This window comes from Coleofasciculus sp. D1-CHI-01, from assembly GCF_040218875.1.
GTDB lineage: Bacteria > Cyanobacteriota > Cyanobacteriia > Cyanobacteriales > Coleofasciculaceae > Coleofasciculus.
In genome coordinates this window covers 57672-115342 of sequence record NZ_JAVJQP010000094.1, presented here as the reverse complement: position 1 = coordinate 115342, position 57671 = coordinate 57672, and the positions used below count along the sequence as shown (strand labels likewise).

The 57671-nt window shown below is 45.5% G+C and carries 47 protein-coding genes and 1 pseudogene (2 of these 48 cut by a window edge); 17 read left to right on the top strand and 31 right to left on the bottom strand.

Annotation, left to right across the window (positions count from 1 at the left end; all coding sequences use genetic code 11):
* Positions 1–128, bottom strand: partial view of a sensor histidine kinase gene (locus tag RIB93_RS17630; RefSeq protein WP_446374046.1) — the beginning only. It extends 1369 nt beyond the left edge of the window; only the first 128 of its 1497 coding nucleotides appear in the window; its start codon is at positions 126–128; its stop codon lies off the left edge, out of view.
* Positions 129–333: 205 nt separating this feature from the next.
* Positions 334–1545: a PAS domain-containing protein gene (locus RIB93_RS17625; protein ID WP_446374044.1), complete on the bottom strand. Its 1212-nt coding sequence runs from the start codon at positions 1543–1545 to the stop codon at positions 334–336.
* A gap of 304 nt (positions 1546–1849) precedes the next feature.
* On the opposite strand from RIB93_RS17625, the gene RIB93_RS17620 reads away from it, so the two are divergent.
* The 4 genes from RIB93_RS17620 (at position 1850) to RIB93_RS17605 (ending at position 4927) form a co-directional block, all read left to right on the top strand.
* Complete coding sequence (locus RIB93_RS17620) at positions 1850–2131, top strand: DUF1830 domain-containing protein (protein ID WP_446374042.1); 282 nt, start codon at positions 1850–1852, stop codon at positions 2129–2131.
* A gap of 71 nt (positions 2132–2202) precedes the next feature.
* Positions 2203–2589, top strand: a complete 387-nt coding sequence (locus RIB93_RS17615; RefSeq protein WP_446374040.1) for a hypothetical protein — start codon at positions 2203–2205, stop codon at positions 2587–2589.
* A 268-nt stretch (positions 2590–2857) separates the two neighbouring features.
* Complete coding sequence (locus RIB93_RS17610; RefSeq protein ID WP_446374038.1) at positions 2858–3910, top strand: DMT family transporter; 1053 nt, start codon at positions 2858–2860, stop codon at positions 3908–3910.
* A 516-nt stretch (positions 3911–4426) separates the two neighbouring features.
* Positions 4427–4927 (top strand): orange carotenoid protein N-terminal domain-containing protein, encoded by a 501-nt coding sequence (locus RIB93_RS17605; RefSeq protein WP_446374036.1) that lies wholly within the window; start codon positions 4427–4429, stop codon positions 4925–4927.
* 27 nt (positions 4928–4954) lie between these two features.
* Here RIB93_RS17605 and RIB93_RS17600 read toward each other — a convergent pair whose 3' ends face one another.
* Both RIB93_RS17600 and RIB93_RS17595 read right to left on the bottom strand, forming a co-directional pair.
* On the bottom strand, positions 4955–5272 hold the full coding sequence (locus RIB93_RS17600; RefSeq protein ID WP_446374034.1) for a slr1957 family protein: 318 nt from the start codon (positions 5270–5272) through the stop codon (positions 4955–4957).
* A gap of 131 nt (positions 5273–5403) precedes the next feature.
* The gene (locus RIB93_RS17595; RefSeq protein WP_446374032.1) at positions 5404–6570 is read right to left on the bottom strand and encodes a pyridoxal phosphate-dependent aminotransferase; all 1167 of its coding nucleotides are present in this window, start codon (positions 6568–6570) and stop codon (positions 5404–5406) included.
* 136 nt (positions 6571–6706) lie between these two features.
* Here RIB93_RS17595 and RIB93_RS17590 point away from each other — a divergent pair, with 136 nt between their 5' ends.
* On the top strand, positions 6707–6907 hold the full coding sequence (locus tag RIB93_RS17590; protein ID WP_446374031.1) for a hypothetical protein: 201 nt from the start codon (positions 6707–6709) through the stop codon (positions 6905–6907).
* Between the two features lie 343 nt (positions 6908–7250).
* Here the strand turns inward: RIB93_RS17590 and folE are convergent, their stop codons facing one another.
* The 5 genes from folE to RIB93_RS17565 form a co-directional block, all read right to left on the bottom strand.
* Positions 7251–7967, bottom strand: coding sequence for a GTP cyclohydrolase I FolE (folE, locus tag RIB93_RS17585; RefSeq protein ID WP_446374029.1), 717 nt, complete (start codon positions 7965–7967; stop codon positions 7251–7253).
* Positions 7968–8025: 58 nt separating this feature from the next.
* A complete protein-coding gene (locus RIB93_RS17580) occupies positions 8026–8751 on the bottom strand; it encodes an SDR family oxidoreductase (protein WP_446374027.1) in 726 nt (241 codons plus the stop codon).
* A 589-nt stretch (positions 8752–9340) separates the two neighbouring features.
* Complete coding sequence (gene accA / locus RIB93_RS17575) at positions 9341–10318, bottom strand: acetyl-CoA carboxylase carboxyl transferase subunit alpha (RefSeq protein WP_446374025.1); 978 nt, start codon at positions 10316–10318, stop codon at positions 9341–9343.
* Positions 10319–10337: 19 nt separating this feature from the next.
* Positions 10338–11360: a long-chain acyl-[acyl-carrier-protein] reductase gene (locus tag RIB93_RS17570; RefSeq protein WP_446374023.1), complete on the bottom strand. Its 1023-nt coding sequence runs from the start codon at positions 11358–11360 to the stop codon at positions 10338–10340.
* A gap of 281 nt (positions 11361–11641) precedes the next feature.
* Positions 11642–12337: an aldehyde oxygenase (deformylating) gene (locus tag RIB93_RS17565; protein WP_446374060.1), complete on the bottom strand. Its 696-nt coding sequence runs from the start codon at positions 12335–12337 to the stop codon at positions 11642–11644.
* Between the two features lie 458 nt (positions 12338–12795).
* On the opposite strand from RIB93_RS17565, the gene RIB93_RS17560 reads away from it, so the two are divergent.
* The gene (locus RIB93_RS17560) at positions 12796–13734 is read left to right on the top strand and encodes a hypothetical protein (RefSeq protein WP_446374021.1); all 939 of its coding nucleotides are present in this window, start codon (positions 12796–12798) and stop codon (positions 13732–13734) included.
* Positions 13735–13993: 259 nt separating this feature from the next.
* Here RIB93_RS17560 and RIB93_RS17555 read toward each other — a convergent pair whose 3' ends face one another.
* From RIB93_RS17555 to RIB93_RS17540, 4 genes are all read right to left on the bottom strand, one after another.
* Positions 13994–14995 (bottom strand): hydroxyacid dehydrogenase, encoded by a 1002-nt coding sequence (locus RIB93_RS17555; RefSeq protein ID WP_446374019.1) that lies wholly within the window; start codon positions 14993–14995, stop codon positions 13994–13996.
* A 354-nt stretch (positions 14996–15349) separates the two neighbouring features.
* Complete coding sequence (locus RIB93_RS17550; RefSeq protein WP_446374017.1) at positions 15350–16903, bottom strand: ATP-binding protein; 1554 nt, start codon at positions 16901–16903, stop codon at positions 15350–15352.
* A 140-nt stretch (positions 16904–17043) separates the two neighbouring features.
* The gene (locus tag RIB93_RS17545; RefSeq protein ID WP_446374015.1) at positions 17044–17487 is read right to left on the bottom strand and encodes a response regulator; all 444 of its coding nucleotides are present in this window, start codon (positions 17485–17487) and stop codon (positions 17044–17046) included.
* Between the two features lie 99 nt (positions 17488–17586).
* Positions 17587–21024 (bottom strand): PAS domain S-box protein, encoded by a 3438-nt coding sequence (locus RIB93_RS17540; protein WP_446374013.1) that lies wholly within the window; start codon positions 21022–21024, stop codon positions 17587–17589.
* Between the two features lie 384 nt (positions 21025–21408).
* Between RIB93_RS17540 and RIB93_RS17535 the strand changes: the two genes are divergently transcribed.
* On the top strand, positions 21409–23850 hold the full coding sequence (locus RIB93_RS17535) for a phosphoketolase family protein (RefSeq protein WP_446374011.1): 2442 nt from the start codon (positions 21409–21411) through the stop codon (positions 23848–23850).
* Between the two features lie 233 nt (positions 23851–24083).
* On the top strand, positions 24084–25304 hold the full coding sequence (locus RIB93_RS17530; RefSeq protein WP_446374009.1) for an acetate kinase: 1221 nt from the start codon (positions 24084–24086) through the stop codon (positions 25302–25304).
* Positions 25305–25420: 116 nt separating this feature from the next.
* Here RIB93_RS17530 and RIB93_RS17525 read toward each other — a convergent pair whose 3' ends face one another.
* Complete coding sequence (locus tag RIB93_RS17525) at positions 25421–26608, bottom strand: hypothetical protein (protein ID WP_446374007.1); 1188 nt, start codon at positions 26606–26608, stop codon at positions 25421–25423.
* A 354-nt stretch (positions 26609–26962) separates the two neighbouring features.
* Here RIB93_RS17525 and RIB93_RS17520 point away from each other — a divergent pair, with 354 nt between their 5' ends.
* Positions 26963–27904 (top strand): metallophosphoesterase, encoded by a 942-nt coding sequence (locus RIB93_RS17520; RefSeq protein WP_446374006.1) that lies wholly within the window; start codon positions 26963–26965, stop codon positions 27902–27904.
* On the opposite strand, the gene RIB93_RS17515 is transcribed toward RIB93_RS17520, so the two are convergent.
* Positions 27877–28407 carry a hypothetical protein gene (locus RIB93_RS17515; protein WP_446374005.1) on the bottom strand — a complete coding sequence of 177 codons (531 nt, stop codon included), beginning with the start codon at positions 28405–28407 and terminating at the stop codon, positions 27877–27879. The genes RIB93_RS17520 and RIB93_RS17515 overlap by 28 nt on opposite strands.
* Before the next feature lie 20 nt (positions 28408–28427).
* Complete coding sequence (locus tag RIB93_RS17510; RefSeq protein ID WP_446374004.1) at positions 28428–29081, bottom strand: hypothetical protein; 654 nt, start codon at positions 29079–29081, stop codon at positions 28428–28430.
* A 400-nt stretch (positions 29082–29481) separates the two neighbouring features.
* Between RIB93_RS17510 and RIB93_RS17505 the strand changes: the two are divergent.
* Positions 29482–31224 (top strand): annotated as a pseudogene (locus RIB93_RS17505) (IS1634 family transposase).
* Positions 31225–31243: 19 nt separating this feature from the next.
* On the opposite strand, the gene RIB93_RS17500 reads toward RIB93_RS17505, so the two are convergent.
* The 3 genes from RIB93_RS17500 to RIB93_RS17490 all read right to left on the bottom strand — a co-directional run bounded on the left by RIB93_RS17500 (position 31244) and on the right by RIB93_RS17490 (position 35900).
* Complete coding sequence (locus RIB93_RS17500) at positions 31244–32401, bottom strand: hypothetical protein (RefSeq protein WP_446374003.1); 1158 nt, start codon at positions 32399–32401, stop codon at positions 31244–31246.
* Positions 32402–32638: 237 nt separating this feature from the next.
* Positions 32639–33403: a DUF4351 domain-containing protein gene (locus RIB93_RS17495; protein WP_446374002.1), complete on the bottom strand. Its 765-nt coding sequence runs from the start codon at positions 33401–33403 to the stop codon at positions 32639–32641.
* A 169-nt stretch (positions 33404–33572) separates the two neighbouring features.
* Positions 33573–35900 (bottom strand): dynamin family protein, encoded by a 2328-nt coding sequence (locus tag RIB93_RS17490; RefSeq protein WP_446374001.1) that lies wholly within the window; start codon positions 35898–35900, stop codon positions 33573–33575.
* 271 nt (positions 35901–36171) lie between these two features.
* Between RIB93_RS17490 and RIB93_RS17485 the strand changes: the two genes are divergently transcribed.
* Positions 36172–36621 carry a hypothetical protein gene (locus tag RIB93_RS17485; protein WP_446374000.1) on the top strand — a complete coding sequence of 150 codons (450 nt, stop codon included), beginning with the start codon at positions 36172–36174 and terminating at the stop codon, positions 36619–36621.
* Between the two features lie 29 nt (positions 36622–36650).
* On the opposite strand, the gene mltA is transcribed toward RIB93_RS17485, so the two are convergent.
* From mltA to RIB93_RS17460, 5 genes are all read right to left on the bottom strand, one after another.
* On the bottom strand, positions 36651–37829 hold the full coding sequence (gene mltA / locus RIB93_RS17480; RefSeq protein ID WP_446373999.1) for a murein transglycosylase A: 1179 nt from the start codon (positions 37827–37829) through the stop codon (positions 36651–36653).
* A gap of 80 nt (positions 37830–37909) precedes the next feature.
* Positions 37910–38161: a hypothetical protein gene (locus RIB93_RS17475; RefSeq protein ID WP_006106003.1), complete on the bottom strand. Its 252-nt coding sequence runs from the start codon at positions 38159–38161 to the stop codon at positions 37910–37912.
* A 53-nt stretch (positions 38162–38214) separates the two neighbouring features.
* Positions 38215–38985, bottom strand: coding sequence for a hypothetical protein (locus RIB93_RS17470; RefSeq protein ID WP_446373998.1), 771 nt, complete (start codon positions 38983–38985; stop codon positions 38215–38217).
* A gap of 53 nt (positions 38986–39038) precedes the next feature.
* Positions 39039–39407: a Mo-dependent nitrogenase C-terminal domain-containing protein gene (locus RIB93_RS17465; RefSeq protein ID WP_446373997.1), complete on the bottom strand. Its 369-nt coding sequence runs from the start codon at positions 39405–39407 to the stop codon at positions 39039–39041.
* Between the two features lie 761 nt (positions 39408–40168).
* Positions 40169–40870 carry a leucine-rich repeat domain-containing protein gene (locus RIB93_RS17460; RefSeq protein WP_446373996.1) on the bottom strand — a complete coding sequence of 234 codons (702 nt, stop codon included), beginning with the start codon at positions 40868–40870 and terminating at the stop codon, positions 40169–40171.
* 60 nt (positions 40871–40930) lie between these two features.
* Between RIB93_RS17460 and RIB93_RS17455 the strand changes: the two genes are divergently transcribed.
* Positions 40931–41233, top strand: a complete 303-nt coding sequence (locus tag RIB93_RS17455; RefSeq protein ID WP_446373995.1) for a hypothetical protein — start codon at positions 40931–40933, stop codon at positions 41231–41233.
* A gap of 36 nt (positions 41234–41269) precedes the next feature.
* On the opposite strand, the gene RIB93_RS17450 is transcribed toward RIB93_RS17455, so the two are convergent.
* From RIB93_RS17450 to RIB93_RS17440, 3 genes are all read right to left on the bottom strand, one after another.
* Entirely contained in the window at positions 41270–43063 is a 1794-nt protein-coding gene (locus RIB93_RS17450; protein ID WP_446373994.1) for a ribonuclease J, read from the bottom strand.
* Between the two features lie 498 nt (positions 43064–43561).
* Positions 43562–44446 (bottom strand): 4-hydroxy-tetrahydrodipicolinate synthase, encoded by an 885-nt coding sequence (gene dapA / locus RIB93_RS17445; RefSeq protein ID WP_446373993.1) that lies wholly within the window; start codon positions 44444–44446, stop codon positions 43562–43564.
* Positions 44447–44601: 155 nt separating this feature from the next.
* Positions 44602–45645: an aspartate-semialdehyde dehydrogenase gene (locus RIB93_RS17440; RefSeq protein ID WP_446373992.1), complete on the bottom strand. Its 1044-nt coding sequence runs from the start codon at positions 45643–45645 to the stop codon at positions 44602–44604.
* Between the two features lie 679 nt (positions 45646–46324).
* Between RIB93_RS17440 and tig the strand changes: the two genes are divergently transcribed.
* From tig to RIB93_RS17420, 4 genes are all read left to right on the top strand, one after another.
* Positions 46325–47788: a trigger factor gene (gene tig, locus RIB93_RS17435; RefSeq protein ID WP_446373991.1), complete on the top strand. Its 1464-nt coding sequence runs from the start codon at positions 46325–46327 to the stop codon at positions 47786–47788.
* 216 nt (positions 47789–48004) lie between these two features.
* Positions 48005–48730, top strand: a complete 726-nt coding sequence (clpP, locus tag RIB93_RS17430; RefSeq protein WP_446373990.1) for an ATP-dependent Clp endopeptidase proteolytic subunit ClpP — start codon at positions 48005–48007, stop codon at positions 48728–48730.
* A gap of 10 nt (positions 48731–48740) precedes the next feature.
* Positions 48741–50081, top strand: coding sequence for an ATP-dependent protease ATP-binding subunit ClpX (gene clpX, locus RIB93_RS17425; protein WP_446373989.1), 1341 nt, complete (start codon positions 48741–48743; stop codon positions 50079–50081).
* Positions 50082–50116: 35 nt separating this feature from the next.
* On the top strand, positions 50117–50962 hold the full coding sequence (locus RIB93_RS17420; protein WP_446373988.1) for an alpha/beta fold hydrolase: 846 nt from the start codon (positions 50117–50119) through the stop codon (positions 50960–50962).
* Positions 50963–51104: 142 nt separating this feature from the next.
* On the opposite strand, the gene RIB93_RS17415 is transcribed toward RIB93_RS17420, so the two are convergent.
* Entirely contained in the window at positions 51105–51710 is a 606-nt protein-coding gene (locus tag RIB93_RS17415; protein WP_446373987.1) for a Uma2 family endonuclease, read from the bottom strand.
* Between the two features lie 470 nt (positions 51711–52180).
* Between RIB93_RS17415 and RIB93_RS17410 the strand changes: the two genes are divergently transcribed.
* Positions 52181–52360 carry a hypothetical protein gene (locus tag RIB93_RS17410; RefSeq protein WP_446373986.1) on the top strand — a complete coding sequence of 60 codons (180 nt, stop codon included), beginning with the start codon at positions 52181–52183 and terminating at the stop codon, positions 52358–52360.
* Positions 52361–52849: 489 nt separating this feature from the next.
* On the opposite strand, the gene RIB93_RS17405 is transcribed toward RIB93_RS17410, so the two are convergent.
* The 3 genes from RIB93_RS17405 to metH all read right to left on the bottom strand — a co-directional run.
* Positions 52850–56008, bottom strand: coding sequence for a tetratricopeptide repeat protein (locus tag RIB93_RS17405; RefSeq protein WP_446373985.1), 3159 nt, complete (start codon positions 56006–56008; stop codon positions 52850–52852).
* Positions 56009–56226: 218 nt separating this feature from the next.
* Positions 56227–57234: a caspase family protein gene (locus RIB93_RS17400; protein WP_446373984.1), complete on the bottom strand. Its 1008-nt coding sequence runs from the start codon at positions 57232–57234 to the stop codon at positions 56227–56229.
* 188 nt (positions 57235–57422) lie between these two features.
* Positions 57423–57671, bottom strand: the end of a protein-coding gene (gene metH / locus RIB93_RS17395; protein ID WP_446373983.1) for a methionine synthase. The gene runs 3330 nt beyond the window's last position; the window shows 249 of its 3579 coding nt (coding positions 3331–3579); the start codon falls outside the window, past its right edge; the stop codon is at positions 57423–57425.

Sequence of the window (57671 nt, the reverse complement as noted above, 5' to 3'; positions counted from 1 at the left end):
GTATCGTCCACCCGTTCAATTAAGGTGCTGCGGACGTACAAGTAAACCCCTGTCGCGAATAGTAATAATAAGACAGCCGTAACTGTTGTATACCAAAGTGCCAGACGGCGACGAGTAGCTTGAAACATTGTATAAGTAGTGGCGTGGCACACCCAATTTGATGAATTAGAATTACGCCTGGAAACCGTAGGGGCGCATGGCGTGCGCCCGATTCAATGGTCAAATCTCTTCCACAATTTTAGCTTAACTCTTTGAACCCGTTTCAACGGGTTTTAGCTTTTAGCCCCAACTTGAGTTGAGGGCTTAAGTCAGCTAGATGGACAATTTAATCTCTCAATCTCTCAATACCAAATGGCGCTGCGCGTCAAAGGCAATCGTCCCTTGCTGCTGTAACTGATTGAAGAGTCGAGTAATCGTGACTCTAGTGGTGCAACAGGCGTTGGCAAAATCCTGATGCGTCAGGCGAATGGTTAAACGAGTCCCCTCTGGCGTCGGTTGACCAAATTTTTCTTTTAACCAGGATAGGAAACAATTTAAACGATTAGTTATTTGTCGCTTACCCGCAATAGATAGGAGAAATTCCGTCTGCTGTAACCGCTGATTAAGCTGAGGTAAAAGCACCTGGAATAGCTGAGCAGAGGCGGCAATTTCAGTTTGAGAAATACTAATCAATTCTGCTGCTTCCGAGAGAACAGTAGCTTCGTACATCGGTAGAGATGTCATGCTAGAACTGAATGGCATGGATTCTCTGATTAATCCGACGATTATTTCATCACCACTTTCGCTAATTGTACTCAGTTTGATCACACCTTGATAGACGAGCCAAATAGTCTGGGGTTTGAGGGAAATTGTCTCGCCTTTATAATAGATATACCGATGGCGATTTTGGAAAAGGTTGGTGTTATTATCATAATTGCCTTCCCTCAGCATCGGTTGGCGATCGCGAATATCCTGTACCATCCAGTACAAACTGATCGGCTGATTGTCTAAATCACAGTGGGGACTTACCGTCAAAACCGCCTCCAAGGGTTCACTTTGACGCGGCTGAATCTGAGCAAGCCATTCTTGTTTGAGGTTACGCTGCTGAATCTGGACGAGTTTAGCCGGAAACTTGCGGCGATCAGATTTAGGGAAGAAGATGTCTAGAGGTTTACCCACTAAAAACCGCTGCGATACATTCAGTAGGTTGGCAGCAGCTTGATTGGCTTCTATAATTTTCCCGTTGGTATCCGTTTCGAGGTAAGCATGGGGCAAAAACTGGAATAGGTGTTGATAACGCTGGCGTTCAGCAGCTAATTTTACTTGCATCGCTGCCGATTCCTCCGCCTGTGCTAGAAGTTCCTCCATCGCTACTTGCAGTTCTTCTGAAGCCATACCGAGTTCTTTAAAGGCTGACGGTAACAGGTGAGATTTGCCGTTTGAAGTATTGACACAGTGGTAAAGCTGCTCTAAGCGTCTTTGTAATGCATCTAGCTGCTGTATAAACTGTTTTAAGTCCATGTCAAACGTCCCTGCACTCATTTTCGCCTGTAAATATTCCCCCATAGATAGATTTTCAGATGTTTTATTCAGTGTTTGAGAAAGATTAATAGATTCTGCCCTGCAAAGTACGCCTGTATTCAGGGTAACAAAGCAACTTCATATAAGTCCCCATCTTTAGACAGACGTAAGAGTCTAGCAGGAATTGATATGCTACTAGATGTCAGTCAAGTTCAAGGTTTCATCATCATCCCGACCGATAAGAGATGAGAACCGGGATTTACTTTCATCCCAGATCAACCCCTATCCGGCTAGGATTGGCAACCTCCCGTCTGACTCATAGCCACTCACTCTTCGTTTACAGATAGATATGAATTCTCAAACCACTTCTCGTCAAACAACTTTTGTCTCTCAACCCAGCCAAAGTACATCTAACAATCACCAAAGTCTCTGCTGTTATACTAATCACACTAGCCATGTTCAGGTTATCCGGCTTGTGAATCAATCCCATACTAATTGGCAACGGGTTATTTTCCCAGGTGAGCGTTTTCTGTTTGAAGCTGACTCTGAATCTAACTTAGAGATTATGGTTAATGAAGCGGTTTCTTCTCTAGTTAATTGTCAAAAATTGCTAGTAAAACTCGAAGCCTGATTCTTTATCAATTATTTTTTGCTGTTTGATTGGCGTAGTAAACCCTAATCCTAAACAAGAAGAGGAGCATCATGTCGCAGAAAATTATCAATCTAACCTGTCTGCTTGTCATTCAAGAAGTAAAAGATATCTTAGCAACTTATCCAGAGACTCCTTATCAAGAGGCTTTTGCTCAGGCAGAATTATTTAACCAGCTCATTAATCAGGTATTAAGTCGAATTCCGGATCAATCTTATACAATTATCTACGAATCTGAAAAACTCCCCAAAAACCCTAGACGCTTTTACTCTTCCCTAAAAGAGCGAATGATGGTCGAAGAACTGATTCATCAGACTATTATTGCTCTACTGGAAACGCAGAGAAAAAAAACGTTACAGTCCCCGGCGTCAGAAGATAACTGTTCTGCTAATGCAGTGATGACTTCCAACAAAAAAATCTATCGTTGGTTTGGCTATTAGGGTTTTGAGATCAGGATACACCACAGGACTTAATATTATGTCGGGTTGAAAATTTACACGAAATACCTGGACATAAATTTTGTCCGCCAAACATTCCGGTAGATCCCCGAATTCTGAATCTCATTCATTTAGGTAAGCAGGATTTCAACAAAGAAGTCGGGGATCTGGAGTAGTAAGAGTACGATGAAAACGTTGGATGATACAATAGTCGCCAACGCCAAATCATGTCGGTTTTGGCTGAGTCACTTGAGGAGTCTCCCTTCACCTGATGTCCAGACGAACAGCGAACCCGGCTAATGTATTCAATCAAATTCCCGGACGCGCTTATCTGTTGATTGCGATTGTGATTTTCGCGTCAGCCAATGCGGTAATCCGGATGTTAACAAATTTGGGAGATCAAAATTTAATTGATGGCAGAAATCCCATCTCGTTCTGTAATGTTCTGTTTGCGGGAAATCTTTGTGCCTTAATCGCCCTGATCTTCATCTATGGCAAGCAGTGGAATGTTGAATCCTTAAAACGTCTCTCCTGGACAGATTGGCTAGGATTGACGGGGGTGGCAATGCTGTCCGGGGCATTAGCTCCGGCTTTAACATTTATGGCGCTAGACTTAACAATGGTCAATAATGTGGTGCTAATTGGTCGCATTGAACCGCCCCTAATTCTGGCGTTATCGATACTCTTGCTGGGAGAACGGGTAAATAAGTGGGTGATAGCGGGTGCGGTGGTTTCGTTCATTGGCGTTTCTCTGACTGTATTACTTCAGACTCCCGCCACGGATATGGTGAATATGGGAAGATTCCCGATTGGCAGAGGGGAATTATTTGCCGCTGGTGGTGCGGTGGCATTAGCCTTGTCCACGATTATTAGTAAGGTGAAGCTACGCCAGATTCCCTTGGCTATTTTCAGCATCTATCGCATGGCAATGGCAACGTTAGTGTTCTTTGTCGTTGTCTTGATGCTGTTTGAACCCAATCATTTTATGGATGTGTTTTCGCCTTTTCTGTGGCAATGGATGTTGATTTACGGCATGGTGATTGTCGTCGGGGGTCAACTCTGTTGGTTTATGGGGTTAAAGGCAACGGGTGCAGCGGATGTTTCCTTAGCGAGTTCCTTTAGCCCCATTGCTGGAATTTTAGCGGCTTATTTTATTCTGGGGGAAGCGCCTACGATGGCGCAATATATCGGTGGGGCGGTGATTATTGGCGGTATTGTCCTCAATCAGATTGGTGTGTTTCGCAAAATGGCGGAAACGGTTACGCTGCCACCTGGGAATTCCGATAAGGAAGCGGATACAGAGGTGGGCTTTAAAGGGGTTTGAACCACCAGTTATGGACTATTTGAGGTTCATATCATCCCCTTTTGCCACGGCGATTGAAATCGCTGCTACACAAACAAAGTCCGCCTGCGCGGACTGGGTTATCAGGGGGGTAGTTAACCCGGATTTAGTCGGATTATACCGTAGGGTGGGCACTGCCCACCAGCATACCAGTCAGTACCATTCGTCTTAACTTGAATGGCACTGACTTTAGAGTTTGTAGTCAGCGCTTTAGCGCTTCTGGCACTAAAGTGCCTACTACGAAACCAGCTTAAGTCAGTACCATCCGTCTTACATTTAGGCTATAGGAATAATCAGGAATTTAAATCGATACCTGGGATATGCTCTCTCCAGCCCTCTCTGCCGCTACTACAGCGGTTTTACGGCTATCTCTGAACGTTTGTCAAGTCGTAATCCCTCGGCTAAATCCTCATTGACGTAGAGTTGCCGTTTAAGTTTTATTACAATTAGAATAATTACTTTGAACAATTGTTAACTCATTGCTGCCCTACTTCGTGCATGATGTTCATTACCAACCAACTGCCCACCGCAAATCTTGAACTCAAGCCAGCCGTTAACCAGGCGTTTAACGACTTCCAGCGCCTGTCTGTTGAGGATCAGTCAGGGCTGCTTTGGGGAATGTACCAAAACCTAGGCTGTTCTTTAGTGCCAACACCTGCGGGTGCTGCACGGTTATTTTTGACCCAAGGGTTGCTACATCGGATCAAGCAAATGCCTGCTACTGAACAGTTAGCGGCGATGCAGGACTTATTACAGGGGACAGATAGCCCCATCAGTCGTCAATACGGACTGTTCACACTGAAAACAAAACTGGCGTTTTGGACTCAGTTATTTGATTGGATGTCCACAGGTGAAGTGAGTCCAGTGGCAATCGCTTCTTCGCTTTCTTCCTCAGCTACAACCCTGTTGAGAACGATCGCGTTATTAGACCTGAATGAGCAAATTGCCCTATTCAACGAGATCATTGACCAGATGGGTGTTGCTCCTTTAGCCGCTTAAGGATAGGACGGTTGGGTATCTATCTATCTATTCAAGTTCAACCTCTAAAAGCCCAACTGTTACAGCAACAAAGGCAAAGGCTACACCTAAAGGCATCGGCGACTGGAAATAAACGGTCAAAATAGCGGCAACAATAGTAACCAACATTGCCCCCATTGACCACCATTTTTCTTCGCCACTCCAGCCTTTTTCCGCTTTAATCCATTTCAAGGCGTCCGTCGGCAGGGGTTCTGGAATTACTGCGCCCGGTGGGAACGCCCAATAGTTATTGCGCTCAATATATAAGTCAGTCCAACCGTTCTCGTAGCACCATTCGTTTAACCAAGCTTCACAGAAATGTTTCATCGGATTTTGTTAAAATGTGTTAAATTAGCATGTCTTACCGCCTCAATAAGAGTAGCAAATCTTTTTCGAGACTAAAAGAGGAATAAATACCTAATTCGTCATTGGTCATTGGTCATTGGTTGGTTGGTGTCTCAGGACAAAATGGTTTGTAATCCTTGCACTAAGCGTTCAATACCCTCGGCGACTGTTTCTTTTTGTAGCGCCCCATAAGCAATTCGTAGATAACAGCCCTCTTCCATGCCAAAGGTGGTACCGGGTAACACGGCGATGCGATGATCGCGAATTAAGCGTTCAACTAACTCGACTGGGTTGATTGAGGTATTAACCTTAAGCCAAAAGTAAAACGCGCCATCGGCTGGGGCGATCGCACACAACCCATCCAATCGCTGTAACGCCTCTAATACCAACTGTCGCACCGTCGCGATCGCCTGAATATGGGGTTGGGTATAACTCAATCCCATCTGTAAGGCGGCTAAGGCGACATACTGAGAGACAACCGGGGGACAAATCAGAATTGTATCCTGAATTTTCTTTACCGCCGCCAGCAGATGCTGGGGAATCACCATGTAGCCAATACGCCAACTGGCAAACCCATACGTTTTAGATAGGGAGTACAGGGAAATCGTATGGGAGTGACTCTGGGGAAACGCCGCCGGGGAAAAGTGTTTGACGCCGTTATAGGTGAAATACTCATAGGCTTCATCGGTAATGTGATAAATTCCCCGTTCCCGACAGAGTTGATTCACCCTCTGTAACGCGGCTTTAGAGTAAACCGCCCCGGTGGGATTATTCGGCGAAATTGTGACTACGGCTTTGGTTTTCTCAGTGATGGCTTGTGCGATCGCCTGGGGACGCAGTTGATAATTCTCATCCGTTGCCACAAGTACCGGATGACAACTAGCCATGGTAATTGCCATTTCGTGGTTGAAATAATAAGGCGTTTGAATAATAATCTCGTCTCCGGGAGAGGTAATGGCGAGAATCGCATTCATAAACGCCATGTTTGCGCCTGCGGTGACGACGATACAGTTATGTTGGTTGAGGGTAATCCGGTTATCCGTGTGTAGTTTAGCGGTAATAGTAGATAGTAACGGTACAATTCCCTGAACCGCCTTGTACTTGTGGTTATCAGGATCAGCCAGAAATTCCGGCAATCGTGCGATCGCTTCTGGTGGGGGAGGGTAATACACGACACCCTGTCCCAAGGAAATCGTACCGGGATGACGGCGAATCAGTTCCCCCACGATGGGAATCACAGGTGACTGTACCGCTTCCATTCGAGAAGTTAAGGTGGACATCGGCGACTGATATCAGATCAATTAAGGGCGCACGTCGTTGGTTCTTGGGTCAACTTAATCTCAAACTTCACCTGACTAGCGTTCAACGTTTAGATCCCCCTAAATCCCCCTTAAAAAGGGGGACTTTGAATAATCTATGGTTCTCCCCACGCAAAAAAAGTTCTCGCATCCTTTGGCTTCCCCCATGGAACAAAAAGCGAAGCATCCTTTGGCTTCCCCCATGGAACAAAAAGCGAAGCATCCTTTGGCTTCCCCCATGGAACAAAAAGCGAAGCATCCTTTGGCTTCCCCCATGGAACAAAAAGCGAAGCATCCTTTGGTCTCCCCCATGGAATAAAAAGCGAAGCATCCTTTGGTCTCCCCCATGGAACAAAAAGCGAAGCATCCTTTGGTCTCCCCCATGGAATAAAAAGCGAAGCATCCTTTGGTCTCCCCCATGGAATAAAAAGCGAAGCATCCTTTGGTCTCCCCCTTTTGAAGGGGGACGGAAGGGGGATCGGAAGGGGGACGGAAGGGGGATCGGAAGGGGGACGGGAGGGGGATCGATAAGGGGGACGGGAGGGGGATCGATAAGGGGGACGGGAGGGGGATCGGAAGGGGGAGAATTCAAAGCCTCTCTCCTTGTAGGAGAGAGGTTTGGAGAGAGGTTTTCCAAATCCCGTGAAACCCTCCACCCTGAACTACATAAAACTCGGTTGATGGCGAATTAAATTGAGAAACTCTTCACGAGTTTTCTGTTCCTCTTGGAACACACCCACCATGGCGCTAGTTACTGTCCAGGAACCGGGTTTCTGTACCCCCCGCATCACCATACACATGTGAGTGGCTTCCATGACTATAGCCACTCCCTGGGGTTCTAAAATAGTTTGAATGGCTTCGGCAATCTGACGGGTTAGGCGTTCCTGAACCTGTAGCCGCCGTGCATACATTTCCACAACACGCGCTAACTTACTCAGTCCCACAACTTTCTGATTGGGAATATAAGCAACGTGCGCCCGTCCCATAAATGGCAGCATGTGGTGTTCACACAGGCTAAAGAAGTTAATATCCCGTACTAACACCATTTCGTTGTGACCTTCATCAAAAATCGCCCCATTCACTAATTCTTCTAGGGACTGATTGTAGCCACCGGTCAAAAACCGCATGGCTTCCGTGACTCGTTTTGGGGTTTTCAGTAATCCCTCACGTTCGGGATCTTCGCCAACGCCTAAAAGTAGCGTCCGCACCGCGTCCATCATGTCTTCAGTTGAGGCTTCTCCAGGAAGCCGTAGCTGGGGTTGCTGACCATTCTGGGTATTGCGATCAGGACGGGGTTCAACTTGAGTGGTGGAAGTGTTACGATTTACAGGTGTCATAGAGTCAGAGCGATTCAAACCATTGGAGGAAGCAATAGTCATAATTAGGTAGTATTGATAATCTTGACAAGGTTGGATGGGAAGGTCGGATGGTGTCGTTCTAGAGAGTTCCGGCACTGGGCATCACGGTTAGGGAATCGATAACAGCCGCTTGGGGCATTAAAGCGGTGTGTAGAATAGATTGGGCAACAATTTCGGGGGTTAACATGGCTGACCGATTCAAGTCGGCTTTTACGGTGTCTGTATCCCAGATTGGCGTATTCACTGCACCTGGACAGACTGTCACCACCCGAATACCATGGGCGCGTTCTTCAGCCGCTAGGGTTTTGGATAGGGCAATCAATCCGGCTTTGCTAACGTTGTAGGCACCCCAACCGGGAAACGGTTGCTGACCCGCAATGGATGCCACATTAATAATTGTGCCGTGTTGCTGCTGGCGCATGGTGGGTAAAACACCAAGAATGCATTGCCATACACTGGTAAGATTGAGATCCATTACCTGCTGCCAGTCCGCTAAGGGGGTTTCCGTCAGCGTCCCGGTATAGCCCATACCCGCATTGTTGACCAAAATATCCAGGGAGGCAAATTCAGCCGCGATCGCTTCTATCTTAGTTTTGACCTGATCGAGTTGACTCAGATCCAGGTGATAGGATTGAGCATTAACTCCAGCGTCTCGGGCGGCGGTGGCTACTGCCTCTAATTTGTCCTGGGAACGACTGACTAATGCCAGATCAATTCCGGCTTTGGCAAAGGCTAAAGCCGTAGCTTTGCCAATACCACTACTTGCGCCAGTAATCAAGGCACGTTTTTTAACGGAAGACGTCATAAAATTTTCCAACTGAGATGCGGCAAGGGTTCCCCGATTAACTCATAAGGGTATTAGGGGAGGAAAGAGTCCGCTAACAAACATTTGAATTAAAGCAACAGCCAATCATTTCTTGCGGCTACATTCTCACCAAAAAGCCCTGGATACAACAATTTTCCCCTTTTTGATTCTGTATTTATCCCCAATTGGGACAAGGAAGATTAAGGAGGACAATCGTATACCTCATGCGATCGCCAACTGCTATGATAAGCAGCAAATTGTTGTAATCTGACTAATTGATTCAACGACAGCCGCCTATAGACAATATCGAACACAACCAACGTTCTCCGAGCTTCTTTGTCGGACAAACAATAAAGTTTGACAGTTAATCCCGAATGGCTAGGGTGACACTTGGATCAAGCTAGGGTTGACTTGCTGATGGATTAACGTCCTGACGCTAAGTTGTGAAGAATTGTTACAGATCTAATTATACGACTATCTGGGTTCCATTGACAAAAGGGCAGAAGTCGGAAGGATAATTCAGCTTTTATCCTTCTTACTTCAGTTGGATGCCAAATTCCCCTTAATTATTGTAACGCTCAAACCATTTTCAAGCATGTAGCTCAGTAAAAACCCCAATATGGCGAAACTTCTGATAGCGTAACTCCCGACGTTCCTTGGGACTCAACCGAGATAAATCTTTCAGATTTTGCAGGAGGGCAGCTTTAAGCGTTGCAGCGGCGGTTAAGGGATCAGAATGAGCGCTGCCTAAGGGTTCAGGCACTAATTGATCCAAAATTCCTAAATCTTTGAGATCCCAGGCGGTTATCCGCAGCGCAGTGGCGGCTTGGGGGGCTTTAGCGGCATCTTTCCAGAGAATCGCGGCACAGGCTTCGGGAGTAGCAACCGTATAAACGGCTTGTTCCAGCATGAGAATGCGATCGCCCACGCCAATTCCCAACGCACCACCCGATCCGCCTTCGCCAATCACCGTACAGATAATCGGCACATCCAGGCGAAACATTTCCCGAAGATTATAGGCGATCGCTTCCCCTTGACCTAATTTTTCCGCATCAACACCTGCCCAAGCCCCCGGTGTATCAATAAACGTTAAAATCGGCATCCCGAAGCGATTAGCATGTTCCATCAGCCGCATCGCCTTACGGTAGCCACCGGGCGACGCCATGCCAAAGTTCCGCGCCACATTATCTTTGGTATCCCGTCCCTTTTGATGCCCTAACATCACCACCGGACGCCCGCCTAAGCGCCCAATCCCACCGACTAATGCTGGATCATCATAGCCGCCGCGATCGCCGTGTAACTCCATCCATTCATCACTAATCGCCTGAATATAATCCAGCGTACTCGGACGCCGGGGATGACGGGCTAACTGAAGCCGTTGGGCTGGAGATAAACTACTAAAAATTTCTTGACGTAGTTGTACCGCCCGTGCTTCTAACTGACGAATTTGGTCAGAGACATCGACATTGTTTTCCTGGGCGAGTTCGCGAATTTGGTTAATTCGGGTCTCTAATTCATACAGGGGCTTCTCAAAGTCCAGCAGAAAAATCCGGTTTGCAGTGGTCATGGGTCAGTCGTTTTATCCCTTAAACGTTCAGCAGCGGTCTAAATCCATGTTTAATTGACACCCGTCCAATTTTTTCCATCTTGTCTACCGTAATCTGATTCCGTCCCCAGGAAAAGTTGGTATACCAATTTTCAAATTCTAAGAGCATCGACTCGGCGAAGCAGGCAAATAGCTGGCGTCCTGGATCTTTCATTTCCACGATTTGCATAATTTTCCAGTCGATATCCAATGAATGCTCGACAATGCCTCCATTGAGAACATAAATGTCGGGATGTTGTAACTTAGTGGCTAAATTCTTGGGATACCCCCCATCAATCAGCAGACAGGGCTTCTTTAGCACCGAGGCATCAATGTCAATGCCCTTGGACATACTCGCTACCCAGACAATAATATCCGCTTGGGGTAGCGCCTCCTCCAATCCCATGATCTTGCCGCGCCCAAGTTGATCTTGTAAAGCTTGCAATCGTTCCTGGTTACGGGCAGTTAAGAGAATCTCGGCGACATCGGTGCGGGTATTGAGCCAACGACAAACGGCACTGCCAATATCGCCCGTTGCTCCACAAACTGCCACGGTAGCTTTTGACAGGTCAATGCCCAGCTTTTGCGCCCCTTGTTCGACTTGGGCGCATAGGATATATGCCGTGTGGGTGTTACCGGTGGTGAAGCGCTCAAACTCTAACTTGATATTGCGAACCTGGCTTTTCTCATATAAGTGGAATTCTTCAAAAATAATTGACGAAAAGCCACCTAATGCGGTAATGTCAATGCCGTTTTTTTGAGCATGAGCCATCGCGTTGAGAACTTTACGGATAGCGGCTTTAATCCGGCGCGTGGCTAGCATCTCTGGCAAAAAGCACGATTCCACATAGCGTCCTTCTATCGTCTCCCCGGTTAGGCTAGTCACCTTAATGGTGTCCACGATTTGGGGAGGGGCGCTGCACCAAAAATCTAACCCTTGATCAGCATATTCTGGGTAGCCTAGATCTCTGGCGACGGCTTGGGCGTGTTGCAAACTGGTGAGGTGACCGATAAGACCAAACATTTACTGCTCGCTGGTAAGGCTGTTAATCAGGGGAAAATGGGAAATTAGACTAAGAATTTGTTAAGGACTTTAAAAAATCTTATCAGGAATATTGGGGAGATGGGGGTGATGGTTTAAGTTTTGACCCTTCGCTTTGCTTGAGCGCATGGCGCGTGATGTTTGTAGGGGCGGGTTTCACTACTATCGTTTCTTGCCTCACCCGGATGTGACTAAACCCGCCCTGATTGAGTAGAGACGTAGCATGCTACGTCTCTACATTCGACGATTACATCTAGGTTGAGCTAGGCTGCTGTCAATCCGTAGGCGGACATCCGCATGATGTCACGGGTGGTAAAGCCGATGTTGCTGAGGGCTTCACCGTAAGCGATCATGAAGTCTTCTACGAGAGCATCTTTTTCCATTCCCAGGATATGAGCATCCTTCTCAACTTGGTTGAGCATCCGCCAAACCAGGGGCAAGTTTTGCTTATTGGCTTGTTCGAGTTCGGTTTTCGAGGCTTCAAAGTTCTGCTTGAGCCACTCTTCGCCAAAATTCAGGTGCATGTACTCGTCTTTGACCACACCTTCGGTGATTTTGCGGGCAAAGGGATCAGCAACGGGAATGTAAATGTTGTAAGCCGCGATCGCGAAACATTCAATAATCAGCGATTGGATCAGCAAGCAGGTAACGATATTACCTGAGGCGGCGGCGGTTTGGAAGTTTTGGTGTAAATCGCTGAAATACTCCTTGGCAAACTCCATATCCGCTGTGACACTCAAGTTTCGACCACAGGCTTGAAATCCCTTCTTATGGCGGTTTTCCATCTTGGCTAGGCTGGCTAGCTCATCCTTTTGGTCGGGTAGCCATTCAGCCAGTTGGATGTAATTATCATAAGCTTCTTGTTCCCCTTCGATCACGATCGCGTTGATGCGGCTATAGGCGTCCTTGTACGTTTCACTATTGAAATCTAGCTCTTGACTGACTGTAAGCTGCTGCATCAGTAGATTTTCTCCTGTTTGCATGAGTAGACGTGTTTCAAAAAAGCTTTGAACCTAATCCTAGACCGTTGGCTCAAAACCGCTATATCAAACTTAACCCATCAATCATATATGGTGAGAGGTATTGATTAATAGTGCTTTAGCCAGCAAATTCTCCCCTCAATCATCAGTATTCATTTATTAAAAGCATAGGATTAAACAAAGATAAATGTCTAAATCGCTACAGATTTAGGCTTCGTCATTTGTGCTTTGCTCCCTCTGCTTCCCCTGCTTCCCCTGCTTCCCCTGCTTCCCCTGCTCCCTCTGCTCCCTCTGCTTCCCCTGCTCCCTCTACTTCCCCTGCTCCCTCTGCTTCCCCTGCTCCCTCTGCTCCCCCTGCTTCCCCTGCTCCCCATCACGACGGAACGAAACGCTAGAATATGGAGTCGAATGCTTATTCATCCCTTACTTGCTTATCCATGTTTGATTGGGTCTGGTTATCTCGCGTCACAGGGCTAGGATTAGTAGGAACCGCTGCTGGATCTGCCTTATTCTTTGGTATATTAGGGCGAACCTTCCTCTTGGAACCAAATAGTCGTCACCCGAACTCAGTAGCAGCGATCGCGCCGGGTAAGACTCAAGCTGTAACCTTACCCCCGCAACCGTTACCCTTACTCACTTTACCCAAATCCCCTCCCGCCTCGGAGGTATCCCAGAAATCTCTTCCGGTTCTTTCGCGTCCATTCGATCTCAAGCAAAGCCTCAGCACCTATCAGCCTCTGTTTTCGGCACCAACCTCTTTAGGGATGGTGGCTATTGGTGTAGCCGAGGGGAATTATCGCCTGTTTATTGAAAATGGTAATCTCTATGTTCAGCAAACCCGATTCTACTTTGGACATACTGATCCGGGTAACTTATCCTGGGGGGATGTAGTCACGAATTATGGACCCTGTAGTGATCAAGGACGCAGTGGTGGAGATATTGCCTTAGCCGAACAACTGTGTTTAGAGCGATCGCGATCGCGATTACCCACTCATCTCGTTGATTTGAATGGGGCGGGTATTGACCCAGAACGGGATTTAGAGGCTTTACTCAATGTAGCTGATTTATACAATCAGGCAATGCCTATCCACTCCCGCCACTTTCCCCAAGCCCTCGCCATTGCCAAAAAAGGCGGGTTAAAGGGAATTGATGCCCTAGCATGGGCAAGAACAGCATCCTTTTACCTCAATGTCAATAATGAGTTGGATTTAGAGACAGGTTCCAACAAAGCCACAGGACTCTTAGGCATCTGCGCCAGAGAAAACCTACCCATCACTGAATGGGATTGTGTTTACAAAGACCAACTACGACGAGTCAAAGCCATTGCCTCGGTTGTTGATAAATATCGCCAAATCTACCAATCAAACGCAAATTAGAGGTAGCTGAATTAAGGATTGTGGTGAGAATAGGGAACAGGGAACAGGGAACAGGGAACAGGGAACAGTATGGTAATGGCGTGGCACACCTTAATTGGTGGATTAGAATTGTAGGGGCACCATCCTTGCGCCCAGTTTAAACGTCAAATCTATTCCACAATTTTAGCTGTGTCAGCCCAGTAGTCAGGGCTTTAGCCCTAGATGCTGTTAGGTTGAGCGAAGTCGAAACCCAACCTACAACCTGGAACTAAATAAACCTTTACGCGACAACGTTTTGAGGTTTGCCGTCGGCAAATGCGACAATATTTTCAACCGTTGTATTAATAATCCGCTGGACAGCTTCCTTGGTATTAAAAGCACTGTGAGGAGTAACAATCACATTCCGTAAGTGCAGTAAAACATGATCCGCCAGTAAGGTTTCTAAATCGTGCTGTTTGTGATAAACCGATCGCAACAGTTCAGCTTCCTCACGCATTACAGGTTCTTCGGGTAGCACATCCAAACCAGCCGCCGCCACTTTTCCCTCAGCCAACGCCTGCAATAGGGCATTGATATCAACTATAGGTCCACGAGAGGTGTTAATTAAAATAACACCCTCTTTCATCGCGTCAAATTGTTCAGTGGAAATAAGATGATGAGTTTTAGGATTTGCTGGAACATGTAAGGTGACAACATCGGCACTGGATAAAACTTCTTTCATGTCGGCATACCGAAACCCCAGCCGCGACGCCAATTCTTCTTTTAACTTCACATCAAATGCCACAACCTCCATGCGAAATCCCTTGGCAATTTCAATCACGCATTGTCCAATATTTCCTGTGCCAATTACCCCCAAGGTTTTACCCCGCAAGTCGAAGCCTTGAAGCCCTACCTGGGAAAAATCACCTTTGCGAGTGCGATCAGTTGCCTCAATTAAATTATGGCTGAGGGCTAATAGCAATGCAAAAACATGTTCAGCTACAGTATTCTCACCGTAGGTGGGTACGTTACAAACCTTTATGCCATGTTCTTGGCAATAGTCAGTATCAATGTGGTCAAAACCTGTTGATCGCGTGGCGATCATTTGCAGATTGTTGAATTGTTTTAAAACATCTGTACTTAAATCTGAGTAGATAAACGTGGAAATAATATCGGCATCTGCATAGTGGCTAGCGTTGTCTGTAGTTAGTGACTGCTCCACACATTCAACTTGATGGAAGGAACTCAGTTTTTGAAAGATATCCTGTTCCCAGGATTCAACATTGAAAGCAATGATTTTCATAATTTTACCTTCTATTGCTCAAGTTTGCTTTTTTCGATTAATTCATGAAATATTGATGCTTTATTATCCTAAAGTTGTGGCGGTATGGTTTCTATCTCAGGGTATAAACTTCCCTAGAGCGTCGGTCAAGTATTATGAGAAACCGGGTTTCTCGTGAGGATGACAAGCTTTCACCCAAAAAAACCCGGTTTCTTGACTGTCCTAGCTGAAGCCCTCAGTACGAAGCCAATCTATTGCACCAAATTAGCTGGGTCACGCCAGTATGACGAAGGGCGGGTTTTGTTGAGAGGTTATCGGTGAGGATCAAATTTAAATGGCTAAACCCGCCCCTACAATTACTACTCTTTGTGACGGTTAACTAGGGTTAGACAAACCGACGCTCTCAGCGTCTGCTTGAGGTTTGAGCGGTAGTTCCACAGTAAAAGTGGCTCCCTTTCCGTCTCCATCACTTTCGCACCACACAGTTCCTCCGTGCAGTTCAACCAAGTGACGCACAATCGCTAGTCCTAATCCTAATCCGCCATGGGAACGAGTTATTGAGCCTTCAGCTTGGCGAAAGCGGTCAAAAATGTAAGGCGCAATGTCAACAGACACACCCTTCCCCGTATCTTGCACCCGAATTTGTACCGCATTTTCTAACCATTCCAAATAAATGTTGACTTGTCCGTGAGTTGGGGTAAACTTAATCGCATTCGACAAAAGATTCCAAAAAATTTGCTGTAAGCGATCGCTATCCCCCTTAATCACAGTCTGACTCGGTTCTAAAAAGGAGTCAATCTGAATACTTTTAGCGTCAGCGGCGGGTTGTAAGGTATCAATTGCGGCGTTGATAACCTGCTGCAAGTCAACCGGGATCACAGTTAAGCGTAAGTTACCCCGAATAATCCGCGACACATCCAGCAAGTCATCAATAAGCTGGGCTTGAGACTTAGCATTGCGTTCAATTACTTCTAACGCCCGCTCTACTTTGTCTGGACTCAGTTGCTTTCTTCGCAAGAGTCCCGCCCATCCTAGAATCGCATTCAGGGGCGTTCTCAATTCATGGGATAGGGTGGCTAAAAATTCATCTTTTAAGCGATTCGCAGTTTCGGCTTCAGCCCGGGATGCTTGTTCGCTCTTGAGCAATTGAGTCCGTTCTGCTTCCGCTTGCTTGCGCTGGGTGACATCTTCAATCGCGCCCTCATAGTACATAACTTCGCCCTGAGCATTGCTAATAGCACGAGCATTATAACGTACCCAAATCATGGTATTATCACACCGGCGCATCGGTATTTCTAAGTCTCGTACCACTCCTTCGCAGTCTATCTGACTCTGCCATAAACGATTGGCTTGGGTATCGACAAGGTGCTTGGATATATTTGTGTCCAGCAAGGCTTGTAGACTGGGATATCCTAACAGTTGCAACAGGGTTGGATTGGCTTCAATAATTTGACCCGTTGGTGTCATCCGGTAAAGTCCGATGGGTACGCTTTCAAAGAGTTGTTGATATCGTTGTTGCATCTCTTTGAAGGCTTGATGTTGCTTAGAGCGCTCCCAGGCTCCTCGCACGGCGGCGGCAAGACGAGTATAATGCTGAGGGGATTTAATAATATAATCGTCAAGTCCTGACTTCATTGCCTCAACAGCAACTTCTTCGTTTCCTGTCCCGGTAAACATGACTACAGGGCAATCTGGATACTGCTGCTTGACTTGGTGCAGTACATTTAAACCATTGCTCCAACGCAAGCTATAATCAGTGACGACGATATCAAACTTTCGCTCGGCTAATATCTGCTGGAGTTGCTTGATATCGGTAATCTCTTTAGACTGTAATTGTTCAAACTCCTGCTCTAGTCGGCGTAGCGCTAACATGCGATCGTCGGGGTTATCGTCAATTAGCAGGATTCTTACGGGATTGTCATTTGTCATTTGTCTTATGTCATTTGTCTTATGTCATTTGTCTTATGTCATTTGTCTTATGTCATTTGTCTTATGTCATTTGTCTTATGTCATTTGTCTTATGTCATTTGTCTTATGTCATTTGTCTTATGTCATTTGTCTTATGTCATTCAGACTAAAGGTTTTTCGTTGAACATTAACCAATATAGGTCAAGGGTACGAATCATTTCTAAAAAATCATGAAAGTTTACAGGTTTCACTAAATAAGAATTCGCGCCCATATCATAAGCTTTATTAATATCCGGCGTTTCTCTGGATGCCGTTAATACCACCACTAATAGACGTTTTAACCGAGATTGCTGTCGAATCCAAGCTAAAACTTCTAAACCGGATTTACGAGGTAGTTTTAAATCGAGTAAGATAAGAGTTGGAATAGGATGGGATTTTAGGTTATCATACGGTGCTTTGCGGTCTAGGTAATTGATTGCCTCCTCTCCATTTGTGACAACTTGCAGTGAATGAGGTAAATCGAGGCGTTTAAATGCACGCTGAATCAAAAAAACGTCATTATCATCATCTTCAACGAGTAAAATATCAGCAGGTTTGCTACTCATAATCTTCTCCATAAAACTTACTCAAAACCTCAAAGACTGAGGAGAAAAGGTTTAACCGCTTATCGGTTTACAGCCAAATCTGATCTGTAAAACCCGCCCCTATTGCCTAACAGAGATGTCATGACACGTCTCTACTTTTTGCGCCTCAATCCAAAATCGGCTTCCCTGATGGAGTGATGATTCAACGCCCGAACGCCCTCCTAGACGTTCCATACCTTTGCGGACAAGGGCTAAACCAATACCACTACCATGATAGTGTTCACGACCATGTAAGCGTTCAAATACCAGAAAAATCTTTTCTTGGTATTCCGATTCAATGCCAATTCCATTATCCTCGATCCAGAGTCGTATCCATGTACTACCATTAACGTCTTTTCGTTCTTCTGCCCACACCTGTATCTGAGGCTGTACTGTTTCTGGGACAAACTTGATCGCATTAGCGATCAAATTTGATAGAACTTGCATAAGTGTAGCACGATGACCCAAAACCTCTGGTAGAGGTATGACCCCTTTCTCGGCTACCTTAATTTGGGTATTTGTGTTTTTAATCAGTTCCTGAAGTTGGAAGAGGACTTCTGACACAATGAAGTCTAAACTAATCGATTTTAGGGGAAATTCTAGACGCCCTAAACGACTATATTCTAGTAAATCTTGGATCATTTTATCCAAACGCTGGGCAGCCGTGGTAATCCGTTGAGTATAGTCTAAACCGATTGGATCTAATTGGGAACCGCAGTCTTCAACTAAGGCATTCGCAAACCCTTGCATTGCTCGTAACGGCGCTCTAAGATCGTGCGAAACGGTGTAGGAGAATGCTTCGAGTTCCGCATTGATGGCTTGTAATTCTTGAGTTCGTTCAGTGATTCCTTCTTCGAGTTCGATGGTGTAGCGTTTAAGCTGCTGTTGTAATCGGGATTGAGCAATCGCGATCGCGAGTTGATTTGCCACCTCTTGTAAAATGGTCTTACCTTCGTCATCAAGGGCATTGTCCCCACTGAACTCTAGGTTGAGCGTGCCAATTAATTCTTGCTTACTTCGGAGCGGAATAACCTGGAAGGATGACACATTTTGTGAGAGCAAGACTCGCACCATGGGTCGCAATAAGGGTACAATCTCTATCTGTTGGAGTTGATGGATTTTACCATCAGCTAATTGAGCCAGTTGAGGGGTAAACGGTTCTAGATCAATAGTTATTCCGGCTGGGTTTTCCGTCTCACCATCAGTCGCCAAGAGAGTCGCTTGCCTAGAGTCCCAATCAAAAACCATCACACTAAGATGAGTACAAGGTAGCAGGTATTTTAAATTGGCTAAAGCCACTTGAGCCATCACGGACGGTGGTTGATCCGCGAGAATGGTTTGGTCAATGGCTTGTAAGGTTTGCAAGCGGTCAATTGTTTGTCGCAATTGGAGTTCAAGTTGCTTGCGCTGGGTGATGTCGAAGGTGAAGCCGAGAATTTGCTCAATGTCTCCTTGCTCATTCAACATCGGCACATACTTGATCACTGTGGTGAAGGGGTTAGTAGTTGGTAACGTAATTGTGGCTTCTATCGTTTTTGGAGTACGGGTTTCTACTACATGCTTTAAAGTCGGTAAATACGAATCTGTAACCTCCGGTGACCAAATTTCTTCATCCCTGCGTCCCAGATAATCCGTTGATGACTTGCCCGTGCGTTCAAGGGTGGTCGTATTTACAAAAATAAACCGTCGTTGAGCATCATAGATGACAAACATATCCGGACTATGATTTACCGCTAACCGGAATCGTTGTTCACTCTGACGCAGGGCTTTCTCGGTGCGTTTGTATGCGCTAATATTATGATTAACTTCTAAGATGGCTAATGGGTTACCTTGATGATCTCGCTGTAATGTCCAACGACTCGCCACGGTAATTTGAGTCCCGTCCTGTGTCGTTTGAATTAACTCACCGGGCCAATATTCTTGATGCCATAATTGAGCCTGAATGTCGCTTAATGCCTGGGGAAAAATCGTGTGCAGCAATTGGTGAGCATTTTGTCCAATAGCGTCCTGACTACTCCAACCATACAAACGTTGCGCTCCCTGATTCCAGTAGGTAATTCTGTCCTCCAGATCCCGCACGATAATCGCATCATTGGCTAAATCCAACAGTTGCGCTTGTTGGCGAAGTTGTTCGAGGGCTAATTTCTGCGTGGTAACATCTGTTTGTACTCCCAGGAAATGAGTCAATTGTCCTTGGGAATTTCGCACGGGTGAGATATAGAGATCATTCCAGAACAAGGAACCATCTTGACGATAGTTTCGCAACGTTATTTGACAGTCTTGTTCTGTGGCAATCGCTTGCCGCAATTCCTCCAATTGGGCTTGATTGGAGTCATCTCCATGCAAAAAGCGACAGTTACGACCGAGTATTTCTGGGGCGTTGTAACCCGTGAGTCGTTCAAACCCAGAATTGACGAAAATAATCGGATTGTCCGGTTGATGGGGATCACTAATTAAAATACCATTGCTACTCGCATTAACCGCACTCTCCAATATCCGCAATCGTTCCGCTTGTTGACAACGGTCAATGGCTGCACCGAGAATATTCGCGATCGCTTGCAAAAAGTTAATGTCATCTTGGCTAAACTGGCGGGAATCTGTACTATGAATACCCAAAATACCAAAGGGTTGACTATCGGGGTTGGGCATAGTATCCCAATGTTTAAGAGTCCCAGGCTTCGCCAACGAGAGTCCAGGAATAATCACACTCATCCCACTGACAACCCCATGGTCACGTAATAGAGGCGGAGCCGAAAATCGCGATTCTGTTCGCAAATCTTCGACCACGATTGGTTCTTGAGACAGGAGTGTATAGCCGGCTTGAGAATTGGTTTCCGTATCGACAGTAGCTTGACCGACTAAGCCAACCTGCCAACCTACACCCGCCCGCAACAATAAGGCTTTGCCATGAGGAAGTAATTCCAAGACTTTGGCATAGTCTACGTCGAGAGTTTTTGCCAAAAGAGTCACCGCACAATTCATTAACGAATCAATGTCAATCCCCCTTAAGGCATATTGACTAAACCGCACAATTGTTGTTTGCTGAGCGACTCTAGCTTGGAGTGTAGCGATCAATTGCAGGTTCTGGGAAATGGTGATGGGTGGAGTCGCTTTTAGCCGAGAAGATTGAGACTTTAGCTTAGGCGCTAACGCAGAACGAACGGCTGTCACCAATTTTTTATAATGGGACGGCGATTTAATAATGTAGTCATCTATACCCGCTTTCATTGCCATTACAGCGAGTTCTACACTGTCTTGACTGGTGAACATAATAAATGGACAAGCGGGTTGCAGACGTTTAACCTGCTTAAAGACCGCTATACCAGTTGTCCAAGGAAGTTCATCGTCCGCGATCGCAATATCGAAATGACCCTCTAAAAGTACCTGATTTAGGTCTTTAGCATTGGTCGGCTGGGCGACGTGCAGTGCGGAAAACTCTTGCTGTAATTGACGAATGATTAAGGCTCGTTCATCTGGGTTCTCATCAATGAGGAGCAGATGCACAGGAGTGTTAATCACAATTTGTCAATTTTATTCAGAGTAGAGACGTACCATGGCACGTCTGGGAGCAGGAGAGATATATTATATATTACTTTAGAGGAACCCCGTTGCACAAAAATAAGTTTTTGCAATATACCTGTAAAATAACCCATTTTTGACTACTTATAAACTTGGGCGGGTTTTGTTGTTCAGTTATCGGCTTGTTATTGAGTTTTAGTCCCTAAACCCGCCCCTACAATTGACAGACGTGCAATGGCATGGCTCGACTCCTGTGCATGTATAAAAAGGCATGATCTATCCCAAGTAGGAGAATTCCCCGGAAAACTTTGGGTAAACTGCACAGCAGACGAGTACCGCTACCCACACCAGTCAAAATTTCTTGTAATTTGAATTTTATAAATTATGACAATAACCACTTCAACACCCCAAGCGTCCTTCTCTCAACCGGACATTCCCGTTACCCAAGTCCGGCAAAATCAGGCTGCCGAACTCGACGCGATCGCAAAATATCGCCGTGCGGCTAACTACCTAGCGGCGACTCAAATTTATCTCAAAGATAATGTTCTCTTACGCGACCCTTTAAAACCCGAACACATCAAAGATCGTTTACTGGGTCACTGGGGGACTTGTCCCGGCATTAACCTAGTCTACGCCCATCTCAACCGATTGATCAGGCGTTACGATGCCAACATGTTTCTGGTGACTGGACCCGGACATGGTGCGCCTGCGAACCTTGCCAATCTTTACCTAGAAGGATCGTTACAGGATTATTATCCTGACCTTAGCTTCGATAAAGCTGGAGTGCATCGGTTAGTCAAGCAATTTTCTTGGCCCGGTGGCTTTCCCTCTCACCTGTATCCGGGGATTCCGGGCACGATTCACGAAGGCGGAGAACTAGGCTACGCCTTGGCGACAGCATTTGGGGCGGTAATGGATAACCCCGATCTAGTCGTCGCTTGTATCGTTGGCGATGGCGAATCAGAAACTGGACCCACCGCTACAGCATGGCATGGTAATAAATTCATTGATCCGGCTGAATCCGGGGCAGTTTTACCGATTTTGCATCTGAATGGCTATAAAATTGCCAGCCCGTCTATTTTTGGCACGATGAGTGATGAAGAATTGCTGCATCTATTTACCGGATACGGCTACCAAGTACGAATTGTCGAAGATGCGGACTTGGATGCTGATATGTATGCTTCGATGGATTGGGCATATCAGGAAATCTGTCGGATTCAACAAGCCGCCCGTTCTGGAAACCGCCTCAGCAAACCCCGTTGGCCCCTCCTCATCTTGCGATCGCCTAAAGGATGGACAGGGATTAAAGAAGCCGACGGCGTACCGATTGAAGGGAATTTCCGGTCTCACCAAGTTCCGCTCAAAGGGGTTAAAAGTAATCCCGAACATCTAGAACTGCTAGAAAATTGGTTCCGTTCCTACCGTCCAGAGGAACTCTTTGACGAACAAGGGCAACCTTCACCCGATATTTTAGACCAATGTCCCCAAGGGGAACGGCGCATGGGCAGCAATCCCCACACCTTCGGCGGGCGTATGCGTCAACCCTTAGATTTACCGGATATTTTTAACGATGCTGTCCCGGTAGAACATCCAGAAACCGCCGAAGGGTGTAAACGGGGTGAAAGGAGCGTTAGTAATACCTACAAAGTCGGAGAATACCTGCGGGATGTGATTCAGCAAAATCCCAGCAACTTCCGTATGTTCTGCCCCGATGAACTCGAATCCAACCGCCTGTACAAAGTCCTCGACGTTACCCAGCGTAACTATCAGTGGCACACTGAAGCCTTTGATGGCGAGATTGGACCCGATGGGGGACGAATTATCGAATTGCTGAGTGAACATACCTGTCAGGCATTCTTACAAGGGTATCTCCTCACCGGACGACATGGTTTATTCCCTTCCTACGAGGCATTTTTGGGCATTGTCACCACGATGATGGATCAGTATGCAAAGTTCTTAAAATACTCCAAAGAATTTCCCTGGCGTTCGCCTGTATCATCTCTGAATTACTTAGAAACCTCAACCCTGTGGCGACAGGAACATAATGGGTTTTCCCACCAAAATCCGGGTTTTATTAATAGTGTCTTGGATCAGCAAGCTGACTATGCGCGGGTGTATTTACCCCCCGATGCCAACTGTCTTTTGAGTACCATTGACCATTGTTTACAAAGTACAGGCTATGTCAATTTAGTCATCGCCAACAAAAATCCTCTGCCGCAATGGTTATCAATGGAAGACGCGATCGCCCATTGTCGGGCAGGTGGTTCAGTGTGGCAATGGGCGAGTACCGATGATGGGGTTGATCCAGATGTGGTACTGGTAGGAATTGGCGATTGTCCCATGTTAGAAGTGATGGCAGCCGCGCAAATCCTCAGAAATGAATTACCGGAATTACGGATACGAGTGGTTAATGTGACGGATTTATTAATTCTGGAGCAAAATTCTACTCATCCTCACGGGTTAGATGATGATATGTTTACTGCCCTATTCACCCCCGATAAACCCGTGATTATCAACTTCCATGGTTATCCCTCGCTGATTAAACAAATGCTGTTTGGGCGTCCAACGATTGAGCGATTCCAAATTAATGGGTATCAGGAAGAAGGGACAACCACTACACCATTTGATATGCAAGTCCGCAATGGTACGAGTCGTTATCATTTAATCATGCAAGCGATTCGTTTAGCGGCACAGAAAAATTCTCGTGTATCCGCACGGGCAAATGATCGGGTGCGTCATTATGAATATGTGTTAGCGGCTCATGGGCAGTATATCTGTGAGACTGGCGACGATCCCGAAGAGATTACTAATTGGCAGTGGTGTTAATTTGGTCATTTGTCATTTGTCATTTGTTAGGGAACAGGGAACACCTCGGCTTCGCTCGGTGTGTCATAGGCAATAGGGTTAAGATTCGTCTGTAGGGGCTTTAACTTATGTTACAGCCCTCACCCCCAGCCCCTCTCCCAAGCTTGGGAGAGGGGAGCCATGTAGCAACGTAACGTACTACGTCTCCCTCAAATTATCCTATTTAATCCATTCCTTTGTTATCAGAATTAGCGATGAAAGTTTTAGTATTAAACGCGGGTTCTAGTACCCAAAAAAGTTGCTTGTATGAAATTGGCGAATCTTTGCCCAATTCTCCGCCAGAACCCATCTGGGAAGCCAAAATTGAGTGGACTGGACAATCCGATACAGAACATTTAAAGGTTAAAACGTCTCAGGGACGATCCATAGAGGAACGCCTACCCACCGATGATCGAATGAAGGCGATCGCTCAAATGCTGAATACACTCTGGCGCGGTCAAACTCAAGTCATTTCCCAACTGAGTGACATTGATGTCGTCGGACATCGGGTGGTTCATGGCGGCGATAAATATCGTCAACCAACGTTGATTAATGCTGAAGTGAAAGACGCGATCGCGTCTCTGTCTCCGTTAGCGCCATCCCACAACCCAGCCAATCTAGAAGGAATTGAGGCGATTGAGAATATTTTACCCGATATGCCCCAAGTGGCTGTATTTGATACCTCATTTCATTCCCAAATGCCTTTACCTGCTGCGATTTATCCAGGCTCTAAAGACTGGCTAGATCAAGGGATACGTCGTTATGGTTTTCATGGGATAAGTCATCAATATTGCCTGGAACGAGTTGCCCAGTTGTTGGCAAAAGAGGCTAACTCGTTACGAGTGATTACTTGTCATTTAGGGAATGGGTGTTCCTTAGCCGCAATTCGGGATGGTATGAGTATTAATACAACGATGGGTTATACACCTTTAGAAGGATTAATGATGGGTTCGCGTTCGGGTTCAATTGACCCTTCGATTCTGATTCAACTGATGCGACAGGGGTATAATGCGGATCAATTAGAGCATTTGCTGAACAAAGAATCGGGATTAAAAGGGTTATCGGGTGTGAGTAGTGATATGCGCCAAATCAATGACGCGATCGCGGCGGGTAATGAACAGGCTAAACTTGCCTTGGATGTTTATATCCACCGCTTGCGCTTCTATTTAGGGGCAATGTTAACCTCTTTAGGCGGATTAGATGTATTGGTATTTGCCGGCGGGGTTGGCGAACATCAAGCCACTGTGAGAACCGCCGCCTGTGACGCTTTAGCATTTTTGGGACTTAAAATTGACGCAAATAAGAATGAAACAAATCCCGTAGATACAGATATTTCCACAGAGGATTCAAACGTGCGTGTTTTCGTGATTCATACCCAAGAAGATTGGGCGATCGCGCAATCCTGTTGGAACATGGTTAAAGCGTCGGGTAAGTAATCAAAATCTGTAGGGGCGGGTTTAGCCACTAAAACGACTTGGCACTAATAACTTCTCAACAAAACCCGCCCTGGCTTGGTATTATCTTGTAAGGGGCAACTACTTCGTTCGGGAGTCTAAGTCCTTTCATCGGGGTGTTGGCTGGATTTAGGAAGCAAATCCTCGAATTTAAGCGAGGGCATGGGATGTTGGTTGAGAGATTCTGTTATTGCCTCATCCGCTATTTTCCTATACTCTTGCTGTAATCTCGCTTGCGCTTGTGCCTCGTCTTCTTTTCCAAACAAGTCTCGATAAGAGTTAACAAAAGCAGTTATAAATTCACTCAAACTCTCATCTTTATTATCTGAATATTGCTCAATTTGATCAGCAAATTGGCGTAGGTTAGCCGTCATTTTGTGGAACGAGCTGGCTGATTCTTTTGAGAAATGTAAATTGTGCAATCTATCGGGAAATTGCTCTAACGTGTCACCCAAATCAATACCGTGAGCCTTGAGATTTGTTTGGATAGTGTGCATTTGCTGACGCGCTACATCAAGTCGAGCTGAGTCTGGTGAAAGCGAACCTGCAATGATGTCCTTGAAGGTGGCGATTAGATTGTCTAAGCTGACTTTTGCCCTTTCTGGATGATTGGGCAATTCTTCCGGGGAAATACCCAATAAAACAGCCATTAATTCTGATAGAGTTGTGGTTTGTCGCGGAGTTTCTGGAGATTGTCCAATGGAGAAATTGATCTGATTAAACAAAGCATCTTTAGCCTGATCAATTGCCTGGTTGATCTGAGATTCTAGGTAAGCTGTTGCTTGCTCTTGGGTAATTTCATAAGAAGCTATTTTCGCGATCGCCACTTCTTTTTGTTCACCCTCTAGGTTGCAGATTGGGAAATCGCCACAAGGAATTTTTTTGCAATTGGGAATGAGGAAGTAGCGAGTTTGGCTTGCATCAATCCACAAGGAACATTGATCTTCAGGATTTTGATTTTCTGGAAGTCGTTGAGGTATAATTAACCAAGCTCCATCTGATTGCTGTTCGGTTTTCCAGGCATCTGCACTCAGGTGGGATATAGCTTCAGATAGGGGGGCTGTCGTCCACAGCATAATTGGTAGTTTTTCCAGATACAATCTGTCATACTCTACGCTGGCGTTAATCGTTCCATTGGGTTGGGTTTCCCAAGAAACAAAGCCACAATCTGCTCTTGTCATCCGCACCCCGGTACAGAGAATATCTATTAACCAAGAAATACTGGCATTATTGGCTTCTTCGCCTACTAACTGTTTAGCGGTATCAGCACCAAGATTTAGAGTCAATATTTCGGAATTGTTTGGTCTGGAGGTAATTATGATAACAATTGAATGCTGAGTTCCGTCTGGAAGTAGCAGTGAGAGAGTTAGGGGTTGGAAGTCTTCTGTAAGAGATTCGGAAGCCGTGTAGATATTTTGGGGAAAATTGACAAGTTTATAAAATGGGGAAGGATTATTTTGAAGGTATTTCAGAAATGAACGTACTGGGTTTGAATAAAAGGGTACTGGAGATAATAAATTTACGAATAGTTGTTCCATTGTCACATTTTTAATGAACAGATCACTCGATGTTTATTAATCGGTTATCTTAGTAATAAATTGATAATAAAATAAATCGTCGTTTTTGTCTAGGGAGTTTCCATGAGTAAATGGTTAACCCATGTAGGAACCCAAGCAATAGATATGTCCTACTTGACTCACGATTCAATATACCGCCTCTATCATCAAGGAGACGTTAGTTTTGAGTCAGGAACCTTGTATTTGTTCTTAGGAGATTTACATGGAAATATAAAAGCTGCTATTATAATAGCTATACGCTTACAAATTTTATTCAAGAGACCATTGCGTTGCATCTTTCAAGTTGGTGATTTCGGATTTTGGCCTAGTGGCTTGGCGGCAAAAAATGAAGCTATTTATTATAAAAAAGAAGATGCATTGGATTTTTATGACATAGCCCAAGCAGCCAAACCGCAAGAGTTTTTTTCATTGGGGCTAGGTGATTTAAAGACTCTTAAGACTCCCTTTTATTTTATTCGAGGCAATCATGAAGATTTTGAACAGTTAGATTTGATGTCGCCGTCTATCCCCTCTGAGGTGATAACAGGCATCTACTTTATTCCCGATTATTTTCATGGAGTAATTGAAGACTTACATATCATGGCTCTCGGCGGAATTCTAACAGATCTAGAGCGAGGTAAGGGAAAGAAAGCTAAACTTGAATTTAAGAAATCAAAACACAAGTTAAAGACCGATAGACGCCGCTCAAATGTATCCTTACTTGTTCAACTCAATTCAATTGGAGTAGACTTGCTACTTACCCATTCTGGACTTGCATCTAGAGAAAATCATGATGGTTCTCAGCAACTAGAAAATTATTTAATTTCTAGTGATATTCGGTTACATTTCTATGGTCATCATCATAAATTTTCAATGGGAAAATTAGGAGAAAGTAGTTTCAGCATAGGATTAAGAAACATAGATGTTGATTCTAGAGGTATACTTAGACCCGGTAGTTTTACGCTTGTATCCTGGAAAGATCGGAATAATTTTACGCTTTATTCGGATACTGAGGTAACACTTTGACAATGCAGGTTTTGCTCGATTTCTTCAGGAGTTAGAATCCATATATCTGGTATTTTTAAGTCAGTTAAATAAGCACCCATATATACGGATTTACCTTTAGAACAGGTCAGTTTAAACCCACACATATTATAAAAGTTATGCTCTTCGTCAGGTCGAGAAATTTGTTCAATTTTTGATATGGGTTTCTCCTCTAAACACTTGAGAATGCCGTGGTCATTTTCTTCCGGAAAAAGGGTGTATTTATAAGAAAACTGACTAATTTTATGATTGATCGGTTGGTTGGGCTCACTGGCATCAAAAACCAGAATATTTCCCATGCCTTCATCTACATCAAGATATAAGCGAGAACCCTGATGAGTTTCCAAAAGCAGAGAACCTGATTCCATCCGCAATTCATCTTCAGGTTCTAAATACATTAAGCGGATTATCTTTTGTATCGTTTGACCAACTAGCTGGGATATTAGTGTCAGGTTACGAGTAAGGTATTCAGTGGATGAATGCATCGCTGTTCTCCAGCACAACATTATTGGATGTTGTTGGTAAGTATTTGCCTAAACTGTTTAATCATTCCATCAATATGCCTGAGATAGGCGTTTTGTTTTTGTTTTCTTTTCTTACCCCTAGAAGGAATCTCGTCGATTCGAGCCGGATCGATAAGATGAATAGAACCATCTTCTTCTGAAATCATAAACTGTAAATCGTCAATAACCAAATTGTCATCTTTAGCTTTTTGACGAAATTCCGTTAAATCCTCAATCGTTTTTGGTGTTACCAAGGCTTCTACTGATGGATCTACAGGTTCATTGGCAAACTTTCCAGTACGAAGGATACGCTTACTTAATGCCCCCTCGACCTTTTCCATCACAATACCTTGTTTGGTCACACTCTTACGATCAACCCAAGTCATTAGTCCTTTATAGACCATTGGATATCCTTTGTCCGTTAACGTGGATAAGTTGTCAGCTTCTTTAACTAATTGCTCATTGGGTTGACCATCGGATTGCGTAGCGATTTTAATCAATAAGTTGGGGTGTCCTGGAATTTCATAAAGTGTTCCAAATCCCCCTGCATCAACGGATTGACCCAAGTCAAGTCCACTTGATAAGTCTTCCTTAATTATGCTAAGAAGACCTTCATCGTCTGGATTAGGAACTTTATCTATTCCCTCAGCCGCCACAAATCCTTCACCTGGATTTAAATCGATTTCATCCAGGGTTTGCTGGTGCTGCGTTAACTGCTGTTGCAGGTTTTCGATATCAGCTTGAAGGTTAGCTTGTGCCTCAGCATCTAAACTATCTTCAGACAGTCTATTCAGACGCTCATCAATAATCCGAGGCAGTTTTTCTACCTCCAGTTTGGCTTCCCACGCTCGCGAACCGACTGGTGGTGTGCCATTCTTACTGATCCAGTTCTGAATCCGCTCTTTAAGCTGAAGTTCCCCCCATCCCGATTGACGATAGAAGCCGAAACCCCGACTATATAAGCATTTCAGACAATTACTCTTCTCAATTCGTACCCATGTATATTTAAGATTTTCTTAATACTTTTGGGGAAAAATCTGTGAGATAATTGTAGTCATGTACATAGAACGTGTTCCGAACAGAAATTCCCCACCCGCCGTATTACTTCGCGAATCTTACCGCGAAGGAAAGAAAGTGCGGAAACGGACTCTAGCTAACCTGTCCAAATTGCCGGATGAGGCGGTAGACGGTTTAAAGATTCTCCTCAAGGGAGGCAAAGCCATTGAAGACATCGAGGAAGCGTTTAAAATAATCCGTTCTCGCCCCCATGGTCACGTAGCTGCTGTACTCGGAACGATAAAAAAATCGGCTTAGACTCGATTATCAGCAGCGAAAACACACGTAACAGACGATTAGTGTTATCGATGATAGCGGCAAGGATTATTGCCCCCAAGTCGAAACTAGCCACAGCGAGAGGGTTACAAGAGGCGACCAAACTATCCAGGAAAAGGAGAACGATTGGGATTGTCTGGGACAGATGAAGATGAACTATATCTAGCCATGGACTGGCTCCTGTCTCGACAAGAGGAGATAGAAAACAGCTTAGCGTCTATCCATCTAGTAGAAGGAACATTAGTTCTCTATGATGTCAGCTCAACGTATTTTGAAGGAAAGACTTGTCCTCTAGCACAATTCGGCTATAATAGAGACAAGAAAAAAGGGAAATTGCAAATAGTATTTGGATTATTATGTAACGCCCAAGGATGTCCGATTTCTGTAGAGGTGTTTGAAGGAAATACAGCCGACCCTAGTACATTAAAGCAACAAATAGAAAAAGTCCGCACTCGGTTTGGATTAAAGAAAATAATCTGGGTGGGGGACAGGGGAATGATCACACAAGCGAGAATCCGAGAAGACCTAAAGGAAACAGCAGGAGTAGATTGGATCACCGCGCTGCGTTCAAGCCAAATCCGGAAACTGGTGAACCAGTCGTACATTCAGCTCTCTCTATTTGATGAAAAAGACTTAGCTGAAATTACCTGTGAAGACTATCCGGGAGAAAGATTAGTCGCCTGTCGGAATCCCTTCTTAGCTGAAGAAAGAAAGAGAAACCGCGAAGAGTTATTGCAAGCCACAGAGCAGAAATTAAATAAAATAGTCAGCGCCACATCGCGGCAAAGATGTCCGTTGAGGGGGGAAGCGGAAATTGGACTAAAAGTGGGTGAAGTCATCAACAAGTATGGTGTGGCAAAACATTTCAAAATCCAAATTACTCCCGATAGTTTTTCTTGCCAAAGAAACACTGAAAGTATCAATGAAGAAGCTACATTGGATGGTTTATATGTGGTGATAAGTTCCGTCCCCGAAGAAACGTTTACAGCCGAAGAGACGGTCAAAGCCTACAAAAGCTTATCCAAAGTTGAGCAAGCCTTCCGCAGCTACAAAACCATTGACTTAAAGGTACGTCCCATCTATCATCGCACCAGTGATAGAGTCAAAGCCCATGTTTTCTTATGTATGTTGGCATATTATGTAGAATGGCATATGCGTCGATGCCTAGCTCCGATTCTTTTCGATGAAGATGATTGGGAAAATGCTCTTGAGTTACGCGAAGGAATTGTGAACCATTCAACGAAGAGCAATTCAGCTTCTGACAAAGCCAAAAAGAAGCGGACAGCCGATAACTTACCCGTGCATAGCTTTCAAACCTTGTTAGCTGATTTAGGCACGATTGTTAACAATCGAATTCAGTCTAATATCCCAGGTGTAAATTTCGACTTTGACAAAGTAACCGAACCGACTCCAGTACAGAAGAAGGCTTTAGATTTATTGGGTGTCAGCCTGATATGTACCCAGTGAAGCCAAAAGTGAAATCGCCCTAAGCCAAGATAGGCATACAGTGTAGCCATTTGTCAAAGGGGAACTTCAGTTTAGCGGTAGCGGTTTCCTCTTTTGCACCTGCTTCCGTTTTCGTCTGCGGCTCACCTAGATTTTCTGTTGTTTCGGCTGTCTCTGTTTCCGTTACGGCTTCAACAGCCTTTTGCGCTTCCTGGTTAGCCGTCTTGGCACTGGCGACATCGGGATTCGTGGACTCACTCTTACTGTTTTCCGCCTGACTCTTGTCCGTATTGGCACTATCAGTATCAGCGTTCTTATGCTTACCTTTTTCGTCCTGAATGGCTACTTTCCGTTTAGCTTGAGAATTGCTCTCCGGCTGGTTCCGAGCAGTCTCCCTATCTGGCTCATTGTCAGCCGCCGCACTTGTGCTTTTGGTATCAGCAACGGCATCGCTCTCCGTTTCAGTTTCCTCTAGGGTTTCAGTTTCGCTTATTCCCTCCTGTGTGTCGTCTGAGGGGGTTTTCCTCTTGGTCTGAACGGGAGTTTCAGCCGTCAGCCGATTCAACCCATTCAATCTAAGATTGGTTCTCTGTGCCAAAAGCGGTTGATACTGAGTCTCTAACCCCTTTTGGGGCAGCTTCCTCTGCACCGAAGATGGCTCTTTTCCTGGAGCATTAACTGGAACTTTCAGCCAGTTGGAACTCAAACGGGATGCTCGTTCCTTTTGAGCTTGTAAATCCGACGTTTGGGATTGCGGCTTTTCCGTTTCTGCCTCTGACTCCCCAGGAGGGGTAACACCTTCTGTTTCAGATGACTCCTGATCCTGTGATTCTGCAGCGGCGGATTGCTGCTGTTCTGATTCAACCGTTTCTTCTACCTGTTCTGACGTTGCCTCAACGTCTGGTACTTCCTGCGGCTGAGAGTTATCTTCTGATCCTCCACTAGCAGGCTTTTGCTGAATGGGTTGCGGTGGAGGTGTTTCTGATGCTTTAACCGGGACATCTAAACCGTTGTAGCCCACAACGGCTGCTTGTTCCAGTTTCTGTTGCAGAAAAGCCTTCTGTTCTTCAGGGGATCGCCGCACCACCTTTTCCGGCGGCTTGGGGACTTTGAAGCGGCGCCGCTGCAATGGATTGGGCGCTGGCGTCCGATTAAAGGGTGAGGAATTTTTTTTGCGGATGGGTTCTTGAAAAGACATTGCCAAACGTGTCCCCAATCAATGCTGATCTTTTCTGTGCCTCCATCAACCGCCAATGGCGTGTGTGGGAAGATTCAGAATAAAATATCCTCAGTTGTACCTTGGAGATAAGGTAAGCGCTCATTCCTCTCATCAAAACTTAACACACTCGCGATCGCTATAGTGATATCGAGCTTGGAGAAAATTTATGCGATCGTCACTCACCCCATCAACTGTTCTGTTATCACTTGTGTGATCTTACTGCGCCTGCTCCAACCAATCCACTAAATCCGCCACCTCCGAAAAATCCAATAGCGCTTCTGCTAACGCTTCCAACTGTACGATGGGTAATCTCCTAACCCGCTCAATTAATACTGGCTCAATCTCACCCAACCGCCGCTTAAGTTGACGGACAATCAAATCTACCGTTCTTTCTCGTGGCTGCTGCTGATCTAACCAATCCGCTAGATCTCTGACTTCAGAAAAATTAAACAACGCCACGGCTAAATTGTCTAACTGCTCAGGAGATAACTCTCGAACCCGTTCGAGCAGTGCTGGCTCAATCTCACCCAACCGCCAATTGAGCTGACTTCTAATTAATTTAAATGCTCCTTGTTGCAGAATATCTTGATAAATCACAGATCCACGCATCATATCCTCCCGCAAAAACCGACGAATTAAATCTTTCTCAAACCGCAACCCCGCGAGAATTTCTGTACAACCAGAAATATTTTGTCGCTGCTCCCTATTAGGAATTCTAGCGACTTGCTCCGGAAGGTGCGCCAACAACCCTTGAGGCTCATCAGTTCGCGCCAATGTCGCCAAAGGTAACAGTGTGGGATTAGCTAGAAAAGGTGCTGGATTTTGTTCCCATAAGCGAATAACGCGATAGCGGTGCAATGTTGTGCTATCTCGATACTCTTCAGTGAAAACGACTTCGCTCGTTGTTTCCTGCAAGAAGATGACAACTTGTATAACTTCACACCGATACTGTCGCTTCAAACGCACAGCATAATCAAGCATCCGTAGTGGAATAGGTGGGGTTCGTAGTAGGGGCTTTAGCCCTCTATAGCTATGTGTTATAGCACTAAAGTGCTTACTACAAACAAAGCCCTATTTAGAGAGATGATCTTGTTCATATTTGTTTGTTTAATTGCGAGCATAATCATGGATAAATAACAATAAAAATTAACTACAAATGACCAAGGAACATCATCGCTGATGCCTGATTCACGGTTGCCACTCTTGCCACCGCCTGACGCCAATTTTGTTGGTCTTGCTTCCGGGTTTCTAACTCCTTGAATTCTAACCAAACCTTTGCACGAATATCCTCATCACTCAGAAAAATTTCCCACTCCCGCTTCATGTCTCTGGCATAAATAACCAAATCGATAAATTCCTGCACCATATAATAACGAGCTTGACTGGGTGCGGTTAGCCAACTATTTAATGTTTCCTGACAAGCCGCCACCGCTTGCTCATGCAGTTTTTCCAGATTCCTTAGCACATCTGAAGCATTGGATGGATCAGGTAAAATTCCGACAACTTCCGCCAGACTTAAATCAATATCTGATTGCAGGATCTCATCAAGCTGTTTGCGAATTAAATGTAAAAGAACACTTCCGTAAGAAAACTCTAACTCCCAAAGCGTTCTAAAGCCTAACTCTAATTGATTTCCCCGTTGTCCTAGTAAATCTGCCATGTCTTTGAGAAACTCAGCGCCTCTGGTTGAGGTTAATTCGCCCAACTGACCTTGATTGACTAAAACATCAGTTACCAACGACTTCACTTTATCAATCGATAGTCTCAATCCTTGATCAACTTGTAAAAAATGCCGCGATAAATGAATTCGCAGTTCCCGAATGTAGACGCGGTAGATAGCTTGATAGGATTCTTTAAACTCAAATTCACAACTGCGGCTGATAATCTCCTGATCTGTCTCTGGAATCCCTTTATCGGTTTGACAGTTTTTCAAGGCGGATTGCACCGCTATCTGAAAGTCTGGATCAATGGTTTCAGATTGTTCTTTTAGTTGATTCCTCAGTTCTAAAAGTCCTTGAATTAGTTCCTGAGAGAGTTGCTCAAATAATCGTCTAAATTGGCGAGATTCCCCCGAATTGTATCCCAAGGCTTGAGCCGATTTTTCCAGTGCTTGGTGAATCTGCTGATGCAAGTGTTGCAGGTTACTTTGGCAACGACTCGCGTATCGTTGATCCAAGTCTTGAATATTCACCGTAAGATAGTCTAAAACCTGATTAAAGACTCGGTTCGCAGCATCTGAATCAGAACAATCCGCTATTTCGGTCTGTACGACTTGAATCGTATCAATATTTTGTTTAAGACGTTGACAGGCTCTAAGATTCTCGGTTCTGCGACTATAATTTAAAATCATAAATGACCGTTTTTCTAGATCATTCAGCGCTTGTGCTGCTTTATCATATAACTGAGTATCTAGGCGTTGCCATTGATAACGCTGCGGATCAGGTCGTTTAATAAACAAAACCACATCCACTTGATTACCCAAGGTTTCTAACATCAGCGTTTCATCACCTAACTTGGAGTCGCCTAAACCAGGAACATCCACCAAGGCAATATTGCCAACATCCGGATTTTGAAACGGACAAACGATCTTAACCTCTTTCACCGCCAAGTGTTTGAATGTGGTTAAGTTATTCTGTTGAGTACCATCGCGTTTCTGTGTAACATAATCGGTAATTTCCTCAGGCTTAATTTTTAGCGATCGCGGATTTCCAGACTGAAGCAATGATCTATAGTGACGGAGATTTTGATGATAATCGTAGCAGAGGCGTTTGTACATCTCTTCATTGCTTGCTCCGACTACTCCTTGTTCGGGAAATAGCTGGTTAGCGAACTCATCTAAGCTATAGGGTTTTTCCGTTAAACCCAGTTCATCGTAATAAGGATAAATAACTTCCTTTAAAAAGGATGATTCCGAATGCAGCGTGACTTCAACGTGAACAGAGGGATTAGGTTTAGCTAAAACCATCTGTTCCTGAATGCCATATAAACTGGAGCTTACGCCATTAAATCGAGTTATATTTTCCCTAGCTTTATTGTAAGCAGAAGAGTCCTCTTGCCGATTTTTAATTGTGCTGCGAACTGCCGTACAAGCTCCTCCTTCTAGTGCCGGAATTTCATTATCAGTCAGTCCACTTAAGGTTTTTAGTAATGTACTTTTTCCCTGTCCCATTAATCCGACAACACCAATATTTAAGGTAGGACGTGAGAATCGTTTTTGCAGACTGTTCAGATTTTCGGATTCAACTTGAAGCTGTTGCAACAAATAGGAGAGATGAATGGTATTGAATTGCTCGCGAATTACACTCTCACCGAACGATACATCCAGCCGTTGGCGATACCGTTCTAATTCGCCCAGGGCGGTGGCAAGTTCTGCGAGATGGCTTTCTACCTGTTGTATGTCTTGAACTAGGGGTTGGCGCTGTTCGATGATCTGGTCAATCCGTTGCGCTCTTGTCTGGGGGGGTTGGCTGGTATTCATGAAACCAGAAATGTTGTTGATTAAACCCTTAGATTACTCCAAAGTCGAATGGCACTGAAAAGCGTGCATTTCAAGATCGCCTTCACCCTTGATATACCGTAAGGTGGATATTGCCCACCCAGCCTAGGTTAAATGAGTATCATTCCAGCTATAATGATTGAAATTGCCCAGAATTTCGCAATTCTTGATAAATGCTGAACGGCTTACCCAAATCTGTATAGGCAATGCCCAATAGCATAGCGCTAATCAATTTAACTCTTAATGAACCGTTATGTCATCACCTGATCTGGAGGGATTCGTTTTAAGTCAACAATACCAACTTAAAGCGACGTTACAAAGTCTTCAGTTGACCTGTCAAGTGATTCAAGATTATTACCCCGATAGTCAACTGTGGCAACACAACCGATCGCAAGTTCAGCAGATGCTACAGTTTCTGGAAAACGCGATTCAGGTATATATCCAAGACTTTTCACCCGATCCAGAAAAACGCATCCAGTTTTGGGAAGGCTGTTCCTTGGGCAAATCTCATAATCGCATTCTCCATCCTTTCCAACCTCCCAAACCATTAGTAGAGGTACTCAAAGGAAACGCTGATCCCCGAAATCCCTTGCATCAGGGCTTGTTGGTGGGTTATCGCTTTGCTACACTCAAACGTTTCCTCTCTCGTTTTGAACTACCTGAAGATATGGACATTGATTTAGCGGCGGCTACCTTTGGATAAAATTTGGTTCCCCAATCACCAATCCCCAATCACCTGGAATCCTTCAACAATAAATAATACAGGTTTCCATTCCCGCCAATGACTCCGGCGCGATCGCCTGCCAAAATTCCTGTCCCCATAAATATATCAACTCGTCCGGGTCCTTTAATCGCACTTCCCGTATCTTGATCCAGAACATAGCGACTCACCCACCGGGATTCCAGTTGCCCTTGGGCGTTAGGATAAGGGATGCGAGTTTGAATCAACGCCAATGCGCCTGGAGGCATTAAAGATTTATCCGTCGCAATCGATCGTTCGGCTGTCACAGGCACACTCAGGCTTCCGGTAGCGGGTGCGCCATTGGTTTCCCGGAAGAAAACAAAACTTTGATTCCGAGGTAAATATTGATCCAGTTCACTGGGAAATTGACGGAAATAATCAATTAACACGGGTAAGGTTAACCCTTCCAGAGCCAACTTGCCATCTTTGACCAATTCTCGCCCCACACTGGTATAAGGGTAATCCGTCTTCCCCGCATACCCAACCGTCATCACACTACCATCAGGCAATTGCAATCGGGCAGAACCCTGAACATGAATCAAAAATGCCTGGAGGCGATCGCGCAACCAGACGAGTTCTAACCCATTCAGGGGACTATTTTCACCAAACCCATCCACACCTTCTAAATCAGCGCGAGTCGGGTGAGGGGTTTTCCAGTCATTAAAGTTTGTCGGTAAACGGTACAGGGGATAGCGATACTCGGCGCTAGGGATGCGACTGGCAGCATAAATCGGTTCAAAGTACCCCGTAAATAAAACCGTTCCCTGATCATCATGTCCCACCGACTGATAAATCTCAAACTCGCGATTTACCGCCGCTTGCAGTTCCTCTGGGGAACTGGAGGTGAGCAGAAGTTGACGAAATCGCACCAGGGAACGGCGTACTCGTTCCAGAGTGATCCCTGGGATGGGATAGTTTTGGTAAGTCGCTGCTGCTGTCGGCGTCGCCAGATAGCGCAGGCTATGGTCAATTGATTTGAGTAAGGCTTGGCGATCGCCTGGTTGTTCAGGAGTCCCCCAGAGTTGCTCATCGAAGCCGAGGGAGTCCAGTGTCACCGATGAGGTATCAGGGTTTATTGGCTCTAGAGGGACATCGGGAACAGCCAAACTGCTGCCACCAAACAACAGTATTCCTAAACTCAGAGATAGACTCGTCAGTGGTTTTCTCATGCTGGTCAAAACTGTGACGTCGGATTATCAATCATTAGCCATTGGATCTTGTACCAATGACCAATGACAAAGACTTCATTCTAAAATCGCTCGACGCTACCCCCGAAGATGGGTTCCACCCGAATCGCTAAAACGCTGGAGGGGCGCACCACCATATATTCGCCCTGAATATTTTTAATCGGGACGTTGATAAAGTCCTTCGACTCAGATTTGGGTACGAGTTCACCACTGTACCATTTCTGAAACTCTTGAATCGTGGTAAAACGCACCTCTTCCCGGTGACCGCCAGCCATAAGAATGTGAACGGCAAACTCATCTGGAGTTCTAGGCATAAAATTTTCTCCTCAATCCATCCCAATTATTATCTGTGACCATGAGGGATAAATCACGTTAATACATTAAACCGTTGCAGTAATGTTTCTAATACCACAGGTAAGGTCTTTTGTAAATCCTCAGGGTGGTTAAATAATAACTGCTGGTGCTGGGGAACCTCAAAGGGAAACTGTCCGGGTAAGTCTGGACGTTCCATCTGTACCAGTAAAATTTGTTCTCGGCGCTTGCTGGTGAGGGCGTAACCGATTTCGACACAGACTTGGGGATTGGGGATCACTAGAGGGGTCTGTTCTCGGTCTACTTTCGCGATCGCGGTACCATCGGCGACAAATAGCAAACTCTTGCGGATGCGACGCATCTGGGTACTGCTGAGGCGCATGGGTTCACCCACAGGGCGACGAGACTGTTCTAAAGTGAGGGGGAAACGCGATCGCTGATTAAAGCTTTCTAGGGTGTCATTGAGGCTATCCCGTAGCGCTTCACTGGCACGAGAACATTCATTTTGATAACTCAAAAAGATAATCGGATCGAGTTGCGCCATCACCTCTTGCTTGGTGAAGTAAATCTCGTGGGAGATCAAATCAATATTAGAAATGGCGTAGCCACCACTACCTTCAATGTAAAACTCTACCGTTTCCCCATCCAGGTAGCGTCCAAACCATTCCGATTCTTTGACATCCTGACTATCGTCTAAGAAGTCAGCCCTTAACCCTGATTTGAGCAAGCTGTTTTTGCTTAACCGCAAATCGTGAGGGCGTTTCTCCAGTTCTCTAATCGGTTCGTAGTCCTGGAGATACCAGGCTTTCAGAGCAATGATTGCCATGCTGTGTGATAAAAGGTTTCGCGCCTAAGATTAAAATTCCCCGTCTTGGAATTTTAACAATAAGCGGAAATATCTTCACCACATTCATCTGCCAAATAGCACAGCGCCCGGAAACGTAACCCCACGACTTCCTCATAGAAGGGATTCAGCTTACACAAGGGGGGAATGTGAAACAGGGTATGCCCAAATAGTTTAATGTCGCGCTCAAAGGGACATTGGGCGGGGATCAGATGGCAGATTAAGTGCGCCAGTTGGGGATTATGGACTTCAATCCCATCAATCCACCGTCTAATGGGTTTGAGCAAATCGAATCGTTTTTTCTGTTGGGGAGGTTGGGTTGGGGTTGAGGACGGCTGTTTTGGCTCTATCCAAAACCATTTCGTAAAAATTGGGCTCTTTGTTGTAAAATCAGATACACTCATAACTCGTTCCTGTGCTAGCAACAAACCAACTAAACCACTTGTTATCCAACTACAACTACTCTGGCATTTGTACCGGATGAATGTCCGTAAAGGTTTAGTGAAGTTTCAGCGCGAATTTTGCACGTTCTGTAAACTTCAGATGAGCCAAAGAAGCGTGGATTCAAGGTGTCTCGGTTCTGTTGGTGATCCCCCAGATGTTAAGAAAACTGGGTTCTATAGGCTGCTCTAATCAATAAGCAGCGCATCTTAAAAATAGGATTTATACAGCGTGACTGGGTTGTCAGTCAAGAAGCTAATACGATTGATAAAAAAGCGGATAATTGTCGATTTATCCCCATTATTAAAGCTAGAGTGCTGAGTTTCATGTTGCCACAGGCTGAACTTGGGGGCATCAGTAATCTAACTGAAGTTCAGTTCCCTCGCAGTAGCGGTGTCCGTGACACCACTTATAAGAATAACTCATTGAGGTGATTAAGTTAACTGATATATGAGGAGGCGATCGCAAAATCTTCGGGATTGCTCTGGTATCGGCGATTCATCGGTATCCGCTCCATGGGGTCAGGTCAGGTTACCTCTAGTCCTCGCAGGCAATGAATGCAAGGCTCTTGCTTTTTCGTCAAATAGAGACAGTTGAATGTACGACTGGTTAACCAGTTTTCGGATTTTGCTTGAACAGAGCCAATCCATTGCTAAATAGAGTTCATCTTCATCGGCTCCCTCTACTCCCAATTGATACAGTAAACCTCAGATCGCACTCTCTCTCAATCGCAAACATCTGGGGGACTAACTGGGCAAGTTGGCTGTGTGATGGGATTACCTTCAAGGTTAAGCCACACCAAATTTGAAAGTCCTGCCAAAGAGCTGACATCTTTTATTTTGTTGTCGCTGAGGTTAAGCTCAGTCAGATTCGTTAGTCCTGTTAAAGAACTGACATCTTTTATTTCGTTGTCGTTGAGGTAAAGCAAAGTTAGATTGGTAAGTCCGAATAGAGGACTCACATCCGTTATTTCGTTGTCGTCGAGCCAAAGCAAAGTTAGATTGGTAAGTCCAGAAAGAGGACTGACATCTGTTATTTTGTTGTCGCTGAGGTTAAGCAAACCCAGATTGATAAGTCCGGATAGAGAGTTAACATCCGTTATTTCGTTGTCGCTGAGATCAAGCAAACCCAGATTGGTAAGTCCGGATAGAGGGTTAACATCTGTTATTTCGCTGTCGCTGAGGGACAGCACAGTGCGACTCGACAGAATTTTATCAGCTTCTTCACAATCACTCGTGCCTGCTCGTTCTAAGAGTATATAGACTGTTTTTCTCGTTTCATTTGACAAACTCTCATGGTTCAGACACCACTCTTTAAAAGAACTCCCCAGACTGGGTTCTAATGCTTGAGCGACTCCACATCCCCATCCCCAGATACTGAAAGAGAGAGCGTAAGCGTTAATCCGTTTCATTCCTTCACGCACCATTAAGTATCCTTCGGTGGTTTGGGTTTCCGTTCAAAGGCTTGGATACTAAGCTGTTCCAGTATGAATCCTTGGTATTTCAATAGTTTCATTCCTTCCAAAAGAGCTAACGTGCAAAATTGGGATGCTCCCGAACTTAGCTTGAGTTTAGGCAATGTTTTAAATCAGCGAATTTACACGGATTCAGGTCAAGTCATCGTCCAGCAAGGAAGCTATGCGGGATTTACCTGGAACAACAGAAATGGAACAGGTACTTATGTTTATCGTTTGATTGCTCTAAAAATAATAAGTTGGGTTTCATTGCGTTTTCCCAACCTACAAAATACCAACCCAATAAGATTTGATGGAATCCTATTAACATTGTAGAGACGTAGCATGCTACGTCTCTACAGCCAGAATAATCTAAGAAGCCGCCTTAGCTGCTGTGCGCTGGCGACGACGCCCTACCCGTTTCACAGGTCCTTCCTCTGGAGTTTGTAGTAAGAATACTACGAGAGGACGGCTTTGCAGTTCGCGGCGAGTTAACCGTTCTAAATCCCCCTCAATTTTCTGTTGCAATCCTGTCCAGTCAACTTCTGGTTGTTTTTTGCCATCTAAGGATTTGGCAAAGTCAGTCCACTGCTCACTCAATGTCCGTTCAATCCGCTTAATCACTAACTGCTGGAGTAGGGATTTCTCCACACTAGCCACGACACCCCGCAGGTGAATTTCGGGTTGGGCGAGGAGTTTACCTTCCCAACTCACAGCGGCGGCGACAGTTACTACACCGTCTCCCGCTAACTGCTGACGTTCTTTGAGAACTTCATGATGCACGATACCGGAGCGATCGACTAACTCAATACCGGAGGGGACTTGACCGACAACACTAATGCTATCTTCGGTTAATTCCACCATATCCCCGTTATTGGTAATTACCATATTTTCCGCCGGGATACCCATCTTTTGCGCCATTTTGCCATGTTGGATCAGCATCCGATGTTCCCCGTGAACGGGCATGAAAAACTTAGGTCGGGTTAAGGCGAGCATTAGTTTATGATCTTCTTGAGCGCCATGACCGGAAACGTGAATCCCTTGATGGCGTCCATAGATCACGTTTGCCCCTTGCATCATTAGGCGATCAATAGTATTGACAACCGCGATCGTATTTCCGGGAATCGGATTGGCGGAGAAGACTACTGTGTCACCTTCTTGAATCTTCAGTTTCCGGTGTTCCCCTTTGGAAATCCGGGTGAGAGCAGCCAAGGGTTCACCTTGAGATCCAGTGGTGAGAATTAATACTTTTTCTGGCGGTAAACTATTGGCAGCGTGGAGTGGCTCGAATAAGCTATCGGGACATTTTATATACCCCAGATTACGAGCTTGAGCAATCACATTGAGCATAGAGCGACCGACAACAGACACCACTCGGTTTTGTTTTTGTGCCAGATTTAAGATCAGTTGCACTCGATGAACTGATGAGGCGAATGTGGTGACCAGTATTCGTCCCGGTGCTTGGGAGAAAATACGATCCAGATTGGGATAAACGGAGGCTTCAGACGGGGTATGTCCGGGAACTTCGGCGTTGGTGGAATCGCTGAGGAGACAAAGGACACCTTTTTCCCCGTGTTCGGCTAATCGTTGAAAATCAAAGTATTCACCATCGACCGGGGTATGATCGACTTTGAAGTCTCCGGTGTGGACAACGACGCCAATGGGGGTGTGAATCGCTACGGTAAAACTATCGGCAATGGAGTGAGTGTTGCGAATATATTCGACCATAAAGGACGAGCCAATCCGCACCGTCTCGCGAGGACTAACGGCATTTAATTTGGTGCGATCGCTAACTCCAGCTTCCTCCAGTTTGCCTTTCAGCAGCGCCATCGCCAGTCTAGGTCCGTGAATGACGGGAATATCAAATTGCTTCAAGTGATAGGGAAGTCCACCAATATGATCTTCGTGACCATGGGTGACAATCATACCCTTGATTTTATGGCGATTTTCCCGCAAATAGGTCATATCGGGTAGAACGATATTAACCCCGTGCATTTCATCATTAGGAAATCCTAATCCTGCATCTAAGAGAATAATCTCGTCGTTGAACTCGAAAATGCAGGTATTTTTGCCAATTTCATGTAGCCCACCCAAGGGAATAATTTTTAGAGCGGGTGAAGATTTTTTGCTAGTCAATTTGCCTCCTTTGAGAACTCTATTACTCATTAATTACAACGTTAAACCTGAATTGGAAATTGCCATTTATATAGGAAATAAATTTTTGGCAATAAACTTGTCTTATTTAATCTAGACTAACTCAATTTTGTCAGAAATGGTAGCTTTTCTTATTTGATTTATCAGTGAACCTATCGGAAAGAAAGAACATAAGAGGTGATCCATCATTGAGAACGGCTATAAAAATCCAGACAATAAAGAACACGAGGATACCATTTTGAATGGTATCCTTGGCTCAATGCCTGCTGTCATTAATTCAACTTGATTCACAAGTTTTATTAAAAAACTGAGCTGGTGTTTAGAGTTTATCGATAAAAACTATGGAATTTTCGATAAATTATCTCTCTAGCACCTCAATGGGCAAGGAGCAGAACATAGGCTAATTTAGCCCAAAAATCAAGAGTAGTTCATAGATAAATGTTTCGTTGTATTTATTTTACGGTAAATTTAACTCTCCTATACATCTACATCAACAACATGAATGACAATTTAAAGTAAAGAAAGGTCTTGGAGAACCGTCTTGACTTGTTGTTCCAATTCCATCGGCAGATCACTCAACGGTGGGCGCGGTGAACCGACGTCCCATCCTTGAAGTTTTAATGCGGCTTTGAGTGGAATAGGATTGGTAGTACAAAACAAGACTTTAAATAACGGAAAAAGCTTTAAGTGAATGTCCCTGGCTAGGTCACTTTGACCCGCTTGGAAAGCCTGGATCATCTGCCGGAGTTCTGGACCAACGAGATGGGAGGAAACACTGACGACTCCACTTGCCCCTAGTGCTAATAAGGCTAAGGTAAAGGAATCTTCGCCTGAGTAAATGGCAAAATCCGGTGGCGTCAGACGCCGTACTTGACTGCCTTGCTCGAAGCTACCACTCGCCTCTTTAATCGCTACAATATTGGGAATTTCCGCTAAACGGGCAACGGTTTCCGGTTGGAGGTTTTGACCCGTGCGCGTTGGTACATTGTAGAGCATCACAGGCAAATCAGGGCTGGATTTGGCAATTGCCTGGAAATGATTATAGAGTCCCTCTTGTGGGGGCTTATTGTAATAGGGAACAACTTGTAATGAACCATCTACCCCTAGTTTAGCGACTTTTTGGGTGGCTGCGATCGCTTCTTGGGTGGAATTTGACCCTGTGCCAGCGATGACCTTGGCTTTCCCCGCCACCGCTTTTTGCACGACCTGAAATAACTGAGACTCTTCATCCCATGTCAATGTCGGGGATTCACCCGTTGTACCACAGACGACGACGGTATCGGTACCCTGTTCCACTAAATGAGCCGCTAATTTCTCAGCAACCTGATAATTCACACTGCCGTCTTCTTTAAACGGCGTAATCATTGCCGTTAATACACGTCCAAAATTGACCACCCTTCTTTCACTCCTCTTTGGTCGTTAGTCATTGGTCATTGGTCATTGGTCATTAGTCATTAGGGATAGAGCTAAAATCAACTCTAAACTAACGACAATAGACACACAACAGCTTTGCCACAGGATAGAACAAAGGACATAAGACCAATGACAAATTAATAAGCCATCATTGCTGTTGCTGGCTTTAACCAATTTCGTTCCACCAACAACTCGGCAATTTGTACAGCATTCAAAGCTGCCCCTTTGCGAATTTGGTCACCACTCAACCAAATCTCTAATCCACCGGGATGAGACAAGTCTTGTCGAATTCGCCCCACCAGTACATCGTCCTTACCCGTAGCATCTATCGGCATCGGAAAATAATTTGCCTGCCAATCTTCCACCAGTCGCACTCCCGGCGCATTAGCCAGTAACTCCTTGGCTGTGGCGACAGACATGGGTTGAGCAAACTCTAGGTTAATCGCTTCCGAGTGAGCTCGCAGCACAGGAACTCGAACACAAGTGGCGCTGATACGAATCTGGGGATCATTGAAAATCTTACGGGTTTCGTTGACCATTTTCATCTCTTCCTCACAATATCCCTGATCATTCAAGGGAGAATTGTGTGGAAACAGGTTAAATGCCAAGGGGTAGGGAAAGCTTTCCGTTGGTGGCGCTTGCTCCTGCAAAATGGCTTGAGCTTGGGCTTTGAGTTCTTCCATCGCCCGTCTACCTGCACCGCTAGCTGATTGATAGGTAGCCACGATAATCCGTTGAATGGGTTGCACCTGATGCAGGGGCCAAACGGCTACTGCCATTAATATCGTCGTGCAATTGGGATTGGCAATAATCCCTTTATGCTTCGCCGCCGCTTCCGGATTGACCTCAGGAATAACCAGGGGTACGTCAGGATTCATGCGAAAAACACTGGAATTGTCAACCACCACAGCTCCCTGCTCCACGGCTTTAGATGCCCAAGCTTTAGAAGTTGAACCCCCAGCCGAGGCTAAAACCAAATCCACCTCTTTAAACGAATCCTCCCCCACGGCTTCCACCGGTAGGGATTCGCCTCGAAACTGGAGAGTTCGTCCCGCCGAACGGGGTGAGGCTAAAAGCTTTAAATGGGTAAGGGGAAAGTTACGGCTTTCTAATAATTCCAGTAACTCGGCGCCGACTGCACCTGTTGCGCCCAGTATAGCAACGCGAACTTGACTAGACAAACGATCTACCTCCAATTTTTTAACACATCGATTCTGTGGACAGTGACTTAACGTAGCCAAAAAAACAATTAAATTTTCTTAAGCTTAAAACATTATTTAAGGGAAATATGTAATCTATATTCTGACAAAATCCATAAGATTTGAACAAAGGTAATTCTTGTTTTGTGATAACACGACAGGCATAGGTTTGCGCCAATTGACTGGGATATTACCATTGGCTTGCCCTTACCGGGACAAATTAACGATAACAGTTCTCGTTCGGAGTTGATGAGTAGGCAGCTCAATTCATATCCGGGCTGCAAGACGTAGCTGGCTACGTCTGCTGGAACAGGCAGTCCAAGTTCTCCTGGCTTCGACAGTGGAAACCTTTTGCCTAGCCTAGCTGGTTTAGGGGTAGATTCGCTGCTGTAGACGCTCTGAATGTACTATCATCAGATACGGAAACACCGCCCGACCGACTCAATCTATGTCTCTTTTATACCCTGAAACAATGACTAGAACTCAAAATAGCTCGTTGTCAGACTAGCATATCATGAGGTGTTTGCATTACCCTCTAAAAGAACTCGATGATCACAAAGCTGTTGAATCATTCGTCATTCATCTCACGCTCTACTGTTGAGTGAGCGTGAGGCGTTCCCCCGAAAGAGCTAAAATTCAGTTGTCTCCAAAACAAGTGTCAATGAAAGTTACTCAGGAAAAACTCCCCAAGAGCCAACTCGGTCTGGAAATTGAAATTCCTGCCGAAACGACCAAGAAGGTCTACGAGAAGGTCGTGCAAAATCTTGCCCGCTCTGCCAACATTCCTGGGTTTCGCAAGGGAAAGGTGCCGCGTCAAATTTTGCTCCAGCGTCTGGGTCCTGGACGGATCAAAGAAGCGGCGCTGGAAGATTTGGTCCAAAATAGTTTACGGGACGCCCTAAGCCAAGAAACCATTGAGGCACTGGGCAACTACCAGCTAGTTTCCACCTTTGAAGAACTACTGAGTCAGTTCCAGCCGGGACAACCGTTAACCTTCTCGGCATCGGTGGATGTGCCGCCAGACATAAATTTGGGAGACTACGGGAATCTTAATGTTAAAGCTGAAGACGTAAAACCCGACCCTGACGCGGTGGATAATTTTTTAGCAGAACGTCAGGTTCAGCACGCCACGCTGATTCCCGTCGAATCGCGCCCCGCTCAAATGGGTGATGTGACGGTTGTGGATTATCAAGGTCGTTTGACACCTGAGGGAGAGGAAGCCGTTGATATTTCGGGCGGTGAGGCGACTGATTTTCAGTTAGAACTCGAAGAAGGACGGTTTCTGGCTGACATTGTTCAGGGAATTGTGGGCATGACACCGGGGGAAACCAAAGAGATTCCGGTGACATTTCCGGAGGATTATCCGCGAGAGGATTTAGCCAACCAGAGTGCCGTCTTTACCCTTACCCTCAAAGAACTCAAGGAAAAAGAGTTACCGGAACTCGACGACGACTTCGCCCAAGACATTAGCGAAGAGGAAACCATCAGCGAATTGCGGGAATCCTTGGCCAAACAATTTGCCGAAAAAGCCGAGCAAGAAACCAAAACGAATAAGGAAAACGCTTTAATCGAAGCGCTGGTGGCACAAGTTGAGATTGACCTACCCGAAACCCTGATTGGGCAGGAAGTTCAAACGATATTAACCCAGACGGCGATCCAGATGGAAAACTATGGGATGGATCTGCAGAAAGTGTTCACAGCGGAAATGATGCCCCAACTGCGTCAGCGTTCCCGCCCTGATGCGATCGCGCGGCTGCGCCAATCCCTTACTCTTGAGGAACTGGCGAAACGGGAATCCCTGACTGTGGATGATGAACAGATGGATGCCAAATGTCAGGAAGTGATGCAACAATTGGCAGGGCAAGATGTCGATCCGCAACGCTTGCGGGAGTTCGTCAAGTCGGATTTGCTCAAAGAGAAAGCGATTCAATGGTTGGAAGAACACGCTACCATTGAACTGGTTCCGGAAGGCTCACTAGAGACCGAAGAAACAACGGATACACCCGAAACTGGCTCTGAGGTAAGTGAAGAGACCGCCGCTCAACCTGAAGCCACGGCTGATCAGGAAAGCCAGGAACCATCACCCACCCCTGATGCTTCTGAGCAAACGGCAGCGAGCGAATAAACTTGGGGTTGGGGAGTTAACCCAGAACAAGCAGGAGCGATCAGTCTTGGGCAAAAGATTTAAGCCACCTTCAGCACTTATTGATGTTGCTAAGGCATAATGGTAATTAGAAGTTAACGTGGGTTAAATCCCGCCCAAGGCTTCCGAAGAACATCTGTGTTCAAACCTGCCGGGAAAACATTCACTTGTTGACACAAATACTTTAATTCTTGTTCTATGCTGCAATCCCAGTTCCCTGACTACTCATTTACAAGCTGGAGTTCCCCGGAAATTTACTCTGTTAGCACAAATAGTCATTCAAATTCAAGCAACATCGTCCCGATGGTGGTTGAACAGTCTGGCGTAGGGGAACGGGCGTTTGATATCTACTCGCGGCTGCTGCGGGAGCGGATTGTTTTTCTGGGAACAAGAATCAATGATGTAGTGGCTGACTCGATCATTGCCCAGCTTTTGTATTTAGAAGCCGAAGATCCAACCAAGGATATCCAGATTTACATTCACTCCCCCGGTGGACCCATTCTTGGACTTGGGGGAGTGATTGCGGGAATGGCGATCTACGACACGATGCAACAGATTCGCCCCGATATTGTCACAATATGTTTTGGTGCGGCGACGGATATGGGCGTGATTCTACTAACCGGGGGAACCCCTGGAAAACGTATGTCCCTGCCCAATGCCCGGATTATGATGAGTCAACCCCTAGGCGGTGCCCAAGGACAAGCCGTTGACATCGAAATCCAAGCTAAGGAAATTTTATATCATAAGAATCAGCTCAATGAGCTAATGGCGTATCATACGGGTCAACCTTATGAAAGAATCGCCACGGATACTGAGCGCGACTTTTTTCTGTCAGCAGCGGAAGCCAAAGAGTATGGTTTAGTAGACCAAGTTATCTCGCGAGAGAATCTCAAGAGCGAAGCCACCGTCACTTCTATTAAGTAAGAGGCTCCTTATGTCTAAATACGACTCCCATCTAAAATGTTCATTTTGTGGCAAGTCTCAAGAGCAGGTTCGCAAGTTAATTGCGGGACCGGGAGTCTACATTTGCGACGAATGTGTAGATTTATGTAACGAAATTTTAGATGAGGAGTTGCTTGATTCCAGCGCTCCGGCTCCCCAGCAAGTCCCCCGCTCGGAACCCCCACAAAAACGTCGCACTCGGGCATCCGGTTTGTCACTGAATCAGATTCCTAAACCTCGGGAACTGAAAAACTATCTGGATGAACATGTCATCGGTCAGGACGATGCGAAAAAAGTTCTGTCCGTGGCAGTTTATAACCACTACAAGCGCCTAAGTTTTCTTGAAGCCAAGGCAAAGGGCAAAGCTGGAGCAGATGATGCGGTGGAACTGCAAAAGTCGAATATTTTGCTCTTGGGACCCACAGGTTGTGGTAAAACCTTACTGGCGCAAACCTTAGCGGCTGTACTGGATGTCCCCTTTGCCGTTGCCGATGCGACAACGCTGACGGAAGCGGGTTATGTGGGTGAAGATGTTGAGAACATTTTACTGCGGCTGTTGCAGGTAGCAGATTTGGATGTTGAAGAAGCGCAACGGGGAATTATTTATATCGATGAAATTGATAAAATTGCCCGTAAGAGCGAAAACCCTTCGATTACGCGGGATGTTTCTGGGGAAGGGGTGCAGCAAGCTTTACTGAAGATGCTTGAGGGAACCGTTGCCAATGTGCCACCTCAGGGCGGACGTAAGCATCCCTATCAAGACTGTATCCAGATTGATACAGGCAATATACTATTTATCTGTGGTGGGGCTTTTGTCGGTCTAGAGAAGGTGATTGAACAGCGTTTTGGTAAGCGCTCAATCGGCTTTATTCAGCCGGGAGAAGGTCAATCTAAAGAAAAACGGGCGGCGGATTTACTGCGACATTTAGAACCCGATGACTTGGTGAAGTTCGGGATGATTCCGGAATTTATCGGTCGTATCCCCATCGCGGCGGTGGTTGATCCCTTGGATGAAGAAGCTCTGATCGCGATTTTGACCCAGCCGCGCAATGCTTTGGTGAAGCAATATCAGAAGTTGTTGAAGATGGACAATGTGCAGCTTGGGTTTACCGAAGACTCGCTGCGAGCCATTGCCCAGGAAGCCTATCGGCGGAAAACGGGAGCGCGAGCGCTGCGGGGTATTGTGGAAGAGTTGATGCTAGAGGTGATGTATGAATTACCCTCACGCAAGGATGTGACTCGCTGTACGATTACGCGGGAAATGGTGGAGAAACGTTCGACAGCGGAACTGTTGCTGCATCCGTCATCCCTACCGAAGCCAGAATCGGCATAAACTTTTATTAGTGGTGGTATCAAAACGAATCAAGAATGCCTCTAGTTAACGTTCGCGGCGTCGATCATTACTACGAGTGGATTGCTACGTCCCAGCCGTTGGATGATAAGCCTGTGATGGTGTTCATTCATGGTTGGGGCGGTTCGGCTCGGTATTGGCAAAGTACGGCTGAAGCGCTGTCGGATCAGTTTAATTGTTTGCTTTACGATTTGCGCGGATTTGGGCGATCGCGTCTGCCTTCAGAACCGGTGGAGTTACTCTATGAAATGGAGGATTATGCCGAAGATTTGGCGCTATTGTTAGAGAAACTCGCCCTCAAGCGCGTCTATATTAATGCTCATTCCCTGGGTGCGTCGGTGGCGACGATGTTTCTCAACCGCTATCCGGATCAAGTGGAACGGGCTATTTTAACTTGTAGCGGTATTTTTGAATATGAGGAAAAATCCTTTGCCGCGTTTCATAAGTTTGGCGGTTATGTGGTAAAATATCGCCCCCGCTGGTTTCTAAACATTCCCTTTGCTGGGGCGTTGTTTATGGCGCGATTTTTACATCGTCCTCTATCGGGAACCATAAGTCGGGCATTTTTAGAAGATTTTATCATAGCGGATTATGATGCCGCATTGGGGACGATGCTAACGTCGGTGAGTAAGTATGCGGCGGAGGTAATGCCATCGGAATTTGCCCAGTTAACAGTACCGACGTTATTAGTGGCGGGGGAATATGATCAGATTATTCCATCTGTTTTGGGACAACGGGCAGCCGCGTTGAGTGAGAAGGTGGAGTATTGGGAAATTCCCGATACGGCTCATTTCCCGATGTTGGAAGCCCCAGATGTTTATCTTCAAGGGGTGCGGCAATTTTTAAATGGTGACAGTAGATAAGAATTTTAGGATGTTGCTTTTTTACTTTATTTCAACAAAATTTTTTAGACTCGATAATAATATTCATGTTTTCTTTGCCTTTGAGTTAAATAGAATTAAAACTATATCCCTGACTTTTTCAAGAAGTCGGGGATCTCATTATTCAAGCCGATGGCGATTTAAGGGCGTTGCGAAACTCTTTCGCTGCCTCCAACCGAGAAGTCTGAGCCATCAACACGCAACGGGTGAGCAAATCAATACTCAGCGTTGCCAGTTCGGGAATTTCGCTGCGGGTAATTTTTTCGTAGTGATTATTCCGGAGGCGATAGAGGCTGAATAAACCGTCTTGCCAAAACCAGACTTCTGGCACTCCTAATGCCTGATATCGCTTGAGTTTGTTAGTATTACCACTGGTGACGACAACTTCAATAACCAGATCAGGAATGGGTTTGGATGAACCAAAACAGTAAGATTCATCGGCTTGAGCAGAAACGACTCCCTCTCGCTCTTGAGTCATGGAACCCGTGGGTTCAAATTCAATGGCGTTTTCTAGACAAAATAAGCCAATTAAAAAGCCAATGAGCCGACTAAACATTTCATGTTCGCGTCCCGGCATAATAATTTCAATAGTGCTGTTATAGTAAGCCAGTCGAATACCCGGAGAGTTGGCAAAACCAGTCTGAATTAGCTTAAATTGTTCCCAGGTAATGCTGGAATACACAATACGTTGATCGGTGGAAGGTGGAGTGAGAAGGGGAACTTGGGTCATAGACGTACTATCACCGGGCGAACATTGTATTATTTTATGATAACGAAGCAAGGGTGTTGGACTGGAATAGAAACGTGCGATCGCACTTCAATCACTCCATTGGTGAACTCGTAGGGTGCGTTAACGAAGTAACGCACCGAACCAACCATCAGAACTCGTCGGGTAAGCTGTCATGCATTTAAATTGGGTATTATAGCAAATCGCTAGGCGTGTATTTACAACTCCCGTACCTGAAACTGAGTCCAGATGAGATGTTCGTACAAACAAAGTGTAACTAGACCAGCGCGAAGCGCTATAGTAGCGAGCAAGATGCTCGCACTACAAGGCTTTTGCCGTTATTGATATTAAGGTTTAAATGCCGAACAGCTTACGTTTAACGAAGTCAAGGCTTACCCAGACACACCAATGATAATGATGAGGTTAAAGGTGCGTTACGCTGTCGCTCTCCTCACCCTACGAAAATTGTCAGGGTGATTCCAGAGGTGGCTTTAACGATGAGCGATCGCGTCACGTCTTTGCACTCTACTCTTGACCAGAATACCTCTGGAACCTCTCCCGATCAACTAATTCCCGAAGATAGTAACACCGAGACTCAAGATGAAATCCACAACACTCAGGATATCGAGATGAAAATGCTCAGATTTAGTTAACAATTGATGCACCTTCATACAGGTTAAGTCATCCCATAACTCGCCCACCACACATAATCACTCGCTGACGACACATAGAAACTCATTGACCACACATAATTACTCGTTAACGACACTCAAATACTCGCTAACAAGTATCAAAGACTCATTGACGAGAATCAAAGACTCGCTCACCACACATAAATACTCGTGGACGAGTATCCAAGCTTGGTTAATCAGGCTCAAAGCCTCGTTGATGAGTGTCAAAGCCTGGTTAATCCCTGTCAGAGTCAGCCAACCTGAGCAAAAACCCTGGAACGATAGGGTTAGTTCACAGAATTTGGACTTCAGCGAGGAGTGAGAGAATTGATTAGCCTATCAGAGGAGGTTAGGGAGGGGGTTCTTGAGTGATAAATCTTGAAACGCTTATCCTAGAATTTACGCAAAGTTTCTATCTGTAGGGTGCTATCTTCGTAGCGTAACGCACCATTGCCACTTCCATAAGCGCTCTCAAGAAGAATGGTGTAATCTATAGTGCAGGAGTTGCAGATTATTACGGTAAAGAATAGTATTGGGATGATTAGAGCCTAACGTGCGATCGGCAATGGCTAAGGCTTTTAGATAAAGAGGTTCAGCTTCCTCGTAGCGTCCTTGAGATTTGTAGAATAATGCTAAATTATTCAGGCTAATAGCAACATGGGGATGATTATCTCCCAGCAGGTGTTTGAACAGTGCTAATGCGTCTAAATAAAGAGGTTCAGCTTTCTCGTAGCGTCCTTGAGAATAGTATAGATAGGCTAAATTATTCAGGCTAGTAGCAACATAGGGATGATTTTTTCCCAGTAGGCGTTTGCACAGTGCTAAAGCCTCTAGATAAAGAGGTTCAGCTTCCTGGTAGCGTCCTTGAGATTTGTAGAGTGCTGCTAAATCATTCAGGCTAATAGCAACATGAGGATGATTTCCTTCCAGCAGGCGTTTTCTCAGTGCTAAAGCTTTTATAAAAAGAGGTTCAGCTTCCTGGTAGCGTCCTTGATCATAGTAAAGTCCTGCTAAATTATTCAGGCTTTGTGCAACATCGGGATGGTTTTCTCCCAGCAGGCATTTTCTCAGTGCTAAAGCCTCTATAAAAAGAGGTTCAGCTTCCTGGTAGCGTCCTTGAGATTTGTAGAGTGCTGCTAAATCATTCAGGCTAATAGCAACATGAGGATGATTTCCTTCCAGCAGGCGTTTTCTCAGTGCTAAAGCTTCTATAAAAAGAGGTTCAGCTTCCTGGTAGCGTCCTTGATAATAGTAGAGTGCTGCTAAATTATTCAGGCTTTGTGCAAAATCGGGATGATTTTCTCCCAGCAGGCGTTTTCTCAGTGCTAAAGCTTTTATATAAAGCGGTTTAGCTTCCTGGTAGCGTCCTTGAAAAGAGTAGAGTGCTGCTAAATTATTCAGGCTTTGTGCAAAATCGGGATGATTTTCTCCCAGCAGGCGTTTTCTCAGTGCTAAAGCTTTTATATAAAGCGGTTCGGCTTCCTCGTAGCGTCCTTGATTATCGTAGAGTGCTGCTAAATTATTCAGGCTTTGTGCAACATCGGGATGTTTTTCTCCTAGCAGGCGTTTTCTCAGTGCTAAAGCTTTTATATAAAGCGGTTCAGCTTCCTCGTAGCGTCTTTGAAAAGAGTAGAGTGCTGCTAAATTATTCAGGCTTTGTGCAACATCGGGATGATTTTCTCCCAGCAGGCGTTTTCTCAGTGCTAAGGCGTCTAGATAAAGCGGTTCTGCTTCTTCGTAGCGTCTTTGAAAAGAGTAGAGTAATGCTAAATTATTCAGGCTAGTAGCAACATGGGGATGATTGTCTCCCAGCAGGCGTTTGCACAGTGCTAAGGCTTCTATACAAAGAGGTTCAGCTTCCTTGTAGCGTCTTTGAGAATCGTAGAGTAATGCTAAATTGTTCAAGCTAGTAGCAACAGAGAGATGATTATCTCCTAAACGCTGGACAGTGACAGATAGACAATCCTTACACCAAGGTTCAGCTTGATTATAGAGTCCTTGACCTTTATAAAAACGACCTAATCCAACAAAAGGCACAATTAAATCATTATCCGTCAACCAATCTTGTTGAGTCGTCACCGCTTCTGCAAGATGAGGAATAACCGGATTGACGGCTTTAATCTCTGCCAATGTTGGCGGCTCTGGAATTTTCCTGGCTTCCCCTACCATCACCCGACAAAAATCCCGCTTCAACCCATCTGCTATCCCTGACGCTTCCCGCTTACTAATCAAAAATTCCCGAATCAGCGGATGTAATTGATACAACTCCTTCCCTTGACGTTGCACTAAATGCAGATTCACCAACCCATAATCTCTAATTTCCTCCAACTCCTCCTCATCAATATCTATAAAACATCCCTCTACCAATCGCCAGGGAATTGGCGCAGCCGCAAATAAACTTAACCCTATCCCCAACTCCCGCGCTGACTCATCTAATTCTTGCCAACTCAACTCAAACGCATCTCTTACCCCCAATTGCGCCGTCATATCAGCCTCTGACTTCGGCTTTTTCAGCGCTAACTGTTCCAACCGTTTCGCCTGCAACCGAGATAACATTTCCTGTAACGATAAATCCGGTTTTCGCCGCAAATATCGCCCCACCAACTCCAAACCTAAGGGCAGATATCCCAACCAGCGACAGAGTTTTCGCGCTTCCCAGGGTTCCAGTTTCAGCCGTTCTCGTCCAATCAGCGATTCTAACAACGCCAATGCTGCTCTCGGTTTTAGCACATCCAGGGGTAACTGGCGAATCGACGCCCCCAAGTCTAACCGTGTCGTGATGAGTACCTTAAACCGAGAAGCATCCGGGGGCAAATACTGCCGCACTTGCTGATAATCCGTGACATCATCAATAATAATCAGCACCTGTCCCGGCGGTAGCCAATTTCGCCAGCAGTACGCCACCTGAAGCGGTAACTCTAACCCCTCTGGAATGGATAAGGGTAAATACGCCCTGGCAAATTGGACAATCTGAATCCCCAAATCCACACCTCGCCCATCCAACCAGCACACCCCACCCAGGTAAACGGGTTGGGGTGGGAGAGATTCCACCGGGAGCTTACTTTTCACCGAATCTGGAAAACCTCTCTCCAAACCTCTCTCCTGCAAGGAGAGAGGCTTTGAATTCTTCCCATTCCGTGCAAAAAAATCCATCGGGAGACGTTCCACCGGAACGTCTCTACAATTCATGGTATAGCGCCGAGCATATTGCAACGCTAACTCGGTTTTCCCCACACCTCCCATCCCCGCCACCGCAGAAATGGCAATTTGCTGATTTTCCTGTAACTGTTGATGTAGCGTAGTCAGGGCGGTTTCTCGTCCGACAAACTGAACCACACCACTGAGGGGAAGATTCTGGGGAATGCCTGTGGGTTGAGGCTGACGCTCTGATACTATCTCTTGTAAGATTGCCTTAATCGTCTCGGCATCAGCACCGTAATAGGTGGGATTAATTTGAATATCCCCAGCTTGACCAATGTGACCGATATTAATATTGTGATCCCCTTCTTGCGCCACAATCTGGTCACCGCGAACAATCACCGCATCCCGCAGCGCGATAATATCGGCTTCAGTGTGGGAATGGGTAGCGACTCGGTTAAGAATTGCCTGTAATTGCTCAAGCGTGGTCATAGTTTGTAGTGAGGACTTTAGTCCTCCCATCAGAGGCGCTAAAGCGCCGACTACGAACGAAAGAACGGGTTTGTAGTGAGGACTTTAGTCCTCTCGCCAGAGGCGCTAAAGCGCCGACTACGAACGAAAGAACGGGTTTGTAGTGAGGACTTTAGTCCTCTCGCCAGAGGCGCTAAAGCGCCGACTACGAACGAAAGAACGGGTTTGTAGTGAGGACTTTAGTCCTCTCGACTCTTCTCTATCCTAATCTCTCCAGCACGGGCAATATTCCCGAAATTCACATTACCTGAACCTGAACTATCAACGGTTTGAGTTCCTGAGGCTATAGCAACATCTCTACCTGCGATAATTCTCCCCATTGTCTCAGCAAAATCCGCTTCTACCGCTTCCCATCCCTTCTCCGGTAAACCCTTCCCTCCCCGCAATAATGACACGGCAAAATCCTCGGTGGCTAAATCAAAGAAGGGGATTTGTTCTTGTTGATATTCGTGCTGCACCGTTTCGGGAACCGCTTTTCCCAAATAATTCATTAAATTTGACACCCGCACCACTGTCTCTCCCGGTTGATTTCCCGCCCCTTGCAGCGCTTCAATTAAATGATAGGTGTAGACACTCATCGCCCCATCCCCACGAATCCAAGACGATTGTGTGCCTCTTGAGGAGGTAAAAACCACCCGCCCTTCACCCTGTTTCAGTTCCTCAATAAACTGTTTCGGTAACGCCGTCTGTGCAAAATCTGTGGGTAGTTTAATCGGTACAATTTTATCCTTTGCTGTTGCCATCCCTTGAGCATTACAACTATCAATAATCACCAGCAATCGTTTGGCAGAAATCTGGCGTATTGCCTCGATAAAGGCTTGAGCCGACACCGCCGAGTCGGGGATATCCACGGGTTCAATATCATGTTGAATCAAATAGTATTTACCCGTAGACTGATCTAGCCAGCCGTGACCAGAATAATAGATAATAATTGTCGCCTCAGTATCCGCCGCCGCTTGTTCTTTCAGCCAGGTTAATCCATCAACTATCGCCTGACGAGTTGCCCCAGCATCATACAATAAACGGATATGCTGTTCATCATTCAGATAACTACAAAGATTTGGATCAGTGAGAATCGACTGAATGGCGTGCATATCCTTTACCGTCACCGGGAGTGACCATTTCGGGTAAGCGGATTCACCCACACCAATGAGTAAAGCGTAACCATGAGAGAATGTATGGGTCATTGATTATTGCTCGAAGTACCTGGATATTCCATTTATTCACAGTTTAAAAGAGATTATGGTTAAACGAATGGTTTCACGGCTCAATGGCTTGACCAATACGCTTTAAAATTCTCAGTAAAAACGGTGCGTTACGCTGTCGCTAACGCACCCTACAATTAAGGTAGAATTAAAGTAGAATTAAAGTAGAATTAAGCGCTGAAGTATTTGGCGACGGGATGATAGGTAACGATCGCGGTGGTTGATTGTTCCGGATACAGTTGTTCACTTTCATCCATGTACAGGTTGATGCGATCGCACGCCAACAACTCCAGTTGCTTGTACTGATCCTGGATATTCGGACAAGCGGGATAACCAAAGCTGTAGCGCGAACCTTGATACCGTTGCGCTAAGACATCCCGAATGGTATCCGGTTCCTCCCCAGCCAAGCCTAACTCCCG

Excerpts from the sequence above, each read along its gene's own strand:
- RIB93_RS17625 (WP_446374044.1), bottom strand. The coding sequence starts at position 1,545 with ATGGGGGAATATTTACAGGCGAAAATGAGTGCAGGGACGTTTGACATG.
- RIB93_RS17620 (WP_446374042.1), top strand. The coding sequence starts at position 1,850 with ATGAATTCTCAAACCACTTCTCGTCAAACAACTTTTGTCTCTCAACCC.
- RIB93_RS17615 (WP_446374040.1), top strand. The coding sequence starts at position 2,203 with ATGTCGCAGAAAATTATCAATCTAACCTGTCTGCTTGTCATTCAAGAA.
- RIB93_RS17610 (WP_446374038.1), top strand. The coding sequence starts at position 2,858 with ATGTCCAGACGAACAGCGAACCCGGCTAATGTATTCAATCAAATTCCC.
- RIB93_RS17605 (WP_446374036.1), top strand. The coding sequence starts at position 4,427 with ATGATGTTCATTACCAACCAACTGCCCACCGCAAATCTTGAACTCAAG.
- RIB93_RS17600 (WP_446374034.1), bottom strand. The coding sequence starts at position 5,272 with ATGAAACATTTCTGTGAAGCTTGGTTAAACGAATGGTGCTACGAGAAC.
- RIB93_RS17595 (WP_446374032.1), bottom strand. The coding sequence starts at position 6,570 with ATGTCCACCTTAACTTCTCGAATGGAAGCGGTACAGTCACCTGTGATT.
- RIB93_RS17590 (WP_446374031.1), top strand. The coding sequence starts at position 6,707 with ATGGTTCTCCCCACGCAAAAAAAGTTCTCGCATCCTTTGGCTTCCCCC.
- folE (WP_446374029.1), bottom strand. The coding sequence starts at position 7,967 with ATGACTATTGCTTCCTCCAATGGTTTGAATCGCTCTGACTCTATGACA.
- RIB93_RS17580 (WP_446374027.1), bottom strand. The coding sequence starts at position 8,751 with ATGACGTCTTCCGTTAAAAAACGTGCCTTGATTACTGGCGCAAGTAGT.
- accA (WP_446374025.1), bottom strand. The coding sequence starts at position 10,318 with ATGACCACTGCAAACCGGATTTTTCTGCTGGACTTTGAGAAGCCCCTG.
- RIB93_RS17570 (WP_446374023.1), bottom strand. The coding sequence starts at position 11,360 with ATGTTTGGTCTTATCGGTCACCTCACCAGTTTGCAACACGCCCAAGCC.
- RIB93_RS17565 (WP_446374060.1), bottom strand. The coding sequence starts at position 12,337 with ATGCAGCAGCTTACAGTCAGTCAAGAGCTAGATTTCAATAGTGAAACG.
- RIB93_RS17560 (WP_446374021.1), top strand. The coding sequence starts at position 12,796 with ATGTTTGATTGGGTCTGGTTATCTCGCGTCACAGGGCTAGGATTAGTA.
- RIB93_RS17555 (WP_446374019.1), bottom strand. The coding sequence starts at position 14,995 with ATGAAAATCATTGCTTTCAATGTTGAATCCTGGGAACAGGATATCTTT.
- RIB93_RS17550 (WP_446374017.1), bottom strand. The coding sequence starts at position 16,903 with ATGACAAATGACAATCCCGTAAGAATCCTGCTAATTGACGATAACCCC.
- RIB93_RS17545 (WP_446374015.1), bottom strand. The coding sequence starts at position 17,487 with ATGAGTAGCAAACCTGCTGATATTTTACTCGTTGAAGATGATGATAAT.
- RIB93_RS17535 (WP_446374011.1), top strand. The coding sequence starts at position 21,409 with ATGACAATAACCACTTCAACACCCCAAGCGTCCTTCTCTCAACCGGAC.
- RIB93_RS17530 (WP_446374009.1), top strand. The coding sequence starts at position 24,084 with ATGAAAGTTTTAGTATTAAACGCGGGTTCTAGTACCCAAAAAAGTTGC.
- RIB93_RS17520 (WP_446374006.1), top strand. The coding sequence starts at position 26,963 with ATGAGTAAATGGTTAACCCATGTAGGAACCCAAGCAATAGATATGTCC.
- RIB93_RS17515 (WP_446374005.1), bottom strand. The coding sequence starts at position 28,407 with ATGCATTCATCCACTGAATACCTTACTCGTAACCTGACACTAATATCC.
- RIB93_RS17500 (WP_446374003.1), bottom strand. The coding sequence starts at position 32,401 with ATGTCTTTTCAAGAACCCATCCGCAAAAAAAATTCCTCACCCTTTAAT.
- RIB93_RS17495 (WP_446374002.1), bottom strand. The coding sequence starts at position 33,403 with ATGCTTGATTATGCTGTGCGTTTGAAGCGACAGTATCGGTGTGAAGTT.
- RIB93_RS17490 (WP_446374001.1), bottom strand. The coding sequence starts at position 35,900 with ATGAATACCAGCCAACCCCCCCAGACAAGAGCGCAACGGATTGACCAG.
- RIB93_RS17485 (WP_446374000.1), top strand. The coding sequence starts at position 36,172 with ATGTCATCACCTGATCTGGAGGGATTCGTTTTAAGTCAACAATACCAA.
- mltA (WP_446373999.1), bottom strand. The coding sequence starts at position 37,829 with ATGAGAAAACCACTGACGAGTCTATCTCTGAGTTTAGGAATACTGTTG.
- RIB93_RS17475 (WP_006106003.1), bottom strand. The coding sequence starts at position 38,161 with ATGCCTAGAACTCCAGATGAGTTTGCCGTTCACATTCTTATGGCTGGC.
- RIB93_RS17470 (WP_446373998.1), bottom strand. The coding sequence starts at position 38,985 with ATGGCAATCATTGCTCTGAAAGCCTGGTATCTCCAGGACTACGAACCG.
- RIB93_RS17465 (WP_446373997.1), bottom strand. The coding sequence starts at position 39,407 with ATGAGTGTATCTGATTTTACAACAAAGAGCCCAATTTTTACGAAATGG.
- RIB93_RS17460 (WP_446373996.1), bottom strand. The coding sequence starts at position 40,870 with ATGGTGCGTGAAGGAATGAAACGGATTAACGCTTACGCTCTCTCTTTC.
- RIB93_RS17455 (WP_446373995.1), top strand. The coding sequence starts at position 40,931 with ATGAATCCTTGGTATTTCAATAGTTTCATTCCTTCCAAAAGAGCTAAC.
- RIB93_RS17450 (WP_446373994.1), bottom strand. The coding sequence starts at position 43,063 with ATGAGTAATAGAGTTCTCAAAGGAGGCAAATTGACTAGCAAAAAATCT.
- tig (WP_446373991.1), top strand. The coding sequence starts at position 46,325 with ATGAAAGTTACTCAGGAAAAACTCCCCAAGAGCCAACTCGGTCTGGAA.
- clpP (WP_446373990.1), top strand. The coding sequence starts at position 48,005 with ATGCTGCAATCCCAGTTCCCTGACTACTCATTTACAAGCTGGAGTTCC.
- clpX (WP_446373989.1), top strand. The coding sequence starts at position 48,741 with ATGTCTAAATACGACTCCCATCTAAAATGTTCATTTTGTGGCAAGTCT.
- RIB93_RS17420 (WP_446373988.1), top strand. The coding sequence starts at position 50,117 with ATGCCTCTAGTTAACGTTCGCGGCGTCGATCATTACTACGAGTGGATT.
- RIB93_RS17415 (WP_446373987.1), bottom strand. The coding sequence starts at position 51,710 with ATGACCCAAGTTCCCCTTCTCACTCCACCTTCCACCGATCAACGTATT.
- RIB93_RS17405 (WP_446373985.1), bottom strand. The coding sequence starts at position 56,008 with ATGACCACGCTTGAGCAATTACAGGCAATTCTTAACCGAGTCGCTACC.
- RIB93_RS17400 (WP_446373984.1), bottom strand. The coding sequence starts at position 57,234 with ATGACCCATACATTCTCTCATGGTTACGCTTTACTCATTGGTGTGGGT.